Consider the following 57,671-nt stretch of genomic DNA (forward strand, 5'->3'; position numbering starts at 1 on the left):
ATTCAGCCTCGGCCCCCGGTTTCGACCGGGGGCCGAGGCTTTTTGTGTTGGCCTTCGGAGGTGCCCAGCCTTGCGGCTGGGCACGCTCACTTCTCCGCAGCCTGTGCCAGTTCGATGTCCAGCGACTCACGGCGGATGCGCTGGTCGATATAGAGCAGCGTCACCGTGCCGGAGCTGATCGGCAGGGTGAGCGTGGAGCCGATGACAGCGCCGATGCCGTTGACGATGAGGAAAGTCCACCCCGGCGTGCTGCCGGAGTTGTAGAAGGACGAGAAGGACTCGTTCGTGGCGGAAGAGGACAGCGCTGTGAACGGCAGATCGATAATGGCCGAAGCGATGTAGGTGATCAGAACCGTCAGCAGCTCGATCCCGAGGACGCGCCACCAGGCGCCCCTGACGAGTTTCGCGGACCGCTTGATCGCGCCCACGACGCTCTGGTTCTCCAGCATGAGGGCTGTCGGGGAGAGGATCAGCAGAATCCAGAGCCAGACCAGCACCACCAAGCTGGCGCAGGCGCCGAGGACGGCGAGGGCGGCGCCGCCGTCCGAAGCGCCGGCCGCGGCGACGAGAATGCCCGGCAGGATGCCGACGGCCAGCACCGCGATATAGAGGAGGACGAGCAGGAGCGACAGACCCACGAGCCGTCCGGCCCGTGCCCGGGCCTCCCGCCATGCCTCGCCGACCGTCACCGGGCGGCCCAGGACCGCGCGGCTGGTGACCAGAGCCAGCATGGCCGTTGCGGTGAGTACACCGAGCGCGGCGACGACCACGGTGAGCCCGAGGCCGGCATAGGCGTCCCGCAAGGCGTGCAGGATGTCGTGCGCGCTCGGGTTGTCGCTATCCTCGAGCTTCTTGAGGCTGGTGTCGTCGGTGAAGAGGCCCTGGACCACGACGGCGATGGCCTGGGTGATGACCGCGACGGTCAGGGTGATGCCGAGGATGGCTCGCCAGTGGCGCCGGAGCGTTGTGACGGACCCGCCGATGATCTCGCCGATGTCGAGGGGCCGCAGCGGGATGACACCGGGCTGGGGTGCGGCCGGACGGTTCCAAGGACCTTGCTGCTGCCACCCGTTGGGAGGCTGCTGTGTTCCGTTGGGTGCGGGGGGTGCGCCCCAGCGCGGTCCGCCCTGAGACGGGGCCCGCGGAGCGCGCTCTCCTTGCGGTGGCGTCCAGCGGGCCCATCCGGAGGTGTCGGCCGGCGGCTGTTGCGTGGACCAGCCGGGAGACGGGGCGGGGTCGGGAGGGGTGCCGCCGTCCGGCTCGGGGGAGTCGGAGGGTCCGGGCGTCGTGGGGCCCGGAGAGTTGGTCATCGGGGGCTGCACCTCTTCGTGTTGCTCGGCTGGTTCAAACTGCCATCGTGCCATGGGCTGACGTGGGCGCGATCTGACAGGGCACACTGAGCGACATGGGTGATCACATCACGCGACCTGAGAACGGCTTTATTCCGGCGTTGCGGTGGGAGGAGCCGCCTGAGGGACCGGTGCTGATACTCCTCGACCAGACCCGACTCCCGCAGGAGGAAGTGGAGTTGGCCTGCACGGACGTGCAGGGGCTGGTGGCCGCGATCCGTTCCCTCGCTGTGCGCGGAGCGCCTGTGCTGGGCTTGGCGGGCGCGTACGGTGTCGCGTTGGCGGCCGCGCGCGGCTATGACGTGGAGGACGCGGCCGAACTGCTCGCGCAGGCACGTCCGACCGCGGTCAATCTGGGGTATGGAGTGCGGCGGGCGCTCGCGGCGTACCGGAGGGCCGACCCGGCGCATGCGGCGGCTGCCGCCCTGGCCGAGGCGCGGGCGCTGCACGCGGAGGACGCGGAGGCGAGCGCCGCCATGGCAGGGCACGGCATGCAGCTGCTGGCGGAGTTGCTGCCCGGCGGGGGGTACCGGGTGCTGACCCACTGCAACACGGGCGCTTTGGTGTCGGGTGGGCAGGGCACCGCGCTCGGTGTGGTGCTGGCCGCGCACCGGGCCGGCGAGCTGCGGCGGCTGTGGGTCGACGAGACGCGGCCGCTGCTCCAGGGTGCGCGGTTGACCGCCTACGAGGCGGCGCGGGCCGGGGCGCCGTACACCCTGCTCACCGACAATGCGGCGGGTTCGCTCTTCACCGCCGGCGAGGTCGACGCGGTGCTGGTGGGCGCGGACCGGATCGCGGCGGACGGGGCGACAGCGAACAAGGTGGGTACCTATCCGCTGTCGGTGCTGGCGCGCTACCACCATGTGCCGTTCATCGTGGTGGCGCCGACGACGACGATCGACCTGGAGACGCCGGACGGCGCGTCGATCGAGGTCGAGCAGCGGTCCGGCGCGGAAGTGACCGACCTCGCGCCCTCCCCGCTGGGTACCCAGGCGTACAACCCGGCGTTCGACGTGACACCGCCGGAGCTGATCACGGCGATCGTGACGGAGAACGGAGTGGTCTCGCCGGTGACGGCCGAGACGCTGGCGGCCGTCTGCCGGTAGGGTCGCCGCACAGCCGTGGCGCAAGTTGTCCACAGGCTGTCACAGGGGGACAGCGCAACTGCGCGCAACCGTGGAGAATGGTTGCGTAGCGTGACCTCGATCACCAAAGGTCACCGGTATCGATATGCAAATGGGATGATGGTCGGTATGAAGGGACGAGTCCTGGTCGTCGATGACGACACCGCGCTGTCAGAGATGCTTGGCATCGTGCTGCGCGGAGAGGGTTTCGAGCCGTCGTTCTGCGCTGACGGCGACAAGGCTCTCGCTGCTTTCCGGGAGGCCAAGCCGGATCTGGTGCTCCTGGATCTGATGCTGCCCGGCAGGGACGGCATTGATGTGTGCCGGCAGATCCGCGCGGAGTCCGGCGTGCCGATCGTGATGCTCACCGCGAAGAGCGACACGGTGGATGTGGTGGTCGGCCTGGAGTCCGGGGCGGACGACTACGTGATCAAGCCGTTCAAGCCCAAGGAGCTGGTGGCGCGGGTGCGGGCGCGGTTGCGCCGTGCCGAGGAGCCGACTCCTGAGCAGCTTGCGATCGGCGACCTGCTGATCGATGTCGCCGGACACTCGGTGAAGCGCGGCGGCCAGCCGATCGCGCTGACGCCGTTGGAGTTCGATCTGCTGGTCGCGTTGGCCCGCAAGCCGTGGCAGGTCTTCACGCGTGAGGTGCTGCTGGAGCAGGTCTGGGGCTACCGCCACGCCGCTGACACGCGTCTGGTGAATGTGCACGTGCAGCGGCTGCGGTCGAAGGTGGAGCAGGACCCCGAGCGCCCGGAGATCGTCGTGACCGTCCGCGGTGTCGGCTACAAGGCGGGACCTGGCTGACATGTGGGCGTCGTATGAGCGTGAGCGTCTGGAGAGCCGGCTGGCAGACCCCATGCAGGGGCTGCTGCCGGTGATCCGGTCGTTCGTGCGCTGGGCGCGGCGCCCGGTGCAGCCGGCGGTCCGGCTGTGGCGGCGCAATCTTCAGCTGCGCGTGGTCGCTTTCACGTTGCTGATGTCGGTGGGCGTGGTGCTGCTGCTCGGCTTCGTGGTCATCGGGCAGGTGCAGAACGGCCTGCTGGACGCGAAGGAGAAGGCGGCCACCAATCAGGCGACCGGTGGCTTCTCCATCGCGCAGGACATGGCGGACAAGGGCAGCCAGACCCAGCAGTCGTCCGGTTCGGGCTCCACCCAGGGGCGCGTCGATTCGGGGACGTGGCTGAACAGCCTGGTCGAGCAGTTCGCCAGCGGCGGCAAGGGCGTGTACTGGATCGTCGCGCTCAGTCCCGGGCGGGGCGACGACCCGCCCTTCGCCGGGGGCAGCCCCGGCAGTGTGCGCGGGCCGCGCGGTTCCGGCAGCATCCTGCCGGAGGAGAGCATTCCGAAGTCGTTGAGCGACGCGGTGCAGAGTCATCCCGGCGCGCTCAAGCAGTACACGATGGTCAAGACCGACGACGGTCACAAGCCGCGTCCGGCGCTCGCCGTCGGCAAGCGGCTGACGGACATCAACGGAAGCACCTACCAGCTGTATTACCTGTTCCCCTTCGACCAGGAGGAGAAGACCCTCGGGCTGGTCAAGGGGACGCTGGCGACCGCGGGCATATTCGTCGTGGTGCTGCTCGGTGCGATCGCCTGGCTGGTGACGCGGCAGGTGGTCACGCCGGTGCGGATGGCGGCCGGGATCGCCGAGCGGTTGGCGGCCGGGCGGCTCCAGGAGCGGATGCAGGTCACGGGGGAGGACGACATCGCCCGGCTCGGCGAGTCCTTCAACAAGATGGCGCAGAACCTCCAGGTCAAGATCCAGCAGTTGGAGGAGCTGTCGCGGATGCAGCGCCGCTTCGTCTCCGACGTGTCGCACGAGCTGCGGACGCCGCTGACGACGGTGCGGATGGCCGCCGACGTGATCCACGACGCGCGGACGGACTTCGACCCGGTCACGGCCCGCTCCGCCGAGTTGCTGCAGAACCAGTTGGACCGCTTCGAGTCGCTGCTGTCGGACCTGCTGGAGATCAGCAGGTTCGACGCCGGGGCCGCGGATCTCGCCGCCGAGCCGATAGACCTGCGGGACGTGGTGCGCCAGGTCGTCGACGCGGCCGAGCCGCTGGCCGAGCGCAAGGGCACCCGGGTGATCGTCCGGGGTGACACGCAGCCGGTGATAGCGGAGGCCGACGCCCGCCGGGTGGAGCGTGTGCTGCGCAACCTGGTGGTCAACGCGATCGAGCACGGCGAGGGCCATGACGTGGTGGTGCGGTTGGCGACGGCCGACGGTGCCGTCGCGGTGGCGGTGCGGGACTACGGCGTGGGCCTGAAGCCGGGTGAGGCGACCCGGGTCTTCAACCGCTTCTGGCGGGCCGATCCGGCGCGTGCGCGTACCACCGGCGGCACCGGGCTGGGCCTGTCCATCGCGGTGGAGGACGCCCGGCTGCACGGCGGCTGGCTCCAGGCGTGGGGCGAGCCGGGTGGCGGTTCGCAGTTCCGTATGACGCTTCCGCGCACCGCGGGGGACAGCCTGCGCGGTTCGCCGATCCCCTTGGAACCGGACGACTCGCGCCGCAACCGCGGGCTGAACTCCGCGGGGCTGTCGGCCAGGCCCGGGGTGCCGGTGCCCCGGACCGGAGCGCCCGGCGCTGCCTCCGGCGACGCGGCGCTGCGCCAGGCCGGTGCGCGCGGGCCGCAGCTGCCGTCCATGCCGCTGGTGCCGAAGGCGCCGTCCCGGCCGCCGACGGCGGACCCGGCGGCGCTCCCGGGCAGTGGGGCACGGGTGGTGGAGCGTAGGGACAACACGCGGGAGGACGACATCTGATGGGTGCGAAGGGGGGCGGCCGCCTTCGGCTGGTGCGGCACGCGCTGCTGCCGTTGTTCGCCGTGCTGCTGCTGGCCGGCTGCGCCTCGATGCCCAGCAGCGGCGAGGTGCGCAAGGTCAGCGAGGGCCAGCGCGCGGACTCGGACTCGCAGGTGCGGGTCTTCGGCATCGGGCCGAGCCCGGGTGAGAGCGCGTCCGACATCGTCAACGGCTTCCTGGAGGCGACCACCAGCAGCGAGTCGGACTTCGTCACCGCCAAGAGCTACCTGTCGAAGCAGGAGAAGAAGCGCTGGAAGCCGGACACCGGGATCACGGTGTTCTCCGGCGAGCTTGCCCCGCGCGAGGTGGGCGGCACCGGCCGCAAGGAGGGCTACACCACGGTCACGCTGTCGGCGACGAAGTCGGCGGTGGTGGACGCCAAGCACGCCTACGAGCCGGACCACGGCACGTTCAGCACGTCGTTCCACCTGGTGAAGGAGGACAACCAGTGGCGGATCGACGGCCTCGCGAACGGCCTGGTCCTGTCCGACCTGGACTTCCAGCGGATATACCACTCCGTGAACATGTACTACTTCGCGCGGCTCGGACCGGACGAGCACCCGGCGGGTGGGAGCAGCAACGCGACGCTGGTGGCCGACCCGGTGTATCTACGCATCCAGAACGACCCGCTGGTGTCGACCGTCTCGGCGCTGCTGGGCGGGCCCACCGACTGGCTGTCCCATGTGGTGACGACGGCGACGCCGGCCGGGACGCGGCTGGAGGACAAGGGACCTGATCACGGGGTCTCGGTGGACGACTCGCAGCGGCTCCAGGTCCGGCTGGGCAGCGCCGCCGACAAACTGCACGGGCAGCGCTGCACGCAACTGGCCGCGCAGCTGTTCGCGACCGTCCAGGCGCAGGCGTCCGCCCAGTTGGCGTCGGCCGAGGTGGACCACGCGGACGGGTCCACCGCGTGTGTGCTGCACAGCAGTGAGGCGCTCGGCTATGGCCCGGAGAACCTGGTCGGTTCCAGCCCGCGGCCGTACTTCATCGAGGCGGACAGTCAGCACCGGCTGCTGGAGTTGACCGACGACGGCAAGGGCAGCACCCCGAAGGCGACTCCGGTGCCGGGGCCGTTCGGCTCCAGCAAGGCGTATCTGGACTCGGTGGCGGTACGCCGTGACCAGGAGGTGGCCGCGGGGGTGCGCTCCGAGGGCCGCGATCTGGTGGTCGGTTCGCTGGTCACCGGGCAGGCCTTCGGCAAGGCGGTGGTGACCAGCAACGTCAAGGATGGGCTGAGCGCGCCGAGTTGGGACGGGTTCGACGACCTGTGGGTGGCCGACCGCGACCCCGACTCGCCGAAGCTGCTGGTGCTGCCCCATGGCACCGGCACACCGATCGAGGTGCCCGTGCCCGATCTCGACGGGCGTATTCAGTCGCTCCGGGTGGCCTCGGACGGGGTGCGGATCGCCCTGGTGGTGCAGCAGGGCAGCCAGACCCGCCTGATGCTCGGCCGGATCGTCCGTGAGGGCACCACGCAGCACCCGCAGTTCGCGGTGAACAGCCTGCGGCCCCTGACGCCGTCGGGGGAGAACATGACATCCGTGTCGTGGGCGGGTGCCAGCAAGCTCGTGGTGCTCGACACCGAGCCGGGCGGTGCCCAGCAGATCGAGTACATCAGCTCGGACGGCTCGGCCGGGTCCGCGCTCCAGGGCGTCAGCGAGGCCACGTCCGTCGCGTCCTCGGAGAACGCCGCGTCGCCGCTGCTGGCCTCGTACAACGGCAGGGTCTACGAGCTGCCGACGGATGCGAACTGGAAGCAGGTCTCACCGAAGGGCAGCGACCCCGTCTACCCCGGCTGACCTGCGCGATCAGTTGTCCACAGCCACGAACGAGTGACTGGCCGCGGGCGTGCCGCAGGGCGCAGAGTTGAGTCATGCGGGGCTGGTGGAGGGAGATCGCCGGGTTGGTCCTCCCGGTGGACTGCGCGGGCTGCGGGAGTCCGCGGACGGAGCTGTGCGGGCGGTGCCAGGGGTTGCTGGGCGGAGCGGCCACGGCACAGCGCGTGCGTCCGTCACCCGAACCACCAGGGCTGCCGCCGGTCTACGCGGCCGGCAGGTACGGGGACGAGGTGCGGGCCGTCGTCCTCGCGCACAAGGAGCGGGGCGCCCTGGGCCTCGCTCGGCCGCTGGGTGCGGCGCTGGCGGGAGCGGTCGTCCGGGCGACCGCTGCCACCGGCGCCCTGCCCGGCACCGCCGCCCCGCACGCGGTCGGCCACCGCTGGAATCCGCCCGGACGGGTTCCATCGGCAGCCGGCTCCGGTCACGGGTCCCGCTCCGGCCCGCGACCGGCCGCCAGCGGCCTGGAGGCGCCCCGTACCGCCCTGCGGGACGCCGCCGGGCCACTGGTACCGGCGGCACCGTGGTCGGCGCCACGGCCCCTGCCGCTGCTGCTTGTGGTGCCTGTGCCTTCGGCCCGCCGCGCGGTCGCCCAGCGGGGACACGACGCCACGGCCCGGATCGCCCGCGCGGCGGCCCGGGAGCTGCGGCGGCGGGGCGTGCCGGCTCGGGCGGCTGCCGTGCTCCGGCAGCGGAGGCCGGTGGCCGACCAGGCCGAACTGGGTGCGGACGGGAGGTTGGCGAACCTGTCGGGCGCGATAGCGGCCGTGGGAAGTGCCGTGCCGCTGCTGGCCGCGGCTCCCGTGGTGCTGGTCGACGACCTCATGACGACCGGCGCGTCACTCGCGGTGGCCGCGGGGGCGCTGGCCGCGGCCGGCGGCCGGGTCGTGGGTGCCGCCGTGGTTGCCGGACCGCACGATTCTCCGAACGACTGATTTACGTATCGGCGCAGGTGGTTGCCCTTGATATTCACCCGAACGGAGGTATGGCCGTGCTGAGGATGCCGAGGAGCGCACTCCGGGACTATGTTCGGGGGAGAAGGAAGCGAACACCGGGGGTGTTGATCTTCCCGGTGGGGCAGGAGGAGGTGAAAGCCGCAGCTTCGCGGTATCCGGAACTGCCCGGACGGCGAAGCGGCAGCTAACGCAGCGCCGGCCGGGACTGGCACCCGCGCCGGCCTCAGGGAGAGGGATTGCCCCTGGTCACGGGGGCGGTCCGGAACGGAGTTCTGCGTGGACATCGTCGTCAAAGGCCGCAAGACCGAGGTGCCCGAGAGGTTCCGGAAGCACGTGGCCGAGAAACTGGACAAGATCCAGAAGCTCGACGGCAAGGTGATCAGCCTCGACGTCGAGGTGTCCAAGGAGCTCAACCCCCGCCAGGCGGAGCACAGCGACCGGGTGGAGATCACGCTGAACACCCGCGGGCCCGTGGTGCGCGCGGAGGCAGCGGCAGCGGACCCGTACGCCGCGCTGGACGTGGCGGTGACGAAGCTGGAGGCGCGGCTGCGGAAGGCCGCCAGCAAGCGGCACACCCGCCGGGGCAACGGCCGCATTCCGGCCGCCGAAGTGGGTGACACGGTGCCGGGCGCCGCTCGGATCAACGGGGACGGCACGCTCGTGGCCGACCAGGAGGCCGACGGTGCGGCGACCACCACCATGGTCGCGTCGCTGGAGGTCCACGGCGAGGGTCCGCTCGTGGTCCGGGAGAAGACCCACGCCGCGGCGCCCATGGCCCTGGACCAGGCGCTCTACGAGATGGAGTTGGTCGGGCACGACTTCTATCTGTTCGTCGACAGCGAGTCCAAGCAGCCGAGCGTGGTCTACCGGCGGCAGGGCTATGACTACGGCGTGATCCACCTCAACACGGACGAGTCGGGGGCCGGATCGCCGGCGGGCGCCGGTGACGCGCTCAACCACGGCGCCTGAGCTTTCGGCCGGACCCGTTGGGGTCCGTGGGAAAAGGAGCGCCGCATGCCCCCGGCTTCGCGCCGGGGGCGTCGGCGCGCCAGGACGTGAAATGCTGGACCAGTGGTCAACTCTGGTCTGAGGGGGAGGAATTGATGCCGGACTTCGAGCACGGGGCGCCCGGTGAAGGGCGCCCGGTGCTGTACGGGGAACAGTCCGGTCCGCCGCGTGCGGAGCCGATTCGGGTTCTCGTCGTCGACGACCACGCGCTGTTCCGGCGGGGCCTGGAGATCGTGCTCGCGCAGGAGGAGGACATCCAGGTCATCGGGGAGGCCGGGGACGGCGCCGAGGCCGTGGAAAAGGCCGCCGACCTGCTGCCGGACATCGTGCTGATGGACGTCAGGATGCCGCGGCGCGGGGGGATCGAGGCGTGCACCTCGATCAAGGAAGTCGCGCCCAGCGCCAAGATCATCATGTTGACGATAAGCGATGAGGAAGCCGACCTCTACGAGGCGATCAAGGCCGGCGCGACGGGCTACCTGCTCAAGGAGATCTCCACCGACGAGGTGGCGACCGCGATCAGGGCGGTCGCCGACGGCCAGTCGCAGATCAGCCCGTCGATGGCGTCGAAGTTGCTGACCGAGTTCAAGTCGATGATCCAGCGGACGGACGAGAAGCGCTTGGTGCCGGCGCCCAAGCTCACCGACCGCGAGCTGGAGGTGCTCAAGCTGGTGGCCACCGGCTTGAACAACCGAGACATCGCCAAGGAACTGTTTATCAGCGAGAACACGGTGAAGAACCACGTCCGCAACATCCTGGAGAAGCTCCAGCTCCACTCCCGCATGGAGGCCGTGGTCTACGCGATGCGGGAGAAGATCCTGGAGATCCGCTAGTTCCCGGCCCCGCCCCGGCCCTCAGCCGGTGGTGTGGGCGAGGGCGGCGGTCAGGGGCGCACGCAGCGACTCGGGCAGGACGCGTTCGGCCCGGACCTGGGTGCAGCCGACCCAGCCGGCGGCCTCGGTGAGGGCGTCGGCCGCGGGCTGGACGGCCTTGGGGCCGTCGAGGGTGATCTGCCGGGCGACCAGGGTCCTGCCTTCCCGCGCGGGGTCGACCCGGCCCACCAGCCGTCCGCCGGCCAGCAGGGGCATCGCGAAGTAGCCGTGGACCCGCTTCGGCTTCGGGGTGTACGCCTCCAGGCGGTGGGTGAAGCCGAAGATCCGCTCGGTGCGGGGGCGGTCCCAGATCAGGGAGTCGAAGGGCGACAGCAGCGTGGTGCGGTGCCGGCCGCGCGGCGCGGTGGCGAGCGCGGCCGGGTCGGCCCAGGCTGGCTTGCCCCAGCCCTCGACCTCGACCGGGATCAGCCCGGTGGCGTCCAGCACCGCCGCGACCTGCTCGCCCTTGAGGCGGTGGTAGTCGGCCAGGTCCGCCCGGGTGGCGACCCCCATGGCGGCGCCCGCCTGCGCGACCAGGCGCCGTACGCACTCGGTGTCGTCGAGGTCGTCGTGCAGCAGGGTGTCCGGGACGGCGCGCTCGGCCAGGTCGTAGACGCGCTTCCAGCCGCGGCGCTGCGTGCAGACCACCTCGCCGGTGTCGAGCAGCCACTCCACGGCGATCTTCGTCTCGGACCAGTCCCACCACGGGCCGCCGTTCTTCGCGCCGCCCAGGTCGGTGGAGGTCAGTGGGCCGTCGACCTTCAGCCGGTCCAGCACGGCCGCGCAGGAGCGCTCGGCGTCCTCCAGGACGTGCCAGCGGTGGCCGCGGGCCCGGCGGGCGCGCCGCCGGAAGGCGAAGTGCGGCCACTCCTCGATCGGCAGGATGCAGGCGGCGTGCGACCAGTACTCGAAGGCGTGGCCGTCGGACCAGTACGCCGCCTCCACCGTGTCGCGGCCGACCGCGCCCAGGCGGGCGTACGGGATCAGCTCGTGCGACCGGGCGAGCACCGAGATGGTGTCGAGCTGGACCGCGCCGAGCGACCGCAGCACGCCCCGGGTGCCCGCCCGCCGGTCCGGCGCACCCAGGAAGCCCTGCGCCCGAAGGGCGATCCTGCGGGCTTCGTCGGCGGACAGCGTGTACTCGGGCGACGGCAGGAGAGTCATGACGGCCAGCGTAGAACCGGGCACTGACAGTCGGCCGTGGCCGGCGGGTTCACTCGTTCCGGCGACTTCGTTCCGCCGCGCCGCCGCACTGTCGCCACCTGCTGTCAGCCGCCGCCGTCAGCCGCCGTACGGCAGGTACTGCGCCTGGGAGGGGAGGGACCAGTCCGAGGGGAGCAGCGAGCCGCTCCAGGCGTCGCGCCGGGTGCCGTCGCGGACGACCATGGCCCGTACGGTGCCCTCCATCACGAAGCCCAGCTTCAGCGCGACCGCGCGGGACGCCTCGTTGCCGGCCTCGGCGAACCACTCCACGCGTTCGACGCCCAGGGCCTCGAACGCCCAGGAGCACACCGCCCGTGCCGCCTCCACGGTGTAGCCCTTGCCGCGCTGGTCCCGGGCCGTCCAGTAGCCCAGTTCGGCCGTGCGCTGCGGGGCGGCCAGGCGCTGGAGGCGTACCAGGCCCATCGAGCTGACCAGGGTGCCGTCGTCCCGTGTGAAGACGCCGAAGTTGTACATGGTGTCGTCGCGCCAGCCGTCCGCGCACACCACGTCGATGAAGTGGTCGGCGTGCCCGCGCGGATACGGAGCGGGAACGGTTGTCCACCGGGAGATCTCAGGGTCCTGACAGGCGGCGTACAGGGCGTCGCCGTCACGGGGCTCCAGTGCGCGCAGCACGAGCCGCTTTGTGGTGAGAACAGGTGTTTCCATACGGGCGTGCGCACCTTTCCTGCGGGCTTTCCGGCGCGGGGCCGGGCACCGCGTACGGCCGCATATCGGGCGGCGGGAGGACTGCGGCCGAGTATCGCGGACGCCCGGGACCGGGGGAAAACCGTTTTGCCGCCGCCGGGCCTCCCGGCCCGCTGGTGTCCTCGCTTACGATGGCCGTTGCAGCAGGGCCAGGCAGACCAGGACCCGCGCTGTGCCCCGCGCGGGAATTCGCGCCCGGCCCGACCGGCAAGGAGTCAGCCTACGTGTCCGTCATCAGCAAGATCATGCGTGCAGGTGAAGGCAAGATCCTGCGCAAGCTGCACCGCATCGCGGACCAGGTCAATTCCATCGAAGAGGACTTCGTCGAGCTCACCGACGCCGAGTTGCGGGCACTGACCGACGAATTCAAGCAGCGCCACGAGGACGGGGAGTCGCTGGACGATCTGATGCCCGAGGCGTTCGCCGCGGTGCGGGAGGCGGCCAAGCGCGTACTCGGCCAGCGCCACTACGACGTGCAGATCATGGGCGGCGCGGCCCTGCACCTCGGTTACGTCGCCGAGATGCGCACCGGTGAGGGCAAGACCCTGGTCGGCACCCTGCCCGCGTACCTCAACGCGATCTCCGGCAAGGGCGTCCACCTGATCACGGTCAACGACTACCTGGCCGAGCGCGACTCGGAGTGGATGGGCCGGGTGCACAAGTTCCTCGGCCTGAACGTGGGCTGCATCCTGGCGAACATGACGCCGGCGGAGCGCCGCGAGCAGTACAGCTGCGACATCACCTACGGCACCAACAACGAGTTCGGCTTCGACTACCTGCGCGACAACATGGCCTGGTCGAAGGAGGAACTGGTCCAGCGCGGCCACAACTTCGCGATCGTCGACGAGGTCGACTCGATCCTGGTGGACGAGGCCCGTACCCCGCTGATCATCTCCGGCCCGGCCGACCAGGCCACGAAGTGGTACAGCGACTTCGCCCGGCTGGTGCGCAGGCTCAACCGCGGCGAGGCCGGCAGCCTCGGCAAGGAGGAGACCGGCGACTACGACGTGGACGAGAAGAAGCGCACCGTCGCCATCCACGAGTCCGGGGTCGGCAAGGTCGAGGACTGGCTGGGCATCGACAACCTCTACGAGTCGGTGAACACCCCCCTCGTCGGCTACCTGAACAACGCCATCAAGGCCAAGGAGCTATACAAGAACGACAAGGACTACGTCGTCATCGACGGCGAGGTCATGATCGTCGACGAGCACACCGGCCGTATCCTCGCCGGCCGCCGCTACAACGAGGGCATGCACCAGGCGATCGAGGCGAAGGAAGGGGTGGACATCAAGGACGAGAACCAGACGCTCGCCACGATCACCCTCCAGAACTTCTTCCGCCTGTACGACAAGCTGAGCGGCATGACCGGTACGGCGATGACCGAGGCCGCCGAGTTCCACCAGATCTACAAGCTGGGCGTCGTGCCGATCCCGACCCACCGCCCGGTGCAGCGCGACGACAAGCCGGACCTGATCTACCGCACGGAGGAGGCGAAGTTCGCCGCCGTCGTGGAGGACATCGTCGAGAAGCACGAGAAGGGCCAGCCGGTGCTGGTCGGCACCGTCTCCGTCGAGAAGTCCGAGTACCTGTCCGCGCAACTGTCCAAGCGCGGCATCCCGCACGAGGTGCTCAACGCCAAGCAGCACGACCGGGAGGCGACGATCGTCGCCCAGGCCGGGCGCAAGGGCGCGGTCACCGTGGCCACCAACATGGCCGGCCGCGGCACCGACATCAAGCTCGGCGGCAACCCCGACGACCTGGCCGAGGCGGAGCTGCGCCAGCGTGGCCTGGACCCGGTCGAGCACGTCGAGGAGTGGGCCGCGGCCCTGCCGGAGGCGCTGGAGCGCGCCGAGGAGGCGGTCAAGGCCGAGTTCGAGGAGGTCAAGGACCTCGGCGGGCTCTATGTGCTGGGCACCGAGCGGCATGAGTCGCGCCGTATCGACAACCAGCTGCGCGGGCGCTCCGGCCGTCAGGGCGACCCGGGCGAGTCCCGGTTCTACCTGTCGCTCGGCGACGACCTGATGCGGCTGTTCAAGGCGCAGATGGTCGAGCGCGTGATGTCGATGGCCAACGTGCCCGACGACGTGCCGATCGAGAACAAGATGGTCACCCGGGCCATCGCGTCCGCCCAGTCGCAGGTCGAGCAGCAGAACTTCGAGATCCGCAAGAACGTCCTGAAGTACGACGAGGTGCTCAACCGCCAGCGCGAGGTGATCTACGGCGAGCGCCGCCGCGTCCTGGAGGGCGAGGACCTGCAGGAACAGGTCCAGCACTTCATGGACGACACCATCGACGCGTACATCGACGCCGAGACGCGCGAGGGCTTCGCCGAGGACTGGGACCTGGACCGGCTGTGGGGCGCCTTCAAGCAGCTCTACCCGGTGAAGGTCACCGTGGACGAGCTGGAGGAGGCGGCCGGCGACCGTGCGGGCATCACCGCCGAGTTCATCGCCGAGTCCGTCAAGGACGACATCCACGAGCAGTACACCGAGCGGGAGAAGCAGCTCACCGAGGACATCATGCGCGAGCTGGAGCGGCGCGTGGTGCTGTCGGTGCTGGACCGCAAGTGGCGTGAGCACCTCTACGAGATGGACTACCTCCAGGAGGGCATCGGGCTGCGCGCCATGGCGCAGCGCGACCCGCTGGTGGAGTACCAGCGCGAGGGCTTCGACATGTTCACCGCGATGATGGACGGCATCAAGGAGGAGTCCGTCGGCTACCTGTTCAACCTGGAGGTCCAGGTGGAGCAGCAGGTCGAGGAGGTGCCGGTGGCGGACGAGGTGCAGGACGCGCCGCCGTCGCTGGTCAAGCAGCCCGAGATCCGCGCCAAGGGCCTGGAGGCGCCCAAGCGGGCCGACCGGCTGCACTTCTCCGCGCCGTCGGTCGACGGTGAGGGCGGCGTCGTGGAGGGCGAGTTCGAGGAGGCCGCGGTCTCCGGTGGCTCCGCCGGCTCGTCCGGTGACGAGGAGGCGGCCAGCACCCGCGCGGAGCGCCGCAAGGCCGCCAAGGGCGGTCGCCGCCGCAAGAAGTAGGCGGTGGGGCCGCCGCGGGCGGCGTCAGGGCAGTACCGGCTCGGGGCCGGACCGGCAGCAGCGGTCCGGCCCCGAGCCGTTCGCCGGGTGAGGCCCTTGCGGCGCGGCCGTGCCGGTCAGCGCGCGGCCACGTCGGTGCAGCGCCAGCGGGCGCGGCCGTAGCCGGGGCCGGAGTCGGCGGTGCCGGGCTCGAGGCGGAAGGCGATCGCCCGGATCACGTCGTCGTCCAGGGCGACCACCGCGGTCACCTCCAGCGCGCCGTTCGCGGTCGCGAAGACCCGGCAGCGGCACACGTACGGGGTGCGGCCGTGGACCCGCCGCCGCCAGTCCGCGCGTTCGGCGTGCAGCATCCACAGCCGCTGGTAGGCCTCGTCCCTGACCCGGCCCGCCAGGGAGGTCAGCGGGCGGCGGCCGGTGAGGACGTCGAGCAGCCGTCCGGCGAACCACAGGTGCGGTGGCAGGGCGCGGGGTACGTACCTGGGCCGGGTGGCGGGGCGGCGCGGGTCGGTACGGCGCGGGGGTGCGGTGCCCGCGGCGGGCCGGCGGCCCGGGTGCGGTGGCGCGGGGCGTGGTGCGACCGGGTGGGGAGCGGCGTGCGGTGTCGCGCGGGCGTCCTGGCGGGTGGCGGCGGGGCGGGCGTGTTTCGGGCGGGCGGTGCCGCGGGCGCCGGGGCGGTTCGAGGGTGTGCTGCGCATGGTGGTTCCCCAAAGATCGTTTGCGGTGTCGATGGGGCCGGTTGTAGGGGGCGGGGCCGGTCGCGGGCAAGCAGCCGGGCGGCCGTCCGGGGTGAATCCGGCGGTCGGGCCGGATTCACCTGTGAAGGTGGTGGCGGCCGTATGCTTCACGCCATGCGCGTCTACATTCCCACCACCCTCGCCGGGCTCGCCGAGGCGTACAAGGCGGGCGAGCTGGGCCCGGCGCCGCTGGACGCCTTCGCGGTCACGCCGGGCCTGCGCGAGTGGTACGTCTCCGACGACATCGAGGAACTGGAGTACGCGGCGCTGACCCGTGCCGCCCAGAGTTCCCTGCGGCTGCTGGCCGCGCGGCCCGAACTACCGCGCCGGCGCGTGGTCGTGGCGGTGGACGTGGCCGATGGCGCGGTGCGCCACGACCCCGACCGCGGTCTGGACCCGGCCTCGCTCGGCGAGGTGCGGCTGACCGGGGTGGTGCGGCTCGCCGAGGCCGCGGCGGTGCATGTGGACGCCGACGACGCCGAATCCGACGTGCGGGCCGCGGCCGACGCGGTGGGCGCGGTGGACGCCGGGGACCAGGACGCACAGTTCACCGTCGACGGTGCCGAGGATCACGAGCTGCTGTGGTATGCGACACAGGAGATTCCCCACCTGATCGGCTGACCCCGTGCGGAAGTTGTCCACAGGCCGGAAACGGGCTGTCGCCCTGCGCGAGTAACGTTCGTGCTGTGAACGCGCACCTCGTATGGGACTGGAACGGAACCCTCTTCAACGACATCGAAGCGGTGGTCGGGGCGACCAACGCCTCGTTCGCCGAACTCGGCCTGCCCCTGGTCACCGCCGAGCGGTACCGCGAGCTGTACTGCGTTCCCGTGCCGCGCTTCTACGAACGGCTGCTGGGCCGGCAGCCGTCCGCGGAGGAGTGGGCCGTGATGGACGCGAACTTCGACCGGCACTACCTGCGGCTGGCCGAGCAGTGCAGCCTCGCCGAAGGGGCGGCCGAACTGCTCGCGGCCCGCCACACCTCGGGCCTGACCCAGTCGCTGTGCTCGCTCGCCACCACCCGGCAGCTGCTGCCGTTCGTCACCGCGCACGGCATCGCCGAGCGCTTCCAGCGGATCGACGGCCGCAGCGGAGCGTTGAGTGACGGCAAGTCGGCCCAGATGGCCCGGCACCTGGCCGCGCTCGACGGCCTCGACGGCCGCCCCGTGGTGGTCATCGGCGACGCTCTGGACGACGCGGCGGCCGCCGCCCATGTGGGTGCGTTCGCCGTGCTGTACACCGGCGGTTCACACAGTCGTGCGAGCCTGGAGACGGCCGGGGTCCCGGTGGTCGACAGCCTCGCCGAGGCCGTCGCCCACGCCGAGCGAATAACGGGCTGACCTGGGCGGGAACCCGGTTTCTGTCCAATCGGGCCAAAGGTGAGCGGTGCATTTGTACGAAGACGGCGCATGACAGCCACCCCGGCCGGGACGATAGCCTGGCGGGCGTGATCACTGTTGATCCGTGCTCCGGGGGCATGTCGTGCTGACGGGCACGACGAGCCACCTTTCCGGCATAGCGTCGTCCCGTAGCGGAAACCCCGCGTCGCGGTACGTCGTGCCACCAACCGACGTCACGCAATGGCGCGCGACAGGAGTCAGAGGACATGCAGACCAAGCTGGACGAGGCAAAGGCGGCGCTTCTCGAACGGGCGGCTCTGGCAGGTGAGAGCAGCTCGGCCGGAGGACCGCCCGGCCAGGGTCTCGACGCGCAGGCGCTGACCGCGTTCCTCCAGCGCTACTACCTGCACAGCGCGCCGGAGGACCTGATCGACCGCGACCCGGTCGACGTCTACGGCGCCGCGGTGTCGCACCACCGCCTCGCGGAGAACCGCCCGCAGGGCACCGCCAACCTCCGGGTGCACACCCCCACGGTGGAGCAGAACGGCTGGCAGTGCAGCCACACCGTGGTCGAGGTCGTCACCGACGACATGCCGTTCCTGGTGGACTCGGTCACCAACGCGCTGACCCAGGCGAACCGGGCCATCCACGTGGTCGTCCACCCGCAGTTCCACGTCCGGCGCGACGTCGCGGGCAAGCTCATCGAGGTCCTCGGGTACGCCCCGCAGACCGAGGGCGAACCGCTGCCGCACGACGTCCTGGTGGAGTCCTGGATCCACGTCGAGATCGACCGGGAGACCGATCGGGACGACATCAAGGAGATCACCGCCGATCTGCGCCGCGTGCTGTCCGACGTGCGCGAGTCCGTCGAGGACTGGACGAAGATGCGGCAGGCGGCGCTGACCATCGCCGACGAACTGGCCGCCGCCCCGCCGCCGCTGCCGGAGCAGGAGTCCAGCGAGGCGTGGGAGCTGATGCGCTGGCTCGCCGACGACCACTTCACCTTCCTCGGTTACCGCGAGTACGAACTCACCACCGACACCGGTGACGGCGCCGAGGGCACCGGTGAGGACGTGCTCGTCGCCGTGCCCGGCACGGGCCTGGGCATCCTGCGCTCCGACCCGCAGCACCCGCACGACGACGGCACCCACCCCGGGCACCCGGGCCACCCGGCCTCGCCGTCCTTCAGCCGACTGCCCGCCGACGCCCGCAAGAAGGCCCGCGAGCACCGGCTGCTGGTCCTCACCAAGGCCAACAGCCGCTCCACGGTGCACCGCCCGTCGTACCTGGACTACATCGGGGTCAAGAAGTTCGACGCCGAGGGCAATGTGATCGGCGAGCGGCGCTTCCTCGGGCTGTTCTCCTCCAGTGCCTACACCGAGTCGGTCCGCCGGGTGCCGGTGGTCCGCCGCAAGGTCCAGGAGGTCCTGGAGAGCTCCGGCTACCAGGCCGGCAGCCACGACGGCCGCGACCTGCTCCAGATCCTGGAGACCTACCCGCGCGACGAGCTGTTCCAGACCGGCGTCGAGGAGCTGCGCTCCACCGTCACCAGCGTGCTGTACCTCCAGGAGCGCCGCAAGCTCCGCCTCTACCTGCGGCAGGACGAGTACGGCCGGTACTACTCCGCGCTGGTCTACCTGCCCCGCGACCGCTACACCACCGCGGTGCGGCTGCGCCTGACCCACATCCTCCAGGAGGAACTGGGCGGCCGCAGCGTCGACTTCACCGCATGGAACACCGAGTCGGTGCTCTCCCGGCTGCACTTCGTGATCCGCGTCGACCCCGGCAACCGGCTCCCCGAACTCGACGAGTCCGACGCCGAGCGGATCGAGAACCGGCTCGCCGCGGCCGCCCGCTCCTGGGCCGACGGCTTCGCCGAGGCGCTCAACGCCGAGTGCGGCGAGGAACGCGCCGCCGAACTCGCCCGGCGCTACGCCGACGCCTTCCCCGACGGCTACCGGGCGGACTTCGCGCCGCGGGCCGCCGTCGCGGACCTCCAGCACATCGAGAGCCTGACCGAGGACGACTTCACCCTCTCGCTGTACGAACCGGTCTCCGCCGCCCCCGAGGAGCGCCGCTTCAAGATCTACCGCACCGGCGCCCCGGTTTCGCTGTCCGCGGTGCTCCCGGTGCTCCAGCGGCTCGGCGTCGAGGTCGTCGACGAGCGCCCCTACGAGCTGCGCCGCGCCGACAACTCCCGGGCCTGGGTCTACGACTTCGGGCTGCGCCTGGACCCCGCGCTCGGCGACCTCGGGGACGACGCGCGCGAGCGGTTCCAGGAGGCGTTCGCCGCGACCTGGACCGACCGGGCCGAGAACGACGGCTTCAACTCGCTGGTGCTGCGCGCCGGGCTGGACTGGCGGCAGGCGATGGTGCTGCGCGCCTACGCGAAGTACCTGCGGCAGGCCGGTTCGACCTTCAGCCAGGACTACATGGAGGACACCCTCCGCACGAACGTCCACACCACCCGGCTGCTGGTCAACCTCTTCCAGGCCCGGCTGTCGCCCGACCACCAGAAGGCCGGCCGGGAGCTGACCGACGGCATCCTGGAGGAGCTGGAGGGCGCCCTCGACCAGGTCGCCAGCCTCGACGAGGACCGCATCCTGCGCTCCTTCCTCACCCTGATCAAGGCCACGCTGCGCACCAACTACTTCCAGCGCGGCTCGGACGGCAAGCCGCACCCCTACCTGTCGATCAAGTTCGACCCGCAGGCGGTGCCCGACCTGCCCGCGCCCCGCCCGGCGTTCGAGATCTGGGTCTACAGCCCCCGGGTGGAGGGCGTGCACCTGCGGTTCGGGAAGGTCGCACGCGGCGGGCTGCGCTGGTCCGACCGCCGTGAGGACTTCCGCACCGAGGTGCTGGGCCTGGTCAAGGCCCAGATGGTGAAGAACACGGTGATCGTGCCGGTGGGCGCGAAGGGCGGTTTCGTCGGCAAGCGGCTGCCGGACCCGGCCGCCGACCGCGACGCGTGGATGGCCGAGGGCATCGCCTCGTACCGGACGTTCATCTCCGGGCTGCTCGACATCACCGACAACCTGGTCGGCGGCGAGGTGGTCCCGCCGCAGGACGTGGTCCGGCACGACGAGGACGACACCTACCTGGTGGTGGCGGCGGACAAGGGCACCGCGTCCTTCTCCGACATCGCCAACGAGGTCGCCGTCTCGTACGGGTTCTGGCTCGGCGACGCCTTCGCGTCGGGCGGCTCGGTCGGCTACGACCACAAGAAGATGGCCATCACCTCCTCCGGCGCCTGGGAGTCGGTGAAGCGGCACTTCCGGGAGACCGGCCACAACACGCAGGAAGAGGACTTCACCGTCGTCGGCATCGGCGACATGTCCGGTGACGTCTTCGGCAACGGCATGCTGCTGTCGGAGCACATCCGGCTGGTGGCCGCCTTCGACCACCGCCACATCTTCCTCGACCCGAACCCGGACGCGGCGACCTCCTACGCCGAGCGGCGCCGGATGTTCGAACTGCCGCGCTCCTCCTGGGCCGACTACGACTCCTCGCTGATCTCGCCCGGCGGCGGCATCTACCCGCGCACCGCCAAGGCGATCCCGGTCAGCGCGGCCGTCCGCGCCGCGCTCGGCATCGCGTCCTCGGCGGCGAAGCTCACCCCGGCCGAGCTGATGAAGGCGATCCTGAAGGCCCCGGTCGACCTGCTGTGGAACGGCGGCATCGGCACGTACGTCAAGGCGTCCACCGAGACGCAGGCGGACGTCGGCGACAAGGCCAACGACGCGATCCGGATCGACGGCGCCGACCTGCGCGTGAAGGTCGTCGGCGAGGGCGGCAACCTGGGCTTCACCCAGCTCGGCCGGATCGAGTTCGCCCGGTCCGGCGGCCCCGACGGCAGCGGCGGCCGGATCAACACCGACGCGATCGACAACAGCGCGGGCGTGGACGCCTCCGACCACGAGGTCAACATCAAGGTGCTGCTCAACCGCACCGTCGCCGACGGCGACATGACGGTCAAGCAGCGCAACGCGCTGCTCGCCGAGATGACCCATGACGTCGGCAACCTGGTGCTGCGCAACAACTACGCACAGAACGTCGCGCTGGCCAACAGCATGGCGCAGACCAGCAGCCTGCTCCACGCGCACCAGCGGTTCATGCGGCGCCTGGCACGGGAGGGCCGGCTGGACCGGGCGCTGGAGTTCCTGCCCACCGACCGGCAGATCCGCGAGCGGTCGGCGGCCGGCACCGGCCTGACCCAGCCGGAGATGGCCGTCATCCTCGCCTACGCGAAGATCACGGTGGCCGACGAGCTGATCCACACCGATCTGCCCGACGACCCGTATCTGCGGTCCCTGCTGCACGCGTACTTCCCGGCGGCCCTGCGGGAGCGGTTCGCCCAGCAGATCGACCACCACGCGCTGCACCGCGAGATCGTCACCACCGTGCTGGTCAACGACACGGTGAACACCGGCGGCACCACGTTCCTGCACCGGTTCCGGGAGGAGATCGGCGCGACCACCGAGGAGATCGTGCGGGCGCACACGGCGGCCCGGGCGATCTTCGACCTCAACGCGATCTGGGACGCGGTCGAGGCGCTGGACAACACCGTCGCGGCCGATGTGCAGACCCGGATCAGGCTGCACTCGCGGCGGCTGGTCGAGCGCGGCACCCGCTGGCTGCTCAACAACCGGATGCAGCCGCTCCAGATCGCCGAGACCATCGAGTTCTTCGGGGAGGGCGTCACCGCGGTCTGGTCGAAGCTGCCGCAGCTGCTGTGCGGGGCGGACCGGGAGTGGTACGCCGGGCTGCACGACGAGCTGACGGCCGCCGGGGTGCCGGAGGAGCTGGCGACGCGGGTCGCGGGGTTCTCGTCGGCGTTCCCGGCGCTGGACATCGTGGACGTGGCGCGCCGGGCCGGCAAGGAGCCGCTGGACGTCGCCGAGATCTACTTCGACCTCGCCGACCGGTTGGGCATCACCCAACTGCTCAACCGGATCATCCAGTTGCCGCGGGACGACCGCTGGCAGTCGATGGCGCGGGCCGCGATCCGCGAGGACCTGTTCGCGGCGCACGCGGCGCTCACCGCCGACGTGCTCAGCGCGGGCGAGGCCGGCGCCACCCCGGAGGAGCGTTACAAGGCGTGGGAGGAGCGCAACTCCGGCCTGGTCAACCGGGCCAGGACCACGCTGGAGGAGATCCAGGGCTCCGAGGAGTTCGACCTGGCGAGCCTGTCGGTGGCGATGCGGACCTTCCGTACGCTGCTGCGCACCCACCACTGAGCACCGCCCGCACCACTCGCACCGCCAGCACCACCCGCACAGAGCGGTGCTGAGCAAGGAGCGGGCGCCCGCCGCACCGGCGGGCCCCCGCCCCCGAAGGACCGCGGTCTCACCGGCTCGGCATCTTCCACAAGGTGAGCTTGCCGGTGTACACGGGCGTCTTGTAGTAGTTCTCGCTCGGGGTGGTGCCGGTGATCAGCCACATCGCCAGGTGCCCGGAGCTGGTCACGGTGCACAGCCGGTCGCCGGTCCTGATCAGCGGGTCGTCGCCGGCCAGGTCCTGCCCGCCGACCTGGCCCGGCAGCGGGTTGGCCTCGGCGGCTTCCCGGCAGTCGGTGGGGGAGGCGCTGGTGGACTTGCCGGTGGGCGTGTTGAAGGTCAGGTAGTCGTCGCTGTAGCTCAGCTCGACCTGGCTGCTGGGCAGGCTGTCCTTCGGGTCGACCAGCGGGGTGTCGAGGTCGACGTCCGGGCCGGGGTCGATGGAGTTGGGCGGGCGGACGGTCAGTGAGCGGTCCTTGAAGATCACCTGGTAGCTGCCGTCGGCCGCCGCGTCGCCGGTGGTGGCGGTGGCGGTGTCCGTGCCGGTCGGTGCGGCGGTGCCGGGGGTGCTGGGCGTGCCGCCGGTCGACGTGCCGCCGATGGCCGCGGCCGGTGCCGGGGTGCTCTGCTGGGGGCCGGCATCGGAGTGGCCGTCGCCGCTGGTGGAGCGGGTGATGGCGTAGGTGAGGGTGACCGCGAGGACCAGGGCGAGCACGCCGCCGCCGACGACCAGCAGCTTGTGGGTGCCGCCGCCGGGTGTGGGGATCGGCTGGGGCTCGTTCTCGGGGGGCGGTGGGCCGTAACCGGTCGGGAGCGGCCCGGCGGGTGCGCCGGTGGGCGGGGCGAACGCGTTCGGGTGCTGCCCGGGCGGCGGCCCCGCGGGGTATCCGGTGGCCGGCGCGAACCCGGGCGGGTCCGGCATCGTGGGCCCGGACCCGGACCCGGAACCAGCGATGGAACCGGCCCCGGGGGCGGGTTCGGGCTGGGGCGGCTGCTTCGCGGCGGCCTCCCGCCGTACGATCTCGGCCGCGATCGGCTGCGGCAGCCATCCGGCGAAGTCCCGCAGCGACCGGCCGGCGGCGCGCGTGCACAGCTCGGCCAGTTCCGCGGGGGAGGGGCGCACCGCGGGGTCGGCGGTGAGGCAGCGGGTCAGCACCGGCCGCAGCGCGTCGGGGTAGCCGGACAGGTCGGGCGGTCGTATGGAGGTGTTGGCGATCTTCGTGGCGAGCGTGATGGCGCCCGCCTCGCCGTACGGATGGCGGCCCGTGGCGGCGACGGCGGCGATCAGGCCGAGCGAGAACAGGTCGGTGGCGGGGGTGAGTTCGTGGCCGTTCGCGTGCTCGGGGGACATGTACTGCGGGGTGCCGATCAGCCCGCCGCTGCGGGTGAGCTGCGTGGAGTCCGCGGCCCGGGCGATGCCGAAGTCGATCACCCATGGCCCGCCGGCGGCCAGCAGCACATTGCTGGGCTTGAGGTCGCGGTGGATGATCCCGGCCGCGTGCACGGCGCGCAGCGCCTCCGCGGCGCAGCCGACGAGTTGGAGCACGGTGGGCACCGGCAGCGCGCCGTACCGGGACAGCGCCTCGTCCAGGGGCAGCCCGGGGACGAAGGTGGTGGCCAGCCACGGCTGGTCGCCGGTGGTGTCGTGGTCGACGACCGGCACCACGTGGTAGCCCTGCACCTGGCGGGCGGCCCGCACCTCCTGCTGGAAGCGGCGCCGGAACTCCTCGTCGCGGGCGTACTCGCGGCGGATCAGCTTCAGCGCGACCGGCTGGCCGCCGCGGGTGTGCGAGAGGTAGACGGTGCCCATGCCGCCCTCGCCGATCCGGGCGAGGAGCCGGTAGCCGGCCTGCTCGCGCGGGTCCTGGGGGCCCAGCGGACGCAACTGGCCGCCGTGGTGGGCGTTTCCGCCGCGGTAGCCGGGTCCGTCGCCGTATGTGCGTCCGTCGTCGTGGCCGTCGATGTCGGGCACCCCCCTCGGATAGGTCCAAACGGCCCGATGGTACCCAGGGGGCCCGCCCCGGCACCGGTCCGGTCGTCAACTCGTGTACGGATCAGGGCACTTCGGTGACGCCGGAGGCGGAAAGGGCGGTATGACGGCGCTCGGGGGGCCGGGCACGGACACGGCGGCGCCCGTCCACCCGCCGTACCGGGCGGGTGAACGGGCGCCGTGACAGCGCTACTTGACCGCCCCGGCCATCACGCCGGAGACGAACTGCCGCTGGAACGCGAAGAACACGATCAGCGGGACCACCATCGACAGGAAGGCGCCGGGGGCCAGGATGTCGATGTTGTCGCTGAACTGCCGGACCTGCTGCTGGAGGGCGACCGTGATCGGTTGCGAGTCGCTGTTGGCGAAGATCAGCGCCACCAGCATGTCGTTCCACACCCACAGGAACTGGAAGATGCCGAGCGACGCGATCGCCGGGCCGCCCAGCGGCATGATCACCCGTACGAACAGCCGCAGTTCGCCGGCGCCGTCCAGCCGCGCCGCCTCCAGCAGCTCGCGGGGGATCTCCGCGAAGAAGTTCCGCAGCAGGAAGATCGCGAACGGCAGCCCGAAGGCGGTGTGGAAGAGCACCACCCCGGAGATGTCGCCGAAGATCCCGATCTTCCCGAAGAGCTTCGCCACCGGGACCAGCGCCACCTGCACCGGCACCACGAGCATCGCCACCACGCCGATGAACCACCAGTCCCGGCCGGGGAACTCCATCCACGCGAAGGCGTAGCCGGCCAGCGAGCCGATCACCACGACCAGCACGGTGGCCGGCACGGTGATCAGCACGGTGTTCCACAGCGAGCTGGTGATGGCGTGGTTGTCCAGCAGGGAGCGGTAGTTGGTGACCGTGAGCTGGGTCGGCGAGGTGAAGACCTTCCACCAGCCGCTGGCCGCGATGTCCTGCCGGCTGCGCAGACTGGACAGCAGCAGCCCGACGGTGGGCATCAGCCAGAACAGCGCCACCACCAGCAGCACCAGCCGGAGCAGGCCGCCGCTCGCCCCGGCGGCCAGCCGTGCCCCGATCCCGCGCCGACCGGCCCCCGCACCGGCGCCGGCGCCGGCACTCGTACCGGCCCCCGCACCCTTGTCCGCACCGGCGCCGACCCCCGCGACCGCACCAGCGCCAGCACCGGCACCGGCACCGGCACCCGCACTCATACCCGCATCCGCGCTCATCGCCGTCCCTCCCTGCGCAGCCGCCGGATGTTGAAGACCATGACCGGCAGCACCAGCAGCAGCAGGATCACGCCGATCGCGCTGCCGACGCCCAGGTCGTTGCCGCCGCCGAAGGACGACAGGTAGAGCTGGAGCGCGAGCACGTTCGCGTTCGACTGGGTGTTGCCCGGCGCGATGATGTACACGAGGTCGAAGATCTTCAGCACGTTGATCATCAGCGTCACCATCACCACCACCAGCACGGGGGCCAGCAGCGGCACGGTGATCCGGCGGAAGACCTGCCACTCGCCCGCGCCGTCCACCCGGGCCTGCTCCAGCAGTTCACGCGGCACCCCGGCAAGTCCCGCCGCGATCAGCACCATGGCGAAGCCGGCCCACATCCACACGTAGGAGCCGATGATCGACGGGGTGACCAGGTCCGGGCCGAGCCAGTTGATGCCGTTGTACTTGCCGGAGAAGTTCGATGCGGGCAACCGCAGTTGGGCGCCCGCCGCCTTCGCGGGCAGCGCGTAGGTGCCGTCCTTTCCGGAGGTCGCCGAGGCGATCACCTTGCCGTCCTTGACCGCCTGCACCTTCACCCCGGACAGCGCCTTCTCGCCCGGGTCGATGACATCGGGCTTGCCGGTGCCGCCGGGCCGGAAGTCCAGCCACACGGTGCCGGTGACATGGCCGGGCTGCGTCGCCGCCGGCTTGGCCTGCCGCGCCCCGGAGGGCAGTTCGGTCTGCGGGATGCCGACCAGCGGCAGGTCCGCCGACGTGCCGACGCGCGCGGTGGACGTCGAGGTGAACGACCCGCCCGCGGTCGGCTTCAGGTCGCTGTCCGGCCGCGGCCGCGCCCCCGGGTAGGCGGAGTTGCTGGTGAACGTGTCGTGCACGGCCACCACCACCGCGTTCGCCACCCCGCGCGACGGGTCCTGCTCGTAGACCAGCCGGAAGATGATGCCCGCGGCCAGCATCGAGATGGCCATCGGCATGAAGATGACCAGCTTGAACGCGGTGCTCCAGCGCACCCGTTCGGTGAGCACCGCGAAGACCAGGCCCAGCGCGGTCGCCACGGTGGGCGCCACCACCACCCAGATCGCGTTGTTGCGGACCGCGGTGAGGATGCCGTGGTCGGTGAAGACCGTACGGAAGTTCTTCAGCCCGACGAACGAGTCGCCGCTGGCGTCGAAGAGACTGCGGTAGACGGTGTAGCCGATCGGATACGCCACCAGCGCGCCCAGCAGGACGAGCGCCGGCAGCAGGAACAGCGCGACGATCCACGGGCGGGTGCCCATGACGCTGCGGAACCGGCCGGGGCGCCGACCGGAACCGGGCCCCTCGGCCGGCCCGTCGACGAAATTCCCGGGTCCTTGGGCGGAGTCGGGCCCGGCCGGGCGGGGGACGGCACCGAAGCCGCCCCCCGCCCCGACCGGACCGCCCGCCCCTGGCACAGAGGCGTCAGCCATCCGGCCTCAGCTCCCGTACGCCTTGGCCGCGTCCGACTCCAACTTCGCCTGCGCGCCGGCCACATCGGACGGCTTGCTGAGGAAGTCCTGGAGGTCCTTCCACTCGCCCTGGCCCTTGGTGCCGCCGAAGGCCGCCGGAGCCTGGTCCGACATGTCGAACCGGAAGTCGTCACCGGAGGCGATCAGCGCCTGGGCGATGGTGCGCTCGGTCGCGTCCGGGTACGCCGAGAACGGCAGCGCCTTGTTCGGCGAGAGGTAACCGCCGCTGGACGCCCAGATCTTGGCCGCGTCGGTGGACGCCACATAGGTGAGCAGCGCCTGCGCGCCCGCGTTGTCCTTCAGCGCCACGCCGACGTCGCCGCCGCTGACCACCGGCGCCTTGCCGCTGCCGACGGCCGGGAACGGGAACACCTTCGCGTCCGTGCCGACCTTCGCCTTGGTGTTGGCGGTGATGAACGACGCCACGAAGTCGGCCTCGTAGACCATCGCGGCCTTCGGCGGGTTGCTGCTGAACACCTGCGTCACCGACTTCGGGAAGTCGTCGGCGAGCGCGGTGGACGTGCCGCCGGCGACCAGGTCCTTGTTGCCGAAGAGCTGCGCGAGCGTGGTCAGCGCGGTCTTCACCGACGGGTCGGTCCACTTGATCTTGTGCGCGGTCAGCGCGTCGTACTTCGCCGGACCGGCCTGCGAGAGGTAGATGTTCTCGAACCAGTCGGTGAGGGTCCAGCCGTCCGCGCCGCCGATGGACACCGCCGGGGTGCCGGACTCGTAGACGGTCTCGGCGGTCTTCAGGAACTCCGCCCAGGTCTTCGGCACGGTCGCGCCCGCGTTGCTGAAGGCCGATGTGTTGTACCAGATCAGCGACTTGTTGGCGACCTTGGCGTAGACGCCGTACTGCTTGCCCTTCCAAGCGCCCAGGTCCTGCCAGCCCTTGGAGTAGTTCTTGCTCAACTGCGCCTGTGCGCCCGCGCCGAGCGGCTTCAGCCAGCCCTTGTCGGCGAACTGGTGCAGGACGCCGGGCTGGGCGAGGAACGCCACGTCCGGCGGGGCACCGCCCTCGATCTTCGTGCCCAGGAAGGTCGACTGGCTGTCCCCGGTCGGTACGAAGGTGGACTTCGCGCCGGTCAGCTTGTCGAACTGGTCCAGCACCTTCTGGAAGGCCTTCTGCTCCGGACCGGTCCACACCGCCGCGACCTCGAGCTTCTGCCCGTGCAGGTCCGGCAGGTTCAACTCGCTCCCGTCGGACCCGTTGCTCCCCGAAGAGGAGGCCGACGACGTGCTCTTGGAGCTGTCCTTCTTGTCGCTGCCCCCGCCGCAGGCCGCGGTGGTGAGCGCGAGCGCGGACACGGTCACCGCAGCGAGCGCGATGCGCGCGGTCCCCCGCGTTCTCCGTCGTGCGTCGTTGGTGCTTTTGCGCCGTAAGGTACGCATGTCGTCATCCCCTCAGTCCCGTTGGCGACTGTCCTACGCCCGGCGCGACGGCGCTCGCAAGGCCGTGTCGGAGCCTGCGGGGGTCATTGTGACGATGCCGTGATCTTGAACTCAATCCTTCGGTACGGAAACGGACGGACCGTCAGGTCCGGGCGCAAAGCGGCGCCGAACGGCCCGACCGGGGACCGCTGGGCGCCCTCGAGGGCCCAGCGCCCCGATCAGACGAGCGGCTTCGTCGGCGCCGCCGGGGCGCCGCCCGACGCACCCGCGCTGCCCGACGCACCCGCACCCGCACCGGCACCGGCGGACGCCGCCGCGCCGCGCGGCCCGGACTCGTCGGCCGGCGACTCGGCGGCGCGTTGCAGCGCACTGGCCAGCAGCGCCAAGTCGGTGGGCCCGTTGCCGAGTTCACGCACCTGGCGGCGCGCCGGCGGGTCGCCCATCCGCTCCCACTCCAACGGCACCACGGTCGGCCGCAGCGTCGCCGTACGCGGGATGCGCGCGCTGACCCGGGCGGCCTGGAACGGCGTCACCGCGCCGCCCGGCCGCCGCAGGTAACCGCGCCCGGGCACCGCTTCGTCCAGCCCCGCCGGGTCCTCCACGTGCACCAGCAGCGCGGCCGACTCCGGGTCCGCGGTCCGCAGCGCGATCCGCAGCCGGGCCCGCTCGTCGGCCTCGGTGCCCGCGGTCCGCTCGGGCCGCCCGGTCGCGGCGACCAGGTGCACCCCGAGCCGCTCGCCGTCCCGCGCCACCGCTTCCAGGGCCCGCACCACGCTGCCCGCGGACGGCCGCCCCGGACTGCCGAGCCCCGGCGCCACGAGCGCGTCGAAGTCGTCCACGACCACGACCAGGCGCGGCAGTACGGGTACGGGTACGGGCACGGCTTGCGCGCCGCCGCCCTCACCCGAACGTGAACCCGCACGCGTTCCCGCACCCGTTCCCGCACCCGAGCCCGTACGCCCGCCCGACCCGCGCCCGCCCTGGTGCGGCACCGTACCCGCCACCGCGCCCCGGGCGCTGTGCCACGCCGCGAAGTCCTCGCCCCCCAGCACCTCCGCGCGCCGCTTCAGCTCCCCGCTCAGCGCCTGCGCGAACTCCCGCATCCGGGTCGGGTCCGACGCGACCAGGTGCGTGGAGACGTGCGGCAGGTCCGCGCAGGACGCCAGCCCCTCACCGCGCTCCGCCCCCGCCCCGTCCACCAGCACCAGCGCCAGCCGGTCCGGCCGGTCGGCCGCGGCCAGCGCCGCCACCACCGAGCGCAGCAGCTCCGTCTTGCCGCTGCCCGCGGCGCCCCCGAGCATCAGGTGCGGCCCCTCGGCCACCAGGTCCACGGCCACCCGGCCGCCCGCCCCCGCCCCGATCACCGCGGTCGCCCCCGACGCGGCACCGGGCGCCTCGGCCCACCGCGCCGCGATCCGGGCCGGCGTCGCGATCGCCAGGTCCAGCTCGTCCAGCAGCCGTACGGCGCCCGGCAGCACATGCCGTGAGGGCACGTCCACCGACCCCGCGTCGGCCTCTCGCAGCGGCGCGAGCGCCCGGGCGAAGTGCTCCGCCCATGCCGCGGACACCGCGTCCAGCACGATCACGCCGTCCACCGGCTCCGCCGGATACGTCCCCGCACCCGCCGCGGCGCCGTCGTACGCGCCCGGGGCCGGCTGGAGGCGCAGCGTGGTCGCCACGTCGCCGGAGACGTGGGCCACCAGACCGCCCTGCACGGGCGGGCGTTCGCCGGTCTCGGCGAGGCACAGCAGATGGACGCCGGCCGACGGGCCGGCCACGGCTATCCGGCCCAGCGCGTCGCGCAGCGCCTGCGAGCCGGGGTCGCCGTCGAGGACGACCAGGGTGTACGGGCCGTCGTGGCGCGCCGCCGCCGCGGCGACTGCGGCCGGGGGAGCGGTCGCCCAACCGGGCCCGAGCGGGCCCGACTCCAGCCGCCGCACCAGCTCGGCGGCGCGTGCCTCGGCCTGGTCGCGGTCGAAGGCGAGCAGCAGCCGGCAGTCCTGGCCGTGCGCGGGGCGCAGGTGCGGCAGCCAGTTCAGCCAGGACCACTCCTCGGTGCGCTCGTCCGCGCCGCGCGTGCGGTCCGCGCTGACCAGCACCACTTCCAGCGTGGCCGGGGAGTGCAGCGCGCACAGCTGTGCGAGCACCGCCCTCGCCAGCCCGGCCAGCCGCGGCCGGGGCCCGGCCAGGGTCAGCGCGGACCCGCCCGGGGCCCGCAGGTCCACGGTGTACGGGGCGCCGCGCAGCAGCCCGCCGTCCGGCGCCGCCAGATCGGCGGTGCCCAGGCGTACGGTCAGCGCGTCCGGGTGGGCGTGGCCGCGCTCCCACAGCCGCCGGCCCGGGCCGAGCGCGGTCAGCAGGACCGCCGCCGGGTCGGGCCAGCGCTCGCGCAGCGCCTCCGCGGCGGCCGGGTCGTCGGCGGCGGGGAGTGGGTCGGCCGCGGCGTCCTCGGGTGCCGGGCGGGCGCCCGCCAGCCGCCGTGCCCAGGCGCCTATCGCGCCGACGACCCCGGCCCGCGCCGGTTCGTCGAGGTCGCGGCGGTTGCGTTCGCCGGTCGGGCGCCGGGAGCTGTCCGCGGCGGGCGGCTCGGCCGGCGGCCACTCGGCTTCCGTCGGGGTGCCGAGGCGCAGGCCCACCCCGTGGGTGCCGTCCGCGCCGTGGCGTTCCTCGCGGCCGGTGTCCTCGTACGGTCCCGCGGACGCTCCCGGGGCCGGGGCCGGGGCCGTGGTCGGTGCCGGGCCCGGGTCGGCGGCCGCGGGGGTGTACGGGCCGCTGCCGTACGCGGTGGCGCCGTCGGGCTCCGCGGCGCTCTCCGGTGCGGCCGCGCCGCGCGGGGAGACCCGCAGGTGCCCCTCGCCGTCGGGGGCTGTCGCCAGCGGCGCGGGGGCGGCCGGGCGCGGCGGGGTGACGCTGAGCGTGGACTCGCCGATCCGCAGCAGCGCGCCGGGCGCGAACGGCAGCGGGTCGACGCCCACCGGGCGCCCGGACAGCACGGTGCCGTTGGTCGAGCCGAGGTCGGCGACGGTGACCGCGCCGTCGGAGCCCACCGCGATCTCGCAGTGCAGGCGGGAGACGTCGGGGTCGTCGAGGGGGACGTCCGCGTCCGCGGAGCGGCCCACCGCCGCCTGGCCGCCCTGGAGCAAGTGCACGCCGCCCGCGTCGGGGCCGCCCACCACGTGCAGCGCGGCGAGGTCCGCCGGCGGCCGCCCGTACTGGCCGAAACGGCCGTACTGGCCGTGGTCGCCATGCTGCTCCGCGGGGGCGTGCAGGGAGATCAGCGCGCCGTCCACGAGGGGCGGGGCGCCGAGGACCGCGGTCGGGGCCAGCCGTCCGCTGCCCGCGTACAGCGCGACCGGGGCGGCGGAGGAGCGGCCCCCGGGCTGGCCCGAGCCGGCCGCCGAGGCCAGCGCGCCGGCCACGGCGCCCAAGGTGGTGCCCGCGGGTGCCGTCACCAGCACGTCGCAGCCGCGAGCTGCCCGGCCGCTGCCGCGCGGCCCGAGGACGGTCAGCCGGATCTGCATCTCGTCCGCGGTCCCTTCTGCTCTGATCCGCCCGTGGCCCGCGCCCCCGTCCGGGAACGTCCTCCCCCGGCGCGGGGCGGGCCGCGACCCGACACCTACGAGTCACTGCGTGCGGCTGCTACTGACTTGGCCGCGCGGCGACTTGACCCATGCATCCTCCCACCCCCTGTGCCGGGCCCGCACCGCCCCTCCGCGCCTCGCGGTGCCCCGTGGCCGCGCGCCGGCTTCCCGCCACGGGGGTGCCTGCCGGTTCCCGGCCGCGGGCCGGTCGGTGGCCGGTCGCGCAGTTCCCCGCGCGCCTGGGTCGGTGGTTCTTGCGGTGGGTGTTCGGCTGCGGGTGCCTGGGTGGCTTGGGGCGCGGTTTCCCGCGCCCCCCTGCGTACGTGCGGGTGCTGCGCAGCGCACAGCGTTCGGAGGCAACCGGGGGAGCTGGGGTGGCGTCTGGAAGGGAATCCGGCACCGTGGGGCGGCAGGCTCTACGCTGGGCCGGAGCCGGGAAGACGAAGGACCATCACGCAGGGAGCGCATGACGTGCGGCCGGTAGGCAGCAAATACCTCCTGGAGGAGCCGCTCGGACGGGGCGCCACGGGGACCGTCTGGCGTGCCCGGGTGCGCGACGACGAGGGTACGCAGGTGGCGGTCAAGGTCCTCAAGGAGGAGCTGGCCGGGGACCCGGACGTGGTGATGCGCTTCCTGCGCGAGCGCTCCGCCCTGCTCAGGCTCCGCCACCCGCACATCGTGCGGGTCCGCGACCTTGTCGTGGAGGGCGACCTGCTCGCCCTGGTCATGGACCTGATCGACGGCCCGGACCTGCACCGCTACCTGCGGGAGAACGGCCCGTTCAGCCCGATCGGCACCGCCCTGCTGACCGCGGCCGTCGCGGACGCGCTGGCCGCCAGCCACGCGGACGGCATCGTGCACCGCGACCTGAAGCCCGCCAACGTGCTACTCGCCACCGCCACCGGCGAGGACGGCGCCGAGACGATGCACCCGATGCTCACCGACTTCGGCATCGCCCGGCTGGCCGACTCCCCGGGGGTGACCCGCACCGAGGAGTTCGTGGGCACCCCGGCGTACGTCGCGCCGGAGTCCGCGCAGGGCCGCCCGCAGACCTCGGCGGTCGACGTGTACGGCGCCGGCGTGCTGATGTACGAGCTGGTCACCGGGCACGCCCCGTTCCGCGGCGAGTCCGCGCTGGAGGTGCTGCGCGCCCACATGGCCGACCAGCCCGAGCGGCCCCGCACCGTACCGGAGCCGCTGTGGACGGTCATCGAGCGCTGCCTCCGCAAGGACCCCGCGCAGCGGCCCAGCGCGGAGAACCTGGCGCGGGCGCTGCGGGTGGTCGCCGCGGGCGTGGGCGTGCACGCCAGCCCGGCGCAGGCCGAGGCCGCGCTCGGGGTGGGCGCGCTGCTCGGGCCGGACGTCGACCCCGCGCCGGTGCCGGGCACCGGCGACGCCGAGCCCACCCAGGTGCTGCCGGCCGGCAGCGCCGCCTACGACCCGAACGCCACGACCGGTGTGCTCCCCTCGGACCGCTTCCAGGGCGCGGTGACCGCCGCGACCGCCGCCGACGCCGCGAACGCCGCCGACGGCACCCGGGTGCTGCCCACCGCCGAGGCGCAGGGCCCGCCGCAGGCGCAGGGCCCGCACCCGTGGGAGTCCCAGCTCAACGCCGCCCGGCACCGCAACGAGCAGACCGAGGTCAGCCGGGTCCCCCCGGAGATGGACCCGCTCTACCGCCGCCCGGTCCGCCGCGCCCAGCCGCAGCAGCAGCCCGCGCAGCCGCCGCAGCAGTACGACGGCGGCCGGCCGTATCCGCGGCAGCAGCCCCCGCAGTCCCCGCAGCCCCAGCAGCAGCGCTACCAGCCGCCGCCGCAGAACTACGAGCCCCAGCGGTACGAACCGCAGCGCCCGCCGGCCACCGCGCCGCGCGAGCCGCGGCAGCCGCGGCGCAGCGCCAACCCGATGAAGATCCCGGGCCTGGGCTGCCTGAAGGGCTGCCTGATGGTGATCCTGGTGCTGGTGGTCATCTTCGTCGTGGTCTGGTACACGACCCCGCTGCCGGACTGGGTGAACAGCACCCGCAACCTGTGGGACGCGACGTCGAGCTGGGTGCACAGCGCCTGGGACAAGGTCGCCGCGATCACCGGTGACTCCGGCGGCGGCTCGGGCAGCAACTGACACGGCGGCCGATGCCGCGTCAGGTGGCCGTACACCCCGATATGCGGGCCGGGTTGGGGATTTGTCGACTTCCAGAGGGTGATTTCTCCGGCAGAACGGTTCCTCACTGCCCGGGGGCGTCCCGAACTGCCGCCGAGCCGCGTAGCTTTGTCGCCAACACGAGCCATCACGCGGTGCCGCACGGCGTCCCGGCCCCACCTGACGCCCTCGGCGGGCGGCGCCGCGACGGACCGTCGGAGGAGTCGGAGCAGTCTTGGCCAGGAAGATCGGCAGCCGGTACACCGCCCACCAGGTGCTGGGGCGCGGTTCGGCGGGCACCGTGTGGCTCGGCGAGGGTCCCGAGGGCCCGGTCGCCATCAAGCTGCTGCGCGAGGACCTCGCCTCCGACCAGGACCTGGTGGGCCGCTTCGTGCAGGAGCGCACCGCGCTGCTGTCGCTGGACGACCCGCACATCGTCGGCATCCGCGACCTCGTGGTCGACGGCACCGACCTCGCGCTGGTGATGGACCTGGTACGCGGCACCGACCTGCGCTCCCGGCTGGAGCGCGAGCGCCGGATGCTGCCCGAGGCGGCCGTGGCGATCGCCGCCGACGTCGCCGACGGCCTGGCCGCCGCCCACGCCGGCGGCGTGGTGCACCGCGACGTCAAGCCCGAGAACGTACTGCTCGACTCGGCCGCGGCGGCCGGCCCCGGCGGCGCCCCGCCCGCGCTGCTCACCGACTTCGGCATCGCCCGCCTCGTGGACACCCCGCGCCGCACCCGCGCGACCCGGATCATCGGCACCCCCGACTACCTCGCCCCCGAGATCATCGAGGGCCTGCCGCCGCGCGCCTCCGTGGACATCTACGCCCTGGCCACGGTGCTCTACGAACTCCTCGCCGGCTTCACGCCGTTCGGCGGCGGCCACCCCGGCGCCGTGCTGCGCCGGCACGTCACCGAGGCCGTACAGCCGCTGCCCGGGCTGGTCCCGGAGCTGTGGCAGATCCTCGCGCAGTGCCTGGCCAAGGCCCCCGCGTCCCGGCTGAAGGCGGGGGAGCTCGCCGAGCGGCTGCGGGAGCTGCTGCCGGAGCTGGCCGGGCTGCCCGCCCTGGACGTGGCCGCGCCCGGCGCCGGCGGCGAGCCGGAGCCCGCGGGCGGGGTGTACGACGACGCCGACGAGCCCGCCGGTTTCGGCGCCGACCGCGAACCGGCACGGCCCGCGGCGGGCACCGGCGACCGCAGGCGCGGCGCGGTGCCGTTGGTGCGCGGTACCGCCCCGGACTCCAGCCGCGACACCCACACCAGCATCAAGCTGCCCACCGCCGAGGAACTGGCGGGCTTCGCCGCCGAGGCCGCGCGTACCGGCCGGGACGGGCGGCCCGAGAGACCCGGCGGCGCGGACCCGGCGGCAGGCACCGGCGGCGGGAATCCCGCCGGGAAGTCCGCCGGCAAGGACACCTCCCGGGGCCGCGCCTCCGCCCCCGACCGCCCCGCCAGCCCCCGCCACCGCTCGGTCTCCGACGCCGTGCGCCAGCGGCGGATCAAGTTGGCCGCGGCCGCCGCGGCCGCGCTCGCCGTCGCCGGGCTGGGCGGCTGGGGCATCGCCTCCGCCGGGTCCCCCGACCACGGCCACTCCGGCTCCGGCGGCACCTCCCGCGACGACGAGGCCCCCTCGGCCGGTACCGGTCAGGGCACCGACCCGGCCCACGACACCAGCGCCGCCCACAGCGCCACGGCCGCCCCGACCGGGGGCGCCGACTCCCCGCAGGGCCGCACCGGCGCCCCGGTCGACCTGCCGAAGTGGTCCGCCTTCCATGACGCGCCCGCCGCCGGGGTGCCGCTCACCGGCGGCCCCCGGGTGCTCGTCGAGGGCGGCCACACCTACGTCTTCGCCCGCGGCACCGACAAGAACATCTGGTACGTGGTGCGGGACGGCTCGGGCTACGGCCCGTGGCACAAGCTCACCGGGATCAGCGTCCAGGCCGACCCGGCCGTGGTGTCCGCGAAGTCCGGGTCGGTCGACCTGTTCGCGCTGGGCACCGACGGCCTGCTCTACCGCCGCACCCTGACCGGCGGCTACTGGCAGCCCTGGCTCCAGGTCGACGAGCGCACCCACTTCGACGCGGCGCCCGCGGCGGCCTCCTCCGCGCCCGGCCGGATCGACCTGGTGGGCCGGGTCGGCGGCGACCTGGTGACCGCCTCGCTGGTCGACGGCCGCTGGAACGCCTGGGCCGCGGTGCCCACCCCGGGCCGGATCAAGGACGCGCCCGCGCTGGTCTCCACCGGCCGCGGCACCCTGGACGCCTTCGTCGTACGCAAGGCGGACAACGCGGTGCTGCGGCTGCCGTTCTCCGACGGCGCCTGGCGGACCGCGGTGGTGATCGGCTCGGTCGAGGGCAGCTCCCGGGTCGAGGCGCTGCCCGACGGCGACCACCTGTACGTCTTCTCCGGCGGCCTCGTCACCGACGCGGCGGACTCGGCGGACCCGGCGGACCCGGCCGACACCGCCGGCAACCGCAGTGCGGACGGCACCGCGGCGGCCGGCGGCCTGGCCCGGCCCGAGGGCGCGATCGGCCCGGTCGGCGCCGGCGCCTCCGCCCACACGCTGGAGGTCTACCTGCTGACGGCCAAGGGCCGCCTGACCCGTGCGACGGCCGCCGCGTGAGCGCCGCCCGACGAAGCCGGCGCAGCGGCGGCCGCCCCACCACCTGCCCCGCCTGCCCCCGTGGCCGCCCGGTCGGCCGTGCGAGCCGCTCCGAAGCCGCGGTACGACCGAAAACCGCCCATCACCCGACCAGCCGGTAGGCTTGACCCCGTGGCGATCGTCGACGTTTCCGAAGAACTGAAGTCCCTCTCCTCCACCATGGGGTCGATCGAGGCCGTGCTCGACCTCGACCGGATGCGGGGCGACATCGCCGCGCTCGAGGAGCAGGCCGCGGCCCCGTCCCTGTGGGACGACCCGGAGAACGCGCAGAAGGTGACCAGCCGCCTGTCGCACCTCCAGGCCGAGCTGCGCAAGACCGAGACGCTCCGCGGCCGGATCGACGACCTCGCGGTGCTCTTCGAGCTGGCCGAGGCCGAGGACGACGCCGACACCCGCGCCGAGGCCGAGGCCGAGATGGAGCAGGTCCGCAAGGCGCTGGACGAGATGGAGGTCCGCACCCTGCTCTCCGGCGAGTACGACGCCCGCGAGGCGCTGGTCAACATCCGCGCCGAGGCCGGCGGGGTGGACGCCGCGGACTTCGCCGAGCAGCTCCAGCGGATGTACCTGCGCTGGGCCGAGCGGCACGGCTACCCCACCGAGATCTACGAGACGTCGTACGCGGAGGAGGCCGGCATCAAGTCGACCACCTTCACCGTCAAGGCGCCGTACGCCTACGGCACCCTGTCCGTCGAGCAGGGCACCCACCGCATGGTGCGGATCTCGCCGTTCGACAACCAGGGCCGCCGCCAGACGTCGTTCGCCGGTGTCGAGGTGCTGCCCGTCGTCGAGCAGTCCGACCACGTGGAGATCGACGAGTCCGAGCTGCGCGTCGACGTCTACCGCGCGTCCGGGCCCGGCGGCCAGGGCGTCAACACCACCGACTCCGCGGTCCGCATCACCCACCTGCCGACCGGCATCGTGGTCTCCTGCCAGAACGAGCGCTCGCAGATCCAGAACAAGGCGAGCGCGATGAACGTCCTCCAGGCCAAGCTGCTGGAACGGCGCCGCCAGGAGGAGCAGGCCCTGATGGACTCGCTCGGCAAGAGCGACGGCGGCAACTCCTGGGGCAACCAGATGCGTTCGTACGTCCTGCACCCCTACCAGATGGTGAAGGACCTGCGCACCGAGCACGAGGTCGGCAACCCGCAGGGCGTGCTCGACGGGGACATCGACGGCTTCATCGAGGCGGGCATCCGCTGGCGCAAGTCCCGCGAGAAGGCCGACGCGTAGGACGGCCGGCGCCGCCGCGCAACCGCCCGGTGCACGGCGGCAGTTGCGGCGCCGTTGTCACAGTGCTGTACAGAAGTGACGGTCACAGCCGGGCAATTCGCCCAAGGCGTGCGTAACGACCTTGACGGTGCTGGGCAAAGTCGCAAGGGTGTTGCGCGGCATGCGCATGTTTATGTGGTGTGAGCGTTTGGGGGCGGGCGCATCCGGGCCCCAGTGGCACCGCACTCCGCATGGCGGCGCATCCCTAAGCAGACATCTGATGGGGGTACTTGAGACATGACCAAGCGCAACACACGGCTGCGCGTCACTCGCATCGCCGCGGCCGCTGTCATCGCGGCGGGCGCCTCGCTGACGGCGGTGGGTGCTGCTCAGGCGGCGTCCCAGCCGAGCAGCACCTCGTCCGTGAAGCCGGCGTCGGCGCTGGATCTCATCGGGGGCATCACCAGCGGGGTGACCGAGGGCGCCTCCGGCGGTGACAGCACCACGGGCGGTGGCGACAACGGCACCGGTGGCGACACGACCACGACCGGTGGCGACAGCAGCACCGGTGGTGACAGCACCACGGGCGGCGGCGACAGCAGCACCGGTGGTGACACGACCACGATCGGTGGCCTCGCCTCCATCGGCGGCGACGACAGCACCGGCGGTGACAGCACCACGACCGGCGGCGACGACAGCACCGGCGGCGACACCACGACGACCGGTGGCGACAACGGCACCGGCGGCGACACCACGACGACCGGTGGCGACAACGGCACCGGCGGTGACACGACCACGACCGGTGGCGACAACGGCACCGGCGGTGGCAACGGCACCTCGGGTGGCGACACCACGACCACCGGCGGCGACAGCGGCTCGGGTGGTTCCTCGTCCACCGGCGGCGGCTCCTCCACCTCCGGCGGTTCGTCCAGCACGGGCGGCTCCTCGTCCACCGGTGGCGGCTCCTCCACCTCCGGCGGCTCGTCCACCTCGGGCGGCAACGACAACACCTGCACCCTGTCCGGTGACAGCGTCGACTGCGGCAACAACGCCAGCACCGACAACCAGCAGGTCCAGCAGGGCAAGACCACCTCGCAGCTGGCCGAGACCGGCTCCAGCGGCACCACCTTCATGATCATCGGCGCCGCGACCCTGATCGCGGGCGGGATCGGCTTCCGCCTCACCCCGCGCCTGGTCAACCGCGGCGGCGGCGACGGCGCCGCGGCGGCCTGACCGCTGTAGCAGCGCGAAAAGCACGAAAAAGCATAAACAGCACGAAAAAGGCGGGCCCGGAGCGCACACCAGCGCTCCGGGCCCGCCTGTCGTCTCCGGGCTTCGTACGTATTACGCGGTGGCGTGCTCCACGACGAGGACCACCGCCAGCAGCGCCACCAGGACGGCTATCAGTGTGGCGGGGGATATCGTCGACCAACCGCCCTGCTGCTCCATGCGCGCGCGGTTCGCGCGGCAGACCGGACAGCGCCCCTCGCTCACGGGGCCGGCGCAGTTGGCACACACCAGTCGGTCGAACGTCATCGCGCTCTCCTTTTCCGTCCGGTGAACGCCCCCGGTCTGGAAATCGTTCCCTGGGCTCGACGCGTCTACTCCGTGCCCGCCGCGCGGTTCCGGCGGCCGGTGCCGCGCTCCGTCGCTGACGTGCACACCTTCTACTGTGCCAGGTTCGGCCGGGAAGAGCGCCCCGAGGCCGGTCCGCCGGCGATGGAAGCGCGGTGCGGAAGGGTCCAATGACGGCTTTGTCCAGGAGTGCCCTGTGGCCCGGGCCACCAACCACTCACCGCGACTGCGCGCGCGTCGCCAGGTCGCGTAGTGTCGCCCCCACATCCCCTATCCGGCCCTACCCCAAACCCCGATCCCGCAACCCCTGGTGCCAACGTGATCCGTTTCGACAACGTCACCAAGACCTATCCCAAGCAGAACCGCCCCGCCCTGCGGGACGTGTCGCTGGAGATCGAGAAAGGGGAGTTCGTCTTCCTGGTGGGCTCGTCCGGCTCCGGGAAGTCGACCTTCCTGCGTCTCATCCTCCGCGAGGAGCGCACCGACACCGGCATGGTGCACGTGCTGGGCAAGGACCTCAACCGGCTCTCGAACTGGAAGGTCCCGCAGATGCGGCGCCAACTCGGCACCGTCTTCCAGGACTTCCGGCTGCTGCCGAACAAGACCGTCGCCGAGAACGTGGCGTTCGCACTGGAGGTCATCGGCAAGCCGCGCGGCACCATCCGCAAGACCGTGCCCGAGGTGCTCGACCTGGTCGGCCTGGCCGGCAAGGACGACCGGATGCCCGGCGAGCTGTCCGGTGGTGAGCAGCAGCGCGTGGCGATCGCCCGCGCCTTCGTCAACCGTCCGATGCTCCTGATCGCGGACGAGCCGACCGGAAACCTCGACCCGCAGACGTCGGTGGGCATCATGCGGCTGCTGGACCGGATCAACCGGACCGGCACCACCGTGGTGATGGCCACCCACGACCAGAACATCGTCGACCAGATGCGCAAGCGCGTCATCGAACTCGAGAAGGGGCGACTGGTCCGCGACCAGTCGCGCGGTGTGTACGGCTACCAGCACTGACTGCGGCCGCCCGCTCACACACCAACCCTCCGGAAGGAACCCCGACCCTCATGCGTGTCCAGTTCGTTCTGTCGGAGATCGGCGTCGGTCTCCGCCGGAACCTCACGATGACTCTTGCCGTCGTCATCTCCGTGGCCCTCTCGCTCGCCCTCACCGGCGGTGCCCTGCTGGTGAACAAGCAGGTCGACGCGATGAAGGGCTACTGGTACGACAAGGTCGAGGTGAGCGTCTACCTCTGCAACAAGAACGACGCGGCCACCACGCCCAACTGCGCCTCGGGCCCGGTGACCGACGACCAGAAGGCCCAGATCCTCGCGGACCTGAAGAAGCTGCCGGTCGTCAAGAAGATCTACTACGAGTCGGCCGAGGGCGCGTACAAGCACTACAAGGAGCAGTTCAAGTCCAACAAGCAGCTCGCCGACTCCATCACGCCGGACCAGATGGAGCAGAGCTACCAGGTCAAGCTGAAGGACCCGACGAAGTTCGAGGTGGTGGCGAGCGCCTTCAACGGGCGCAAGGGCGTGCAGTCCGTGGAGGACCAGCGCAAGGTGTTGCAGAACCTCTTCGACCTGCTCAACGGCATGACCCGGGTCGCGTACGTGGTGCTGGCGTTCATGCTCACCGTGGCCATGCTGCTGATCATCAACACCGTGCGGGTGTCCGCCTTCTCCCGGCGCCGGGAGACGGGGATCATGCGGCTGGTGGGCGCGTCGAGCTTCTACATCCAGATGCCGTTCATCATGGAGGCCGCCTTCGCGGGGCTGGTCGGCGCGGGACTGGCGTGCGTGATGCTGCTCGGCGGGCGGTACTTCCTGATCGACGCGGGCCTCAGACTCCAGGACAAGATCCCGCTGGTGTCGTTCATCGGCTGGGGCCCGGTGGTGCAGGTGCTCCCGCTGGTGCTGGTGATCGGCGTGGCCATGCCGGCGCTCGCGGCGTTCATCGCCCTGCGCCGCTACCTGAGGGTCTGACAGTCCGCCGAGGCTCCTGGCCGGTCGGTGTTGAACGAGGCGGGGCGGCGCCCCGGGACCTGGTCCGTACGCGGGCCGGTGCTCCCGGGGCGCCGACCCGCTTACGGCCGTCGTACGGCCCGCGTCGGGCCGATGCGCGCATCCCGGAGGTTGCGGTGCGCCGCGGCCGGGTGTAGCCGCAACTCCCCCTGCCGGCGCGGGTTCTGCCCTAGACTTCCGGCCATGTCCGGCCCGTCGCTGTTCGGGACGCCCCGCCGCTGGCGCCGCGGGGCCACCTTGACGTTGATGTGCGGTGCGATGCTCGCCACCGGCGCAGCCGCGAGCGGTCTCACCGGGGTCGACACCTCCGCCCGCAGGAACGGGCAGCTGGTGGCCGCGGCCCCGGCCGGTGCCGCGCCGACCGCCGCCGGCCCGTCCGCAGGCCCGGCCCCGGGCGGCGCCACCGCGTCCGCCACCCCGGGCGGCGCCGCCGACGACGGCCGCGACGGCGGCGGCGTCCCGGCCGGCACCGGCACGACCCCCGCGGCGGGCGACCGCACCGGACGGGCGGCCGCCCCGGGCACCACCGGGCCGGACGCCGCCCAGAAACTCGTCAGCCGCAGCGGCGACCGCTGGTCCACCTCCTACACCGCCCAGGAGTACGCCGGATTCCAGCAGGCCCTGGCGGGCCGCTACGTCGGCACCGGTGTCTCGGTGCGCCGGATCGACGGCGGCCGCATCCAGATCGCCGGGGTCCAGCCGGGCAGCCCCGCCGACCGGGCCGGGCTGCGCGGCGGCGACGTGCTCGCCGCGATCGGCGGCACCCGATGTACCGGCCTGCCCGTCACCGAGGTCGTCGCGGACCTGCGCGGCGACAACGTGCCGGGCAGCCGCGTCACGCTCGACGTCGAACGCGGTGCCCGTGACTGGACGGTCGCGGTGCACCGCGCCACGCTGGTCACCGACTCGGTCACCGTCACCCGGCAGCAGGACGGCCCGACCGTGATCGCGGTGGACGCCTTCACCAAGGGCGTCGGCGCGCAGGTCGCCGCCGCGGTCCGGGACGCCGCCGCCCGCGGCGAGGGCGTCCTGCTCGACCTGCGCGGCAACTCCGGCGGCCTGGTCGCCGAGGCGGTCGCCACCGCGTCGGCCTTCCTGGACGGCGGCCTCGTCGCCACCTACGACGTGCACGGACAGCAGCAGGCGCTCTACGCGGCGGACGGCGGCGACACCTCGGTGCCGCTGGTCGTCCTGGTCGACGGCGGCACCATGAGCGCGGCCGAGATGCTGTCCGGCGCGCTCCAGGACCGGGGCCGCGCGGTCGTCATCGGCTCGCGCACCTTCGGCAAGGGCTCGGTCCAGATGCCCACCACCCTCGCGGACGGCTCGGTGGCCGAACTGACCGTGGGCCACTACCGGTTGCCGGACGGCCGTACGGTCGAGGGCACCGGCATCACCCCCGACGTCGTGGTCGCCGGCGGCCAGGACCCGGTGGCCGCGAGCCGCGAGGTATTCGCTGGCCTAGGAGCCCCCTCGTAGTGGGAGAATGGCCCGGCTATGGCTAAAGAGACGGGTCGCAAGATCATCGCGCAGAACAAGAAGGCGCGGCACGACTACCTCATCCTCGACACGTACGAGGCGGGGCTGGTGCTCACCGGCACCGAGGTGAAGTCGCTGCGGCTGGGCCGCGCGTCGCTGGTGGACGGCTTCGCGCAGTTGGAGGGCGGCGAGGCGTACCTCTACAACGTGCACATCCCCGAGTACACGCAGGGCACCTGGACGAACCACGCCGCGCGCCGCAAGCGGAAGATGCTGCTGCACCGCGCGGAGATCGACAAGCTCGACCAGAAGTCCCAGGAGACCGGGCACACCGTGATCCCGCTGGCGCTGTACTTCAAGGACGGCCGGGTGAAGGTCGAGATCGCCCTCGCCAAGGGCAAGAAGGAGTACGACAAGCGGCAGACGCTGCGGGAGAAGCAGGACCGGCGCGAGACCGACCGCGCGATCTCCGCGGCGCGCCGCCGCCAGCGCGGCTGAGCCGCGGCGCGCGGGAATACGGTGGCTCCCTGGCCGGTTGTGGCACTACACTGGTGCACGCAGGGCCAGCAGTACCGACCGCCGGGAAACCGGCGGTGCACCTTGACAACACCACATGGGGATGATCGGTTTCGACTGGGGATGTCGAAGCAGGGGAAGCGAGCCGAGGAAGCGGCAATGATCTCGTTAACCATATGCCGAAACCAATAATCGCCAATTCCAAGCGCGATTCCTCCGCCTTCGCTCTCGCTGCCTAATTAGCAGCTAGCGAAGACTCCGCGGAGTGTCAGCCCGGGGATGTTCCCGACCCGGACCCTGGCATCATTCAGGGGACTCAACCGCCGAGCCCGGCCACGGGGCACGGCGGGAAACCTCACAGTGGCTGGGCCCGTCGGCGGCTTGTCCGCGTGACTGCCGGGGCCGAGAAAAGCACAGCGGACTGCGCTCGGAGAAGCCCTGGTTCCGCACCACAGGACGCGGGTTCGATTCCCGCCATCTCCACCATCTCCACTGAACACGACAGGCGAGGTGTGCCCGCGAACAGCGCGGGCGCGCCTCGCCTGTCGTCGTTTGCCGTCGCCTGCCGCCGGGCCGTGCCTCCCTGCTCGGCTCACATCCGGCCCGGGGCGCGGGTGAGTGGGTGGTTGCGCGCGCGTCACGCCGGGGTCGGGGCACCCGAAACCCGGGGTTCGTAGCGTCGCCTTGTCAGTGCGGCAGGCGGCTACGGCGGGAGGCGGCGTGATGGGCCGGTGGATCGAGCAGTGGGACCCCGAGGACGAGAGGTTCTGGCAGGAGGGCGGCGGGCGGCAGGTGGCCCGGCGGAACCTGGCGTACTCCGTGCTGTCGGAGCACATCGGGTTCTCGGTGTGGAGCCTGTGGTCGGTGATGGTGCTGTTCATGGGGCCTGCCTACGGGGTGGACCCGGGCGGCAAGTTCTTCCTGGTGGCGCTGCCGACGCTGGTCGGCGGGGTGCTGCGGGTGCCGTACACGTTCGCGGTGGCGGTGTTCGGGGGCCGCAACTGGACGGTGGTGAGCGCGTCGCTGCTGCTGGTGCCGACGGTGGCCGCGGCGTTCGTGGTCAAGCCCGGGGTGTCGTATTCGACGCTGATGGTGGTGGCGGCGCTGACCGGCGTCGGCGGGGGGAACTTCGCCTCGTCGATGACGAACATCAACTCCTTCTACCCGCTGCGGGAGAAGGGCTACGCGCTCGGGCTGAACGCGGGCGGCGGCAACCTCGGGGTGGCGGCGATCCAGCTCGTCGGGCTACTGGTGATCGGCACCGCCGGGGCGGGGCACCCGCGAGTGGTGCTGGCGGTCTACATCCCGCTGATCGTGGTCGCGGCGGTGCTGGCCGCGCTGTTCATGGACAACCTCGCCCCGGTGCGCAATGACACCGGGGCCGCGCTGGACGCCGCCCGCGACCCGCACACGTGGATCATGTCGCTGCTGTACGTGGGCACCTTCGGGTCGTTCATCGGCTACAGCTTCGCCTTCGGCCTGGTGCTCCAGAACCAGTTCGGGCGCACCCCGTTGCAGGCGGCGTACCTGACCTTCATCGGGCCGCTGCTCGGCTCGCTGGTCCGCCCGGTCGGCGGGCGGCTGGCGGACAGGTTCGGCGGCGGCCGGATCACCTGGTGGAACTTCCTGGCGATGGCGGCGGCGACCGGTGTGGTGGTGGCCGCGTCGGAGGCGAAGTCGCTGGGGACGTTCCTGGTCGGCTTCATCGCGCTGTTCGTGCTCAGCGGACTCGGCAACGGGTCGTCGTACAAGATGATCCCGGGGATCTTCCAGAAGAAGGCCGAGGCCCGCGGGCTGACCGGGGAGGAGGCCGCGGCGTACGGGCGTCGGCTGTCCGGCGCGTCCATGGGGCTGATCGGCGCGGTCGGCGCGCTGGGCGGGGTCGGCATCAACCTCGCCTTCCGGGAGGCGTTCCTGAACGCGGGCAGCGGCACGCCCGCTTTCGTGGCGTTCCTGGGCTACTACGCTGTGTGCTTCGCGCTCACCTGGGCCGTATACCTGCGGCGGCCGGCCGCGGCGCGCGGGGGGAGCGAGGACGGCGCGGCGCAGGCGGTCCCGGCGGGGACGCAAGCGTACGCCGAGGTCTGAGCGGTGCCCGCCCGGCGGACGGCGGCTCAGGTCGGCGCCCGTCGGGTGACACTGCACGTAACACCCGGGAAATCCCGGTGAACCGAACCCGTCACCCCGGGTTGGGAGGATGACCCTCCCGGGGCGGCGTCGCGCCGGGGCAGCGGGCCGCGGCGCGCGGACAGGTCAGGTCAGCGAGTGGAGCAGCCATGGAAGCGCATGCCGAAACCCCCGCGGGGGTGCCGCCGCTCGCCGGGTTCACGGTCGGGGTGACCGCCGCCCGCCGGGCCGACGAGCTGGCCGCGCTGCTGGAGCGGCGCGGCGCGGTGGTGCTGCGGGCCCCCAGCCTGCGGATCATGCCCCTGTCGGACGACACGGAGCTGCTGGCGACCACCAAGCGGCTGCTGGACGACGCGCCGGACGTGGTGGTCGCCACCACCGCGATCGGCTTCCGCGGCTGGATCGAGGCGGCCGACGGCTGGGGCCTGGGCGAGGCGCTGCTGCGGCGCCTGGGCGAGACCCGGCTGCTGGCCCGCGGCCCGAAGGTGCGCGGCGCGGTCCGTGCGGCCGGGCTCACCGAGGCGTGGTCACCGGCGTCGGAGTCGATGGCCGAGGTGCTGGAACGGCTGCTGGCCGACGGCGTCGAGGGGCGGTGCGTGGCCGTCCAGCTGCACGGCGAGCCGGCCGCCGGGTTCGCCGAGGCGCTGCGGCTGGCCGGGGCGCGGGTGGTGGCGGTGCCGGTCTACCGGTGGATGCCGCCGGAGGACCTGGGGCCGGTGGACCGGCTGCTGGACGCGGTGTTCGCGGGCGGCCTCGACGCGGTGACGTTCACCTCCGCGCCCGCGGTGGCGTCGCTGCTGGACCGGGCGGAGCAGCGCGGGCAGCTGCCGGAGCTGCTGGCGGCGCTGCGCGGCCCGGTGCTGGCGGCGTGCGTGGGCCCGGTGACCGCGCTCCAGCTCCAGGAGCGGGACGTGCCGACCCGGCAGCCCGAGCGCTTCCGGCTGGGCCCGCTGGTGCAGCTGGTCGCGCGCGAGCTGCCGGCCCGGGTGGACGCGCTTCCGGTGGCCGGGCACCGCGTGGAGGTCCGCGGCCACGCGGCCGTCGTCGACGGGCGGCTGCGGCCGGTGCCGCCTGCGGGCATGGCGCTGCTGCGGGCGCTGGCGCGCCGCCCGGGGTGGGTGGTCGGCCGCGGCGACCTGCTGCGGGTGCTGCCGGGCGCCGGGCGCGACGAGCACGCGGTGGAGACGGCGATGGCCCGGCTGCGTACGGCGCTGGGGGAGCCGCGGCTGGTGCAGACGGTCGTCAAGCGCGGGTACCGGCTGGCGCTCGACCCCCGTGAGGAGCCCCCCGCCGACGGGTCCGACACCAGCTGCGGCTGACCTCGCATCCATAGACCCCCCGAAGCGCCCGCCCCCCGAAGCGCCCGCCTCCCGAAGCGCCCGCCCGAACCGGCACCGGGCCGCTCCGGCGTACCCCGGCGCACCCTCCTCAAGGTCCCCTTCGCCCCTTGTGCTCCCTTCGGCCCGCCGCCCCGGCGCCCCTTCGCGGTCGGGCAACCGCGCGGCCTGCGTGGCCGGGTGGGCAGCCGGGCGCAGGTCAAGTACGGTTGCAGGCTGCCCCACGCACGGACTCGCGCGGGGCGCCGCACACCAGAAGGGGGTCCTGCGTGGCAGCGCAGACCACAGCACCGGGGGTCCGGGACCAGGAGATCGCCGCGGAGCAGGCGCACCTGGACCGGGTGTACCGCCGCCTGGCGGAGAAGATCCACGAGGCCGAGTTCCTGATGGACGACGCCGCCAAGCGCGGGCAGGTCGGCACGCCCGGGGCGCTCGCCGAGCGCGACGCACAGGTCTTCCGCGCCGGCATCCACCTCAACCGCCTGAACAACGAGTTCGAGGACTTCCTCTTCGGCCGGATCGACCTGCTGCGCGGCAAGGACGGCGTGAAGGGCGCCGACGGCGCCTACACCTCCGTCGAGCCCGCCGAGGACGCGGTCCGCGCCGACGGCACCGCGGACGTCGCCGAGACCCTGCACATCGGCCGGATCGGCGTGCTCGACGCGGAGTACGCGCCGCTGGTGATCGACTGGCGCGCGCCGGCCGCCGCGCCCTTCTACCGCTCCACGCCCGTCGCGCCCGGACGCGTGGTGCGCCGCCGGGTGATCCGCTCCAAGGGCCGCCGGGTGCTGGGCGTCGAGGACGACCTGCTGCGCCCGGAGCTGGCCACGGGCCTGCCGGTGGTCGGCGACGGCGCCTTGATGGCCGCGCTCGGCCAGGCGCGGACGCACAGCATGCGGGACATCGTCTCCAGCATCCAGGCCGAGCAGGACGTGGTGATCCGCGCCCCCGCCGCGTCGGTGACCGAGGTGTCCGGCGGTCCCGGCACCGGCAAGACCGCGGTGGCCCTGCACCGGGCGGCGTACCTGCTCTACCAGGACCGGCGCCGCTACTCGGGCGGCATCCTGTGCGTGAGCCCCACCCCGCTACTGGTCGCCTACACCGAGGGCGTCCTGCCGTCGCTCGGCGAGGAGGGCCAGGTCGCGATCCGCGCGGTCGGCTCGCTGGTCGACGGCGTCACGGCCGATCTGTACGACGACCCGGCGGTGGCCCGGATCAAGGGCTCGCTGCGGATGCAGAAGGTGCTGCGCAACGCCGCCCGCGGCTGCCTGGAGCTGCCCGCGGGCGCGGGAACGGGCACGGGCAGCGGCACGGGAGCAGGTACCGGAGCGGGCGCAGGCACCGGGCCGGTCCGGCTGCGGGTGGTCGCCTTCGGCCGCCGGGTCGAGCTGGGGACCGAGGAGCTGAAGGCGGTGCGCCAGCAGGCGCTGGGCGGCACCACCCCGGTCAACCTGCTGCGCCCGCGCGCCAGGCGGCTGCTGCTGGACGCGCTGTGGCGCAAGACCGGCCGCCGCTTCGACGACCCGGACCTGGCCGCGCAGGAGCGCGCGGGCTTCGACGAGGACATCAGCACCGAGCCGGACTTCACCGACTTCCTGGATGCCTGGTGGCCGGTGCTGGAGCCGGTCCGGGTGCTTGCCGCGCTCGCCGACGACAAGCGGCTGTCGCGCTGGGCGCGCCGGGTGCTCAGCCCGCCGGAGGTGCGCCGGGTGGCGCGGTCGCTGCGCCGGGAGGGCACGTCGGTGCACGACGTGGCGCTGCTGGACGAGCTGGGCACGCTGCTGGGGCCGCCGCCCCGGGAGAAGCGCCGCGAGGCCGACCCGCTGGACCAGCTCACCGGCCTGGAGGAGCTGATGCCGCAGGCGGCCGCGGAGACCCGCAGGGAGCGGGCGGAGCGGCTGGCGCGGGAGCGCACCGAGTACGCGCACGTGATCGTGGACGAGGCGCAGGACCTGACGCCGATGCAGTGGCGGATGGTCGGGCGGCGCGGCCGCACCGCGACCTGGACGATCGTCGGCGACCCGGCGCAGAGTTCCTGGACGGACGTCGACGAGGCGGCCCGGGCCCGCGACGAGGCGCTCGGCAGCCGCCCGCGCCGCCGCTTCACCCTCACCGTCAACTACCGCAACCCCGCGGAGATCGCCGAGGTCGCCGCGACCGTGCTGGCGCTGGCGATGCCCGGCAGCCCCTCGCCGCGCGCGGTGCGCACCACCGGGATCGCGCCGCGCTACGAGGTGGCCGGCGACGACCTGGGCGCCGATGTGCGGGCAGCTGCGCGGCGGCTGCTGGCCGAGGTGGACGGCACCGTCGGTGTCGTGGTGGCGATGGACCGCCGCGCGCAGGCCCGCGGCTGGCTGGAGGGCCTGGGCGACCGCGTGGTGGCGCTGGGCAGCCTGGAGGCCAAGGGGCTGGAGTACGACGCCACGGTGGTCGTCGCGCCCGCGGAGATCGCCGAGGAGTCGCCCGCGGGGCTGCGCACGCTGTACGTGGCGCTGACCCGGGCCACGCAGCGGCTGACGGTGCTGGCGGTGCCCGCGGACCTGCCGGACGAGGCGGGCGTGCCGGACCTGCTCCGGGCGGACTAGGAACGCATGTCCGGGGCCCCGACCCCGGCCTTCGACCCGGCCCCGGAAACAGGCTTCGGACCCCGGCCCCGGAAACGCCTCGGGCGCCCCCTTCACGGAGAAGGGGGCGCCCGAGGGACGTCTGCGACACCGACCCGCCATGCTCGCCTCGCGGCAAGTGGGCGCTCGAAGCGCCTAAGGTTGGGCCCGGGGGCTTGGATCGAGCCGGTGCCGTACCCAGGCTAACAAACCCTGCGGCGAACCTCTTCCCGCGGGCCGGAATTGGTGGTTCGTCACTCGTCTGCCACGCGTTCTTCCGCCGCTGTGCACCCCGCGCCCGCGGCGCTCCCGTACCGCGGACGTACGATTCCCCTGCCTTCGGCGGGTTTACGTCTACCCGGCGGTAGGTGGAACGATCGCATGTGCAATCCCTCAGGCAGTAACCGGAAGAAGGTCGTCATGGCAACGGCGCCGAGCGTCTCGTACTCGATCACGGTGCGGCTGGAGGTCCCCGCCAGCGGGGGCGCGGTCGGGCGGCTGACGACGGCGGTCGAGACGTCGGGCGGGTCGGTCACCGGCCTGGACGTGACGGCCTCGGGCCACGAGAAGCTGCGGATCGACGTCACCATCGCGGCCAGCTCCACCGACCACGCCGCCGACATCGTCAGCAAGCTGCGCTCCATCGAGGGCGTGGCGATCGGCAAGGTCTCCGACCGCACCTTCCTGATGCACCTCGGCGGCAAGATCGAGATGCAGTCCAAGCACCCCATCCGCAACCGCGACGACCTGTCGATGGTCTACACGCCGGGGGTGGCCCGGGTGTGCATGGCGATCGCGGAGAACCCCGAGGACGCCCGCCGGCTGACCATCAAGCGCAACTCGGTCGCGGTGGTCACCGACGGCTCCGCGGTGCTGGGCCTGGGCAACATCGGGCCCAAGGCCGCGTTGCCGGTCATGGAGGGCAAGGCGGCGCTGTTCAAGCGGTTCGCCGGGATCGACGCCTGGCCGCTGTGCCTGGACACCCAGGACACCGACGAGATCGTGGCGATCGTCAAGGCCATCGCGCCGGGCTTCGCGGGCATCAACCTGGAGGACATCTCCGCGCCGCGCTGCTTCGAGATCGAGGCGCGGCTGCGCGAGGCGCTGGACATCCCGGTCTTCCACGACGACCAGCACGGCACCGCGATCGTGGTGCTCGCGGCGCTGACCAACGCGCTGCGCTGCGTCGGCAAGGAGATCGGCGACCTGCGGGTGGTCATGTCGGGCGCGGGCGCGGCCGGCACCGCCATCCTGAAGCTGCTGCTGGCCGCCGGGGTGAAGCACGCGGTCGTCGCCGACATCCACGGCGTGGTGCACGCCGAGCGGGACGACCTGAAGGACGTCGGTCCGGAGACCCCGCTGCGCTGGATCGCGGAGAACACCAACCCGGAGGGCGCCACCGGCACCCTCAAGGAGGCGGTGGTCGGCGCCGACGTGTTCATCGGGGTGTCCGCCCCGAACGTGCTCCAGGGCGCCGACATCGCCCGGATGGCCGAGGGCGCCATTGTCTTCGCACTTGCCAATCCCGACCCCGAGGTGGACCCGGCCGAGGCCCGCGAGACGGCCGCCGTGGTCGCCACCGGCCGCAGCGACTTCCCCAACCAGATCAACAACGTGCTGGTCTTCCCGGGCGTCTTCCGCGGCCTGCTGGACGCGCAGTCCCGCACCGTGAACACCGAGATGATGCTGGCCGCCGCACGTGCGCTGGCCTCGGTCGTCGCCGACGACGAGCTGAACCCGAACTACATCGTGCCGAGCGTCTTCAACGACAAGGTGGCCGGCGCCGTCGCCGACGCCGTGCGGGACGCCGCCCGGGCCGCCGCGCCGGAGCGCGGAAACGGATTCCCAGCGTCGAACGGCTGACGACAGCGCGTGATGCTCCTGCCCCAGCGTGGCCCTGGTGGGCCTCTCCCAGGGCTTTTTCCGCGACTCGCGCGGGCAGGCGATTGGCTTTCCCCCCATATATGGGGGCAGGATGCACACCTGGGCGGTGAGGCACACAGCAACAGCTTCGGCTCGCGCCCCCATGGCAGCAAGAACACGGGAGTACAGATATGAACCGCAGTGAGCTGGTGGCCGCGCTGGCCGACCGCGCCGAGGTGACCCGCAAGGACGCCGACGCCGTGCTGGCCGCGTTCGCCGAGACCGTCGGTGAGATCGTGGCCAAGGGTGACGAGAAGGTCACCATCCCCGGCTTCCTGACCTTCGAGCGCACCCACCGCAGCGCCCGCACCGCCCGCAACCCGCAGACCGGTGAGCCGATCGAGATCCCGGCCGGCTACAGCGTGAAGGTCTCCGCGGGTTCCAAGCTGAAGGAAGCCGCCAAGGGCAAGTGAGCCCTTCGGTGCGGCGGTAGCGCCGCAGACGAGACGCCAAGGGCGGCCGCCTCCGTGAGGAGGACGGCCGCCCTTGGCGTTGCCGGGGGCCGCGCACGGCTGCGTGCGGCTGCGTACGGACAGCACGGCCCGTACGGCCCGCACGCGCCCCCGTACGGCCCCGTACGCCCTTATCCGGCCGCGGCGGGGGAGTCCCGGCCCGGCACCTCGATGTCGGCGCCGAGCCCTTCGAGCTTCGCCAGGAAGTTCTCGTAGCCGCGGTTGATCAGGCTGATCCCGTGCACCCGCGAGGTGCCCTGCGCGGCCAGTGCCGCGATCAGGTACGAGAAGCCGCCGCGCAGGTCCGGGATGACCAGGTCGGCGCCCTGGAGCTTGGTCGGCCCCGACACCACCGCCGAGTGCAGGAAGTTGCGCTGCCCGAACCGGCAGGCGCTGCCGCCCAGGCACTCGCGGTAGAGCTGGATGTGGCCGCCCATCTGGTTGAGCGCCTCGGTGAAGCCGAGCCGGGACTCGTAGACCGTCTCGTGCACGATCGACAGGCCCGCGGCCTGGGTGAGCGCCACCACCAGCGGCTGCTGCCAGTCGGTCTGGAAGCCCGGGTGCACGTCGGTCTCCAGCGCGATGGCCTTCAGCGGGCCGCCCGGGTGCCAGAAGCGGATGCCCTCGTCGTCGATCTCGAAGGCGCCGCCGACCCGGCGGTAGGTGTTCAGGAAGGTCATCATCGAGCGCTGCTGCGCGCCGCGCACGTAGATGTCGCCCTCGGTGGCCAGCGCCGCGCTCGCCCAGGAGGCGGCCTCCAGCCGGTCCGGGATGGCCCGGTGGACGTAGCCGCCCAGGCGGTCCACGCCGGTGATCCGGATGGTGCGGTCGGTGTCGAGCGAGATGATCGCGCCCATCTTCTGGAGCACGCAGATCAGGTCCTCGATCTCCGGCTCCACCGCGGCGTTGGTGAGTTCGGTCACGCCCTCGGCGAGCACCGCGGTCAGCAGCACCTGCTCGGTGGAGCCGACCGACGGGTACGGCAGCCTGATCCGGCAGCCGCGCAGCCGGTGCGGCGCCTCCAGGTACTGGCCGTCGGCGCGCTTCTCGATGGTCGCGCCGAACTTCCGCAGCACGTCGAAGTGGAAGTCGATCGGGCGGCCGCCGATGTCGCAGCCGCCCAGGCCCGGGATGAACGCGTGCCCGAGCCGGTGCAGCAGCGGCCCGCAGAACAGGATCGGGATGCGGGAGGAGCCGGCGTGGGCGTCGATGTCCGCGACGTTGGCGCTCTCCACCCGCCGCGGGTCCAGCACCAGTTCACCCGGCGCCTCGCCGCTCTCCACGGTCACGCCGTGCAACTGGAGCAGGCCGCGCACCACCCGCACGTCGCGGATCTCGGGCACCCCCAGCAGCCGGCTCGGCTCGCTGCCCAGCAGCGCGGCCACCATGGCCTTCGGCACGAGGTTCTTCGCACCTCTGACCCGGATCTCGCCTTCCAGGGGAGTTCCACCGTGGACAACCAGCACATCGGCGACGTCGGTCATGGATCTCGCGATCTTCTTCAGAAGCCGTCCCCGGCTTCGGTGAGCGCGGCCGCGGGTCTTTCGCCGGCGCGCAGGAACCAAGAAGAGATGGTAATGCGCCCGGCGCCGCCTCCTACCCCGCCGTTGCCCCTCCCAACGGGCGCCGGTTGGGGGATCATGTGGACCATGACCGAGGTGTCCTCGCTCACCGGACGACTCCTGGTGGCCACGCCGAAGCTCGCGGACCCCAACTTCGACCGGGCGGTGGTGCTCCTCCTCGACCACGACGCGGAGGGGTCGCTCGGCGTCGTCCTGAACCGGCCCACCCCGGTCGGCGTGAGCGATGTGCTGCGGCCCTGGGCGCCGCTGGCGGTCGAACCGCCGGTGGTCTTCCAGGGCGGCCCGGTCTCGCTGGACTCCGCGCTCGGCCTGGCCGTCGTCCCCGGCGAGCCGGGCGAGCAGGGCGACGCGGCGATCCTGGGCTGGCGGCGGGTGCACGGCGCGATCGGCCTGATCGACCTGGAGGCGCCGCCCGAACTGCTCGCCGCCGAGCTGGGCTCGCTGCGGATCTTCGCCGGGTACGCGGGCTGGGGTGCCGGGCAGCTGGAGCGGGAGCTGTCCGAGGGCGCCTGGTACGTCGTGGAGTCCGAACCGGGTGACGTGTCCGCGCCCGACCCGGAGAAGATGTGGCGCGCGGTGCTGCGCCGCCAGCGCGGCAGGCTCGCGATGGTGGCCACGTATCCCGACGATCCCTCTCTCAATTAGGCTTGACGGTCATGAGCACTCTTGAGCCCGAGCGCGGGGCGGGCACCGGCACACTGGTCGAGCCGACTCCGCAGCTCTCCCACGGTGACGGCGACCACGAGCGCTACGCGCACTACGTCCAGAAGGACAAGATCATGGCGAGCGCGCTGGAAGGCACACCCGTCGTCGCGCTGTGCGGCAAGGTCTGGGTCCCCGGCCGCGACCCGAAGAAGTACCCGGTCTGCCCGATGTGCAAGGAGATCTACGAGGGCATGCCGGCCGGTGGCGGCGGCAACGACAAGTCCGGCTCCGGGAAGTCCGGAAGGGGCGGCAACGGCTGAGTCCGGCGCGTTCGGCGCGGAGGTGCCGGACGACGACGCGGACAGCGGTGAGCGCGTGCACTCCCTGGTCGGCCAGGGCCGGTTCGCCGAGGCGCACGCGCTGGTCAGCGATGCCTTCGTGGAGCGCAACGGCAGCGCGGGGTACCTGCTGCGCGCCTGGGTGCTCGCGCAGGAGCAGCGGCCCGCTCAGGCGCGCGAGGCCGTCGACTGGGCGCTGGCGATCGCCTCGCCCGCCGAGGCCGGCGACGTGTTCGTGCTCGCCGGGGTGGTGCTGCTGTCGCTGGACGAGGCGCACGCGGCGCTCACCGTGGCGCTGCGGGCGACCGGCGCGGACCCCGACGGCTGGGAGCCGGCGGTGCTGCTGTCCGACGTCTACCGGCGGCTGGGGCGGGTGCCCGACGCGATCGCGGCCGCGCGGCGGGCGGTGCTGGCCGCGCCGCGCGAGGCGGAGGCGCAGATCGCGCTGGCCAGGTCCCTGTCGGCCGGCCGCGGGGTGCTCGGGCGGATACCGCGCCGGAACCGGGCGGAGCACCGGGCGGCCGCGGAGCGGGCGCTCGCCCTCGGCGCGGCCCCCGGGCAGCTGGTGGTGCCGCGCGGCGGCGCGGTGTTCGGCGGGGTGGGGCTCGCGGTGTTCCTCGGCGTGCAGCTCTACCGGATCGAGACCGGCGGGACCTGGGAGCTGGTCGCCGCCGGCATCGTCTTCGGGGCCACCTTCGGCCTGATCGGGGTGCTGGCCGCGATGGGCACGCGCCGCTCCGGGGTGAGCGCCCGCAGCCGCCTGCGCTCGGTGCGGGCCACCACGCGGACGGAGCTGGTCGGCGACTCCTGGCTGTGGCGGATCGCCGCGGTGCACGTCGCCACGCTCCTGCCGCTGCCGGCGCTGCTCACCAGCGGTCTGGTGGCCGACCGCGCCTGGCACGGCTCCCCGTGGCCGCTGTGGTCCGCGGCCCTGCTGTGCGCGGTCGGGCTCGCCGCGGTCTGCGGGCTGCTGCTCGCGGTGCCCTGGTGGTACGGCGAGATGTTCGCGGGCCGCATCCTGCGCTACGGCGGGCTGGTACGGCTGCAACTGACCGCCACCGGGCTGCTGATCGGCGGAACCCTGGCGATGTCCCTGCGGGGGCGGGGCACCAGCGACACCTGGGCGCCCATCGCTCTCGCGCACCTGTTCTGGACCGTCGGCGGCTGGCTCGTCGCGGCCGTGCGGACCACCCGCCTGCACGCCCTGCGCAGGCGGGCCCTGTAACGGCGGCACCCTCGCCCGCACCCGGGCCCGTATTGGTCTATGCCAATCGGCGGGGGTGTTGCAGGATGAGGGAATGGACCTCATTCCGAAGCCGCGGCAGGCCACGACGGGAAGCGGGGACGGCCCGGCCGTCTTCACGGTGCGGGCGGGCACGGTGCTCGCGGCCGGACCGGGCACGCAGGCCGCCGAGACGTGGCTGCGCGGCACCCTGGGCGCGGCGACCGGCCTGCCGTGGGCCGCGGGGGAGCCGGCCGGGCAGGGCGCCGTACGGCTGGCCGTGGACGAGCGGCTGCCGGGCGGGCCCGAGGCGTACCGCCTGACCGTCGACGCGGACACCGGCGTGGAGATCCTCGGCGGCGGCCCCGCCGGCGTGTTCTGGGGCGCTCAGACGCTGCGCCAGCTGCTCGGCCCGGAGGCGTTCCGCCGCGGCCCCGTGACCGGCCGGGCCTGGACCGTACCGGTGTGCCGGATCACCGACGCGCCCCGCTTCGGCTGGCGCGGCTTCATGCTGGACGTGGCCCGCCACTTCATGCCCAAGGACGTGGTCCTGCGCTACCTGGACCTGATGGCCGCGCACAAGCTCAACGTCCTGCACCTGCACCTCACCGACGACCAGGGCTGGCGGGTGGAGATCCACCGCCACCCGCGCCTGACCGAGGTCGGCGCCTGGCGCGAGCGCACCAAGGTCGGCCTGCGCGAGTCCCCGCTGTGGGAGGAGCGCCCGCACGGCGGCTACTACACCCAGGACGACATCCGCGAGATCGTCGCGTACGCCGCCGCCCGCCACATCACCGTCGTCCCCGAGGTGGACATCCCCGGCCACTCCCAGGCCGCCATCGCCGCCTACCCCGAACTGGGCAACACCGACGTCATCGACACCGCCGCCCTTCCGGTGCTGCCCAGTTGGGGCGTCAACCCCAATGTGCTCGCCCCGACCGAGGCCGTCCTGCGCTTCTACGAGGAGGTGTTCACCGAACTGCTGGAGCTGTTCCCCGGCACCTTCTTCCACATCGGCGGCGACGAGTGCCCCAAGGAGCAGTGGACGAACTCCGTCACCGCCAAGGACCGCATGGCGGACCTCGGCCTGCACGACGCCGACGCGATGCAGAGCGCCCTGATCAGCCACTTCGACCGCTGGCTCACCGAACGCGGCCGCCGGCTGATCGGCTGGGACGAGATCCTGGAGGGCGGCCTCGCCGAGGGCGCCGCGGTCTCCTCCTGGCGCGGCTACCGGGGCGGCATCACCGCCGCCCGGGCCGGACACGACGTCGTGATGTGCCCCGAGGGCCACGTCTACCTCAACTGGCGCCAGTCCGACGCGCCCGAGGAACCGGTGCCCATCGCGCACGTGCGCACCCTGGAGGACGTCTACCGCTTCGAGCCGGTCCCGCCGGAGCTGACCGCGCAGGAGGCCGCGCACATCATCGGCACCCAGGCCAACGTCTGGACCGAGGTCATCGACTCGGTGCGGGTGCTGGACTACATGGTCTTCCCCCGGCTCGCCGCCTTCGCCGAGGTCGCCTGGTCCGAACTCGGCGCGCCCGCCGACCGGGACTGGCCCGGCTTCACACAGCGGATGAGCGCCCACTACGCGCGACTTGACGCCCTCGGCGTCGAGTACCGGCCGCCCGGCGGCCCGCGGCCCTGGCAGCGCCGCCCCGGCGTCCTGGGCCGCCCGAAGCCCGGACCGCCCCCGATCGTGTGACCGGCCCGGGGCGCCGCCGCGCCGCCCGCCGCCCCGCGGCCCGGGCGCCGTACCGTCCCAACAGCCCTGAACACCGCCAATTCCGACACAGCGCCCGATCGGGATCTAGCCGTACGATCACCCTGTGAGGGGCGGATCGGTACTTCGCGGACCCTCGCGTCGGGCGCCCCGGAACATGTGCCAGAGTTGCCACGTCCGGGCTGTCAGCACGTACGGTACGGCTACCGCGTGACGGAGGTAGGCCGGGAAGGGGC

The 57,671-nt window shown here is 72.7% G+C and carries 39 protein-coding genes, 1 other RNA gene and 1 pseudogene; 30 read left to right on the plus strand and 11 right to left on the minus strand.

What is annotated here, in order from left to right; translation table 11 throughout:
• Positions 1 to 86 precede the first annotated feature (86 nt).
• A complete protein-coding gene (locus tag AC3EVP_RS21005; RefSeq protein WP_435131760.1) occupies positions 87 to 1,310 on the minus strand; it encodes a DUF7847 domain-containing protein in 1,224 nt (407 codons plus the stop codon).
• A gap of 95 nt (positions 1,311 to 1,405) precedes the next feature.
• Between AC3EVP_RS21005 and mtnA the strand changes: the two genes are divergently transcribed.
• The 7 genes from mtnA (at position 1,406) to AC3EVP_RS21040 (ending at position 9,914) form a co-directional block, all read left to right on the plus strand.
• A complete protein-coding gene (mtnA, locus tag AC3EVP_RS21010) occupies positions 1,406 to 2,455 on the plus strand; it encodes an S-methyl-5-thioribose-1-phosphate isomerase (RefSeq protein WP_335977623.1) in 1,050 nt (349 codons plus the stop codon).
• 135 nt (positions 2,456 to 2,590) lie between these two features.
• Positions 2,591 to 3,280, plus strand: a complete 690-nt coding sequence (gene mtrA / locus AC3EVP_RS21015; RefSeq protein ID WP_202233941.1) for an MtrAB system response regulator MtrA — start codon at positions 2,591 to 2,593, stop codon at positions 3,278 to 3,280.
• 1 nt (position 3,281) lies between these two features.
• Complete coding sequence (gene mtrB / locus AC3EVP_RS21020; RefSeq protein WP_435131761.1) at positions 3,282 to 5,240, plus strand: MtrAB system histidine kinase MtrB; 1,959 nt, start codon at positions 3,282 to 3,284, stop codon at positions 5,238 to 5,240.
• Positions 5,240 to 7,081, plus strand: coding sequence for an LpqB family beta-propeller domain-containing protein (locus tag AC3EVP_RS21025; RefSeq protein WP_435131763.1), 1,842 nt, complete (start codon positions 5,240 to 5,242; stop codon positions 7,079 to 7,081). Before mtrB ends, AC3EVP_RS21025 begins: the two co-directional genes overlap by 1 nt.
• Positions 7,082 to 7,284: 203 nt before the next feature.
• Complete coding sequence (locus AC3EVP_RS21030; RefSeq protein ID WP_435131764.1) at positions 7,285 to 8,052, plus strand: phosphoribosyltransferase family protein; 768 nt, start codon at positions 7,285 to 7,287, stop codon at positions 8,050 to 8,052.
• Between the two features lie 297 nt (positions 8,053 to 8,349).
• Complete coding sequence (gene hpf / locus AC3EVP_RS21035) at positions 8,350 to 9,042, plus strand: ribosome hibernation-promoting factor, HPF/YfiA family (protein WP_335977635.1); 693 nt, start codon at positions 8,350 to 8,352, stop codon at positions 9,040 to 9,042.
• Between the two features lie 134 nt (positions 9,043 to 9,176).
• Positions 9,177 to 9,914 carry a response regulator gene (locus AC3EVP_RS21040; protein ID WP_335977637.1) on the plus strand — a complete coding sequence of 246 codons (738 nt, stop codon included), beginning with the start codon at positions 9,177 to 9,179 and terminating at the stop codon, positions 9,912 to 9,914.
• 21 nt (positions 9,915 to 9,935) lie between these two features.
• Here the strand turns inward: AC3EVP_RS21040 and AC3EVP_RS21045 are convergent, their stop codons facing one another.
• The gene (locus AC3EVP_RS21045; protein ID WP_435131766.1) at positions 9,936 to 11,117 is read right to left on the minus strand and encodes a winged helix-turn-helix domain-containing protein; all 1,182 of its coding nucleotides are present in this window, start codon (positions 11,115 to 11,117) and stop codon (positions 9,936 to 9,938) included.
• A 117-nt stretch (positions 11,118 to 11,234) separates the two neighbouring features.
• Complete coding sequence (locus AC3EVP_RS21050) at positions 11,235 to 11,822, minus strand: GNAT family N-acetyltransferase (protein WP_335977643.1); 588 nt, start codon at positions 11,820 to 11,822, stop codon at positions 11,235 to 11,237.
• Positions 11,823 to 12,085: 263 nt separating this feature from the next.
• Here AC3EVP_RS21050 and secA point away from each other — a divergent pair, with 263 nt between their 5' ends.
• Entirely contained in the window at positions 12,086 to 14,893 is a 2,808-nt protein-coding gene (gene secA / locus AC3EVP_RS21055) for a preprotein translocase subunit SecA (protein WP_335977644.1), read from the plus strand.
• Between the two features lie 116 nt (positions 14,894 to 15,009).
• Here the strand turns inward: secA and AC3EVP_RS21060 are convergent, their stop codons facing one another.
• Positions 15,010 to 15,588: an Rv3235 family protein gene (locus tag AC3EVP_RS21060; RefSeq protein ID WP_435131769.1), complete on the minus strand. Its 579-nt coding sequence runs from the start codon at positions 15,586 to 15,588 to the stop codon at positions 15,010 to 15,012.
• 153 nt (positions 15,589 to 15,741) lie between these two features.
• On the opposite strand from AC3EVP_RS21060, the gene AC3EVP_RS21065 reads away from it, so the two are divergent.
• The 3 genes from AC3EVP_RS21065 to AC3EVP_RS21075 all read left to right on the plus strand — a co-directional run bounded on the left by AC3EVP_RS21065 (position 15,742) and on the right by AC3EVP_RS21075 (position 22,204).
• The gene (locus tag AC3EVP_RS21065; RefSeq protein ID WP_435131771.1) at positions 15,742 to 16,248 is read left to right on the plus strand and encodes a DUF6912 family protein; all 507 of its coding nucleotides are present in this window, start codon (positions 15,742 to 15,744) and stop codon (positions 16,246 to 16,248) included.
• A gap of 65 nt (positions 16,249 to 16,313) precedes the next feature.
• Entirely contained in the window at positions 16,314 to 16,967 is a 654-nt protein-coding gene (locus AC3EVP_RS21070; protein WP_335977654.1) for an HAD family hydrolase, read from the plus strand.
• 266 nt (positions 16,968 to 17,233) lie between these two features.
• On the plus strand, positions 17,234 to 22,204 hold the full coding sequence (locus tag AC3EVP_RS21075) for an NAD-glutamate dehydrogenase (RefSeq protein WP_435131773.1): 4,971 nt from the start codon (positions 17,234 to 17,236) through the stop codon (positions 22,202 to 22,204).
• A gap of 109 nt (positions 22,205 to 22,313) precedes the next feature.
• Here AC3EVP_RS21075 and AC3EVP_RS21080 read toward each other — a convergent pair whose 3' ends face one another.
• The 5 genes from AC3EVP_RS21080 to AC3EVP_RS21100 form a co-directional block, all read right to left on the minus strand.
• The gene (locus tag AC3EVP_RS21080) at positions 22,314 to 24,215 is read right to left on the minus strand and encodes a serine/threonine-protein kinase (protein WP_435131775.1); all 1,902 of its coding nucleotides are present in this window, start codon (positions 24,213 to 24,215) and stop codon (positions 22,314 to 22,316) included.
• A gap of 207 nt (positions 24,216 to 24,422) precedes the next feature.
• Positions 24,423 to 25,418, minus strand: a complete 996-nt coding sequence (locus tag AC3EVP_RS21085; protein WP_435131776.1) for a carbohydrate ABC transporter permease — start codon at positions 25,416 to 25,418, stop codon at positions 24,423 to 24,425.
• Positions 25,415 to 26,695, minus strand: a complete 1,281-nt coding sequence (locus tag AC3EVP_RS21090; RefSeq protein WP_435131779.1) for a carbohydrate ABC transporter permease — start codon at positions 26,693 to 26,695, stop codon at positions 25,415 to 25,417. The genes AC3EVP_RS21085 and AC3EVP_RS21090 overlap by 4 nt, the downstream gene beginning before the upstream one ends.
• Before the next feature lie 177 nt (positions 26,696 to 26,872).
• The gene (locus AC3EVP_RS21095; RefSeq protein ID WP_435131781.1) at positions 26,873 to 28,219 is read right to left on the minus strand and encodes an ABC transporter substrate-binding protein; all 1,347 of its coding nucleotides are present in this window, start codon (positions 28,217 to 28,219) and stop codon (positions 26,873 to 26,875) included.
• A 296-nt stretch (positions 28,220 to 28,515) separates the two neighbouring features.
• Positions 28,516 to 31,818 carry an FtsK/SpoIIIE domain-containing protein gene (locus tag AC3EVP_RS21100; protein WP_435131784.1) on the minus strand — a complete coding sequence of 1,101 codons (3,303 nt, stop codon included), beginning with the start codon at positions 31,816 to 31,818 and terminating at the stop codon, positions 28,516 to 28,518.
• 531 nt (positions 31,819 to 32,349) lie between these two features.
• On the opposite strand from AC3EVP_RS21100, the gene AC3EVP_RS21105 reads away from it, so the two are divergent.
• The 5 genes and pseudogenes from AC3EVP_RS21105 (at position 32,350) to AC3EVP_RS21125 (ending at position 39,124) form a co-directional block, all read left to right on the plus strand.
• The gene (locus AC3EVP_RS21105) at positions 32,350 to 33,999 is read left to right on the plus strand and encodes a serine/threonine-protein kinase (RefSeq protein ID WP_435131787.1); all 1,650 of its coding nucleotides are present in this window, start codon (positions 32,350 to 32,352) and stop codon (positions 33,997 to 33,999) included.
• A gap of 253 nt (positions 34,000 to 34,252) precedes the next feature.
• Positions 34,253 to 35,575 (plus strand): annotated as a pseudogene (locus AC3EVP_RS21110) (serine/threonine-protein kinase); the annotation flags it as partial.
• 195 nt (positions 35,576 to 35,770) lie between these two features.
• On the plus strand, positions 35,771 to 36,643 hold the full coding sequence (locus AC3EVP_RS21115) for a DUF8189 domain-containing protein (protein ID WP_488179819.1): 873 nt from the start codon (positions 35,771 to 35,773) through the stop codon (positions 36,641 to 36,643).
• A 150-nt stretch (positions 36,644 to 36,793) separates the two neighbouring features.
• Positions 36,794 to 37,912, plus strand: a complete 1,119-nt coding sequence (gene prfB, locus AC3EVP_RS21120) for a peptide chain release factor 2 (RefSeq protein ID WP_435131790.1) — start codon at positions 36,794 to 36,796, stop codon at positions 37,910 to 37,912.
• A gap of 276 nt (positions 37,913 to 38,188) precedes the next feature.
• On the plus strand, positions 38,189 to 39,124 hold the full coding sequence (locus AC3EVP_RS21125; protein WP_435131792.1) for a hypothetical protein: 936 nt from the start codon (positions 38,189 to 38,191) through the stop codon (positions 39,122 to 39,124).
• Positions 39,125 to 39,235: 111 nt separating this feature from the next.
• Here AC3EVP_RS21125 and AC3EVP_RS21130 read toward each other — a convergent pair whose 3' ends face one another.
• A complete protein-coding gene (locus AC3EVP_RS21130; protein ID WP_335977676.1) occupies positions 39,236 to 39,427 on the minus strand; it encodes a hypothetical protein in 192 nt (63 codons plus the stop codon).
• A gap of 357 nt (positions 39,428 to 39,784) precedes the next feature.
• Between AC3EVP_RS21130 and ftsE the strand changes: the two genes are divergently transcribed.
• The 10 genes from ftsE (at position 39,785) to AC3EVP_RS21180 (ending at position 51,882) form a co-directional block, all read left to right on the plus strand.
• Positions 39,785 to 40,474, plus strand: coding sequence for a cell division ATP-binding protein FtsE (gene ftsE, locus AC3EVP_RS21135; RefSeq protein WP_335977679.1), 690 nt, complete (start codon positions 39,785 to 39,787; stop codon positions 40,472 to 40,474).
• 50 nt (positions 40,475 to 40,524) lie between these two features.
• On the plus strand, positions 40,525 to 41,445 hold the full coding sequence (gene ftsX / locus AC3EVP_RS21140) for a permease-like cell division protein FtsX (RefSeq protein ID WP_335977682.1): 921 nt from the start codon (positions 40,525 to 40,527) through the stop codon (positions 41,443 to 41,445).
• A 222-nt stretch (positions 41,446 to 41,667) separates the two neighbouring features.
• Positions 41,668 to 42,963: a S41 family peptidase gene (locus tag AC3EVP_RS21145; protein WP_435131795.1), complete on the plus strand. Its 1,296-nt coding sequence runs from the start codon at positions 41,668 to 41,670 to the stop codon at positions 42,961 to 42,963.
• Positions 42,964 to 42,981: 18 nt separating this feature from the next.
• A complete protein-coding gene (gene smpB, locus AC3EVP_RS21150; RefSeq protein ID WP_335977688.1) occupies positions 42,982 to 43,461 on the plus strand; it encodes an SsrA-binding protein SmpB in 480 nt (159 codons plus the stop codon).
• Between the two features lie 117 nt (positions 43,462 to 43,578).
• Positions 43,579 to 43,965, plus strand: a transfer-messenger RNA (tmRNA) gene (gene ssrA, locus AC3EVP_RS21155).
• 237 nt (positions 43,966 to 44,202) lie between these two features.
• Complete coding sequence (locus AC3EVP_RS21160; RefSeq protein WP_435131799.1) at positions 44,203 to 45,567, plus strand: nitrate/nitrite transporter; 1,365 nt, start codon at positions 44,203 to 44,205, stop codon at positions 45,565 to 45,567.
• 188 nt (positions 45,568 to 45,755) lie between these two features.
• Entirely contained in the window at positions 45,756 to 46,925 is a 1,170-nt protein-coding gene (locus tag AC3EVP_RS21165) for a uroporphyrinogen-III synthase (RefSeq protein ID WP_335977694.1), read from the plus strand.
• A 287-nt stretch (positions 46,926 to 47,212) separates the two neighbouring features.
• Positions 47,213 to 49,528: a HelD family protein gene (locus AC3EVP_RS21170; RefSeq protein ID WP_435131803.1), complete on the plus strand. Its 2,316-nt coding sequence runs from the start codon at positions 47,213 to 47,215 to the stop codon at positions 49,526 to 49,528.
• Between the two features lie 438 nt (positions 49,529 to 49,966).
• Entirely contained in the window at positions 49,967 to 51,409 is a 1,443-nt protein-coding gene (locus tag AC3EVP_RS21175) for an NAD-dependent malic enzyme (RefSeq protein ID WP_335977698.1), read from the plus strand.
• Positions 51,410 to 51,600: 191 nt separating this feature from the next.
• The gene (locus tag AC3EVP_RS21180; protein ID WP_103888102.1) at positions 51,601 to 51,882 is read left to right on the plus strand and encodes an HU family DNA-binding protein; all 282 of its coding nucleotides are present in this window, start codon (positions 51,601 to 51,603) and stop codon (positions 51,880 to 51,882) included.
• A 170-nt stretch (positions 51,883 to 52,052) separates the two neighbouring features.
• Here AC3EVP_RS21180 and murA read toward each other — a convergent pair whose 3' ends face one another.
• Positions 52,053 to 53,405 carry a UDP-N-acetylglucosamine 1-carboxyvinyltransferase gene (murA, locus tag AC3EVP_RS21185; RefSeq protein ID WP_335977701.1) on the minus strand — a complete coding sequence of 451 codons (1,353 nt, stop codon included), beginning with the start codon at positions 53,403 to 53,405 and terminating at the stop codon, positions 52,053 to 52,055.
• A 165-nt stretch (positions 53,406 to 53,570) separates the two neighbouring features.
• Between murA and AC3EVP_RS21190 the strand changes: the two genes are divergently transcribed.
• The 4 genes from AC3EVP_RS21190 (at position 53,571) to AC3EVP_RS21205 (ending at position 57,417) form a co-directional block, all read left to right on the plus strand.
• Entirely contained in the window at positions 53,571 to 54,149 is a 579-nt protein-coding gene (locus AC3EVP_RS21190; protein WP_335977704.1) for a YqgE/AlgH family protein, read from the plus strand.
• Between the two features lie 11 nt (positions 54,150 to 54,160).
• Positions 54,161 to 54,469 carry a DUF3039 domain-containing protein gene (locus tag AC3EVP_RS21195; protein ID WP_329369059.1) on the plus strand — a complete coding sequence of 103 codons (309 nt, stop codon included), beginning with the start codon at positions 54,161 to 54,163 and terminating at the stop codon, positions 54,467 to 54,469.
• A 22-nt stretch (positions 54,470 to 54,491) separates the two neighbouring features.
• Positions 54,492 to 55,712 carry a tetratricopeptide repeat protein gene (locus AC3EVP_RS21200; protein WP_335977709.1) on the plus strand — a complete coding sequence of 407 codons (1,221 nt, stop codon included), beginning with the start codon at positions 54,492 to 54,494 and terminating at the stop codon, positions 55,710 to 55,712.
• A gap of 73 nt (positions 55,713 to 55,785) precedes the next feature.
• Positions 55,786 to 57,417: a beta-N-acetylhexosaminidase gene (locus AC3EVP_RS21205; RefSeq protein WP_435131809.1), complete on the plus strand. Its 1,632-nt coding sequence runs from the start codon at positions 55,786 to 55,788 to the stop codon at positions 57,415 to 57,417.
• The last annotated feature ends 254 nt before the right edge of the window (positions 57,418 to 57,671 follow it).

Source organism: Actinacidiphila sp. bgisy144 (assembly GCF_057708105.1).

Excerpts from the sequence above, each read along its gene's own strand:
- AC3EVP_RS21005 (WP_435131760.1), bottom strand. The coding sequence starts at position 1,310 with ATGACCAACTCTCCGGGCCCCACGACGCCCGGACCCTCCGACTCCCCC.
- mtnA (WP_335977623.1), top strand. The coding sequence starts at position 1,406 with ATGGGTGATCACATCACGCGACCTGAGAACGGCTTTATTCCGGCGTTG.
- mtrA (WP_202233941.1), top strand. The coding sequence starts at position 2,591 with ATGATGGTCGGTATGAAGGGACGAGTCCTGGTCGTCGATGACGACACC.
- mtrB (WP_435131761.1), top strand. The coding sequence starts at position 3,282 with ATGTGGGCGTCGTATGAGCGTGAGCGTCTGGAGAGCCGGCTGGCAGAC.
- AC3EVP_RS21025 (WP_435131763.1), top strand. The coding sequence starts at position 5,240 with ATGGGTGCGAAGGGGGGCGGCCGCCTTCGGCTGGTGCGGCACGCGCTG.
- AC3EVP_RS21040 (WP_335977637.1), top strand. The coding sequence starts at position 9,177 with ATGCCGGACTTCGAGCACGGGGCGCCCGGTGAAGGGCGCCCGGTGCTG.
- AC3EVP_RS21045 (WP_435131766.1), bottom strand. The coding sequence starts at position 11,117 with ATGACTCTCCTGCCGTCGCCCGAGTACACGCTGTCCGCCGACGAAGCC.
- AC3EVP_RS21050 (WP_335977643.1), bottom strand. The coding sequence starts at position 11,822 with ATGGAAACACCTGTTCTCACCACAAAGCGGCTCGTGCTGCGCGCACTG.
- AC3EVP_RS21060 (WP_435131769.1), bottom strand. The coding sequence starts at position 15,588 with ATGCGCAGCACACCCTCGAACCGCCCCGGCGCCCGCGGCACCGCCCGC.
- AC3EVP_RS21065 (WP_435131771.1), top strand. The coding sequence starts at position 15,742 with ATGCGCGTCTACATTCCCACCACCCTCGCCGGGCTCGCCGAGGCGTAC.
- AC3EVP_RS21075 (WP_435131773.1), top strand. The coding sequence starts at position 17,234 with ATGCAGACCAAGCTGGACGAGGCAAAGGCGGCGCTTCTCGAACGGGCG.
- AC3EVP_RS21085 (WP_435131776.1), bottom strand. The coding sequence starts at position 25,418 with ATGAGCGCGGATGCGGGTATGAGTGCGGGTGCCGGTGCCGGTGCCGGT.
- AC3EVP_RS21090 (WP_435131779.1), bottom strand. The coding sequence starts at position 26,695 with ATGGGCACCCGCCCGTGGATCGTCGCGCTGTTCCTGCTGCCGGCGCTC.
- AC3EVP_RS21100 (WP_435131784.1), bottom strand. The coding sequence starts at position 31,818 with ATGCAGATCCGGCTGACCGTCCTCGGGCCGCGCGGCAGCGGCCGGGCA.
- AC3EVP_RS21125 (WP_435131792.1), top strand. The coding sequence starts at position 38,189 with ATGACCAAGCGCAACACACGGCTGCGCGTCACTCGCATCGCCGCGGCC.
- AC3EVP_RS21130 (WP_335977676.1), bottom strand. The coding sequence starts at position 39,427 with ATGACGTTCGACCGACTGGTGTGTGCCAACTGCGCCGGCCCCGTGAGC.
- ftsX (WP_335977682.1), top strand. The coding sequence starts at position 40,525 with ATGCGTGTCCAGTTCGTTCTGTCGGAGATCGGCGTCGGTCTCCGCCGG.
- AC3EVP_RS21145 (WP_435131795.1), top strand. The coding sequence starts at position 41,668 with ATGTCCGGCCCGTCGCTGTTCGGGACGCCCCGCCGCTGGCGCCGCGGG.
- smpB (WP_335977688.1), top strand. The coding sequence starts at position 42,982 with ATGGCTAAAGAGACGGGTCGCAAGATCATCGCGCAGAACAAGAAGGCG.
- AC3EVP_RS21160 (WP_435131799.1), top strand. The coding sequence starts at position 44,203 with ATGGGCCGGTGGATCGAGCAGTGGGACCCCGAGGACGAGAGGTTCTGG.
- AC3EVP_RS21165 (WP_335977694.1), top strand. The coding sequence starts at position 45,756 with ATGGAAGCGCATGCCGAAACCCCCGCGGGGGTGCCGCCGCTCGCCGGG.
- AC3EVP_RS21175 (WP_335977698.1), top strand. The coding sequence starts at position 49,967 with ATGGCAACGGCGCCGAGCGTCTCGTACTCGATCACGGTGCGGCTGGAG.
- AC3EVP_RS21180 (WP_103888102.1), top strand. The coding sequence starts at position 51,601 with ATGAACCGCAGTGAGCTGGTGGCCGCGCTGGCCGACCGCGCCGAGGTG.
- murA (WP_335977701.1), bottom strand. The coding sequence starts at position 53,405 with ATGACCGACGTCGCCGATGTGCTGGTTGTCCACGGTGGAACTCCCCTG.
- AC3EVP_RS21190 (WP_335977704.1), top strand. The coding sequence starts at position 53,571 with ATGACCGAGGTGTCCTCGCTCACCGGACGACTCCTGGTGGCCACGCCG.
- AC3EVP_RS21195 (WP_329369059.1), top strand. The coding sequence starts at position 54,161 with ATGAGCACTCTTGAGCCCGAGCGCGGGGCGGGCACCGGCACACTGGTC.
- AC3EVP_RS21205 (WP_435131809.1), top strand. The coding sequence starts at position 55,786 with ATGGACCTCATTCCGAAGCCGCGGCAGGCCACGACGGGAAGCGGGGAC.